Source organism: Ramlibacter henchirensis (genome assembly GCF_004682015.1).
GTDB classification, from domain to species: Bacteria; Pseudomonadota; Gammaproteobacteria; order Burkholderiales; family Burkholderiaceae_C; genus Ramlibacter; species Ramlibacter henchirensis.
Genome location: NZ_SMLM01000001.1, coordinates 1,382,901 through 1,438,858, shown reverse-complemented (window position 1 = coordinate 1,438,858; position 55,958 = coordinate 1,382,901). Strand labels below are relative to the sequence as shown.

The 55,958-nt window shown below is 69.0% G+C and carries 49 protein-coding genes, 3 tRNA genes, 3 pseudogenes and 1 riboswitch (2 of these 56 cut by a window edge); of the genes and pseudogenes, 20 read left to right on the top strand and 35 right to left on the bottom strand.

The genetic code is table 11. From position 1 onward, the window contains the following. Both recN and EZ313_RS07090 read right to left on the bottom strand, forming a co-directional pair. Positions 1–1,370, bottom strand: partial view of a DNA repair protein RecN gene (gene recN, locus EZ313_RS07095; protein ID WP_135262483.1) — the 5' portion only. The gene continues 283 nt to the left of window position 1, outside the view; 1,370 of the gene's 1,653 nt are visible here — the first part of the coding sequence; its start codon is at positions 1,368–1,370; its stop codon lies beyond the left edge, outside the window. After that, complete coding sequence (locus EZ313_RS07090; RefSeq protein ID WP_135262482.1) at positions 1,367–2,257, bottom strand: NAD kinase; 891 nt, start codon at positions 2,255–2,257, stop codon at positions 1,367–1,369. Before EZ313_RS07090 ends, recN begins: the two co-directional genes overlap by 4 nt. A gap of 43 nt (positions 2,258–2,300) precedes the next feature. On the opposite strand from EZ313_RS07090, the gene hrcA reads away from it, so the two are divergent. After that, positions 2,301–3,305, top strand: coding sequence for a heat-inducible transcriptional repressor HrcA (gene hrcA / locus EZ313_RS07085; protein ID WP_135262481.1), 1,005 nt, complete (start codon positions 2,301–2,303; stop codon positions 3,303–3,305). 80 nt (positions 3,306–3,385) lie between these two features. Further along, a tRNA-Ile gene (locus EZ313_RS07080) sits at positions 3,386–3,462 on the top strand. Positions 3,463–3,499: 37 nt separating this feature from the next. Here EZ313_RS07080 and EZ313_RS07075 read toward each other — a convergent pair. Continuing rightward, positions 3,500–3,700: a DUF3606 domain-containing protein gene (locus tag EZ313_RS07075; RefSeq protein ID WP_135262480.1), complete on the bottom strand. Its 201-nt coding sequence runs from the start codon at positions 3,698–3,700 to the stop codon at positions 3,500–3,502. A gap of 124 nt (positions 3,701–3,824) precedes the next feature. Here EZ313_RS07075 and EZ313_RS07070 point away from each other — a divergent pair. Together EZ313_RS07070 and EZ313_RS07065 are read left to right on the top strand one after the other, a co-directional pair. Beyond that, positions 3,825–3,901, top strand: a tRNA-Arg gene (locus tag EZ313_RS07070). A gap of 226 nt (positions 3,902–4,127) precedes the next feature. Further along, complete coding sequence (locus EZ313_RS07065; RefSeq protein ID WP_240788545.1) at positions 4,128–6,557, top strand: bifunctional diguanylate cyclase/phosphodiesterase; 2,430 nt, start codon at positions 4,128–4,130, stop codon at positions 6,555–6,557. Between the two features lie 18 nt (positions 6,558–6,575). Here EZ313_RS07065 and EZ313_RS07060 read toward each other — a convergent pair whose 3' ends face one another. Further along, the gene (locus EZ313_RS07060; RefSeq protein ID WP_135262479.1) at positions 6,576–7,406 is read right to left on the bottom strand and encodes a hypothetical protein; all 831 of its coding nucleotides are present in this window, start codon (positions 7,404–7,406) and stop codon (positions 6,576–6,578) included. A gap of 95 nt (positions 7,407–7,501) precedes the next feature. On the opposite strand from EZ313_RS07060, the gene greB reads away from it, so the two are divergent. Then, positions 7,502–8,068, top strand: a complete 567-nt coding sequence (gene greB, locus EZ313_RS07055) for a transcription elongation factor GreB (protein ID WP_135262478.1) — start codon at positions 7,502–7,504, stop codon at positions 8,066–8,068. Here greB and EZ313_RS07050 read toward each other — a convergent pair. The 4 genes from EZ313_RS07050 to EZ313_RS07035 form a co-directional block, all read right to left on the bottom strand. Beyond that, positions 8,057–10,336, bottom strand: a complete 2,280-nt coding sequence (locus EZ313_RS07050; RefSeq protein ID WP_135262477.1) for a RelA/SpoT family protein — start codon at positions 10,334–10,336, stop codon at positions 8,057–8,059. The two genes, greB and EZ313_RS07050, sit on opposite strands and share 12 nt — an antisense overlap. 119 nt (positions 10,337–10,455) lie before the next feature. Further along, positions 10,456–10,659, bottom strand: coding sequence for a DNA-directed RNA polymerase subunit omega (rpoZ, locus tag EZ313_RS07045; protein ID WP_135262476.1), 204 nt, complete (start codon positions 10,657–10,659; stop codon positions 10,456–10,458). 16 nt (positions 10,660–10,675) lie between these two features. Continuing rightward, positions 10,676–11,296 carry a guanylate kinase gene (gmk, locus tag EZ313_RS07040; RefSeq protein WP_135262475.1) on the bottom strand — a complete coding sequence of 207 codons (621 nt, stop codon included), beginning with the start codon at positions 11,294–11,296 and terminating at the stop codon, positions 10,676–10,678. Positions 11,297–11,305: 9 nt separating this feature from the next. Further along, positions 11,306–12,223: a YicC/YloC family endoribonuclease gene (locus EZ313_RS07035; protein WP_135262474.1), complete on the bottom strand. Its 918-nt coding sequence runs from the start codon at positions 12,221–12,223 to the stop codon at positions 11,306–11,308. Between the two features lie 70 nt (positions 12,224–12,293). Between EZ313_RS07035 and EZ313_RS07030 the strand changes: the two genes are divergently transcribed. The 5 genes from EZ313_RS07030 to hemW all read left to right on the top strand — a co-directional run bounded on the left by EZ313_RS07030 (position 12,294) and on the right by hemW (position 16,816). Then, a complete protein-coding gene (locus EZ313_RS07030; protein ID WP_135262473.1) occupies positions 12,294–13,301 on the top strand; it encodes a serine/threonine protein kinase in 1,008 nt (335 codons plus the stop codon). A gap of 15 nt (positions 13,302–13,316) precedes the next feature. Continuing rightward, positions 13,317–14,219 (top strand): PP2C family protein-serine/threonine phosphatase, encoded by a 903-nt coding sequence (locus EZ313_RS07025; RefSeq protein WP_135262472.1) that lies wholly within the window; start codon positions 13,317–13,319, stop codon positions 14,217–14,219. Positions 14,220–14,266: 47 nt separating this feature from the next. Then, on the top strand, positions 14,267–15,004 hold the full coding sequence (gene rph / locus EZ313_RS07020) for a ribonuclease PH (RefSeq protein ID WP_135262471.1): 738 nt from the start codon (positions 14,267–14,269) through the stop codon (positions 15,002–15,004). Between the two features lie 73 nt (positions 15,005–15,077). After that, the gene (locus tag EZ313_RS07015; protein WP_240788621.1) at positions 15,078–15,623 is read left to right on the top strand and encodes a non-canonical purine NTP pyrophosphatase; all 546 of its coding nucleotides are present in this window, start codon (positions 15,078–15,080) and stop codon (positions 15,621–15,623) included. A gap of 29 nt (positions 15,624–15,652) precedes the next feature. Next, positions 15,653–16,816 carry a radical SAM family heme chaperone HemW gene (hemW, locus tag EZ313_RS07010; RefSeq protein WP_135263595.1) on the top strand — a complete coding sequence of 388 codons (1,164 nt, stop codon included), beginning with the start codon at positions 15,653–15,655 and terminating at the stop codon, positions 16,814–16,816. A gap of 25 nt (positions 16,817–16,841) precedes the next feature. On the opposite strand, the gene EZ313_RS07005 is transcribed toward hemW, so the two are convergent. Next, positions 16,842–17,174: a hypothetical protein gene (locus tag EZ313_RS07005; RefSeq protein WP_135262469.1), complete on the bottom strand. Its 333-nt coding sequence runs from the start codon at positions 17,172–17,174 to the stop codon at positions 16,842–16,844. 78 nt (positions 17,175–17,252) lie between these two features. Here EZ313_RS07005 and EZ313_RS07000 point away from each other — a divergent pair. Further along, positions 17,253–17,342, top strand: a tRNA-Ser gene (locus EZ313_RS07000). 7 nt (positions 17,343–17,349) lie between these two features. Here EZ313_RS07000 and ureG read toward each other — a convergent pair. The 7 genes and pseudogenes from ureG to EZ313_RS06965 all read right to left on the bottom strand — a co-directional run bounded on the left by ureG (position 17,350) and on the right by EZ313_RS06965 (position 21,730). Beyond that, positions 17,350–17,997, bottom strand: coding sequence for an urease accessory protein UreG (gene ureG, locus EZ313_RS06995; protein WP_135262468.1), 648 nt, complete (start codon positions 17,995–17,997; stop codon positions 17,350–17,352). Then, positions 17,994–18,689, bottom strand: coding sequence for an urease accessory protein UreF (locus EZ313_RS06990; protein WP_240788544.1), 696 nt, complete (start codon positions 18,687–18,689; stop codon positions 17,994–17,996). The genes ureG and EZ313_RS06990 overlap by 4 nt, the downstream gene beginning before the upstream one ends. Continuing rightward, positions 18,649–19,200: pseudogene (gene ureE / locus EZ313_RS06985) on the bottom strand (urease accessory protein UreE); the annotation flags it as partial. The pseudogene ureE and the gene EZ313_RS06990, both read right to left, overlap by 41 nt. Then, positions 19,200–20,918 carry an urease subunit alpha gene (gene ureC, locus EZ313_RS06980; RefSeq protein ID WP_135262466.1) on the bottom strand — a complete coding sequence of 573 codons (1,719 nt, stop codon included), beginning with the start codon at positions 20,916–20,918 and terminating at the stop codon, positions 19,200–19,202. The pseudogene ureE and the gene ureC, both read right to left, overlap by 1 nt. A gap of 1 nt (position 20,919) precedes the next feature. Continuing rightward, positions 20,920–21,225 (bottom strand): urease subunit beta, encoded by a 306-nt coding sequence (locus EZ313_RS06975; protein WP_135263593.1) that lies wholly within the window; start codon positions 21,223–21,225, stop codon positions 20,920–20,922. 5 nt (positions 21,226–21,230) lie between these two features. Continuing rightward, positions 21,231–21,413 carry a hypothetical protein gene (locus tag EZ313_RS06970; protein WP_135262465.1) on the bottom strand — a complete coding sequence of 61 codons (183 nt, stop codon included), beginning with the start codon at positions 21,411–21,413 and terminating at the stop codon, positions 21,231–21,233. A 14-nt stretch (positions 21,414–21,427) separates the two neighbouring features. Beyond that, a complete protein-coding gene (locus EZ313_RS06965) occupies positions 21,428–21,730 on the bottom strand; it encodes an urease subunit gamma (RefSeq protein ID WP_135262464.1) in 303 nt (100 codons plus the stop codon). Positions 21,731–21,897: 167 nt separating this feature from the next. On the opposite strand from EZ313_RS06965, the gene EZ313_RS06960 reads away from it, so the two are divergent. Together EZ313_RS06960 and EZ313_RS06955 are read left to right on the top strand one after the other, a co-directional pair. Then, positions 21,898–25,254 carry a hybrid sensor histidine kinase/response regulator gene (locus tag EZ313_RS06960; RefSeq protein WP_135263592.1) on the top strand — a complete coding sequence of 1,119 codons (3,357 nt, stop codon included), beginning with the start codon at positions 21,898–21,900 and terminating at the stop codon, positions 25,252–25,254. Next, on the top strand, positions 25,251–26,225 hold the full coding sequence (locus EZ313_RS06955) for a response regulator (protein WP_135262463.1): 975 nt from the start codon (positions 25,251–25,253) through the stop codon (positions 26,223–26,225). Before EZ313_RS06960 ends, EZ313_RS06955 begins: the two co-directional genes overlap by 4 nt. A 180-nt stretch (positions 26,226–26,405) precedes the next feature. Here EZ313_RS06955 and EZ313_RS06950 read toward each other — a convergent pair whose 3' ends face one another. Together EZ313_RS06950 and EZ313_RS06945 are read right to left on the bottom strand one after the other, a co-directional pair. Next, positions 26,406–27,029, bottom strand: a complete 624-nt coding sequence (locus EZ313_RS06950; RefSeq protein ID WP_135262462.1) for a hemerythrin domain-containing protein — start codon at positions 27,027–27,029, stop codon at positions 26,406–26,408. 27 nt (positions 27,030–27,056) lie between these two features. After that, positions 27,057–28,208, bottom strand: a complete 1,152-nt coding sequence (locus EZ313_RS06945) for a glycosyltransferase (RefSeq protein WP_135262461.1) — start codon at positions 28,206–28,208, stop codon at positions 27,057–27,059. Between the two features lie 288 nt (positions 28,209–28,496). On the opposite strand from EZ313_RS06945, the gene urtA reads away from it, so the two are divergent. Next, complete coding sequence (gene urtA / locus EZ313_RS06940) at positions 28,497–29,774, top strand: urea ABC transporter substrate-binding protein (protein ID WP_135262460.1); 1,278 nt, start codon at positions 28,497–28,499, stop codon at positions 29,772–29,774. Between the two features lie 147 nt (positions 29,775–29,921). Beyond that, complete coding sequence (gene urtB, locus EZ313_RS06935; RefSeq protein WP_135262459.1) at positions 29,922–31,490, top strand: urea ABC transporter permease subunit UrtB; 1,569 nt, start codon at positions 29,922–29,924, stop codon at positions 31,488–31,490. 251 nt (positions 31,491–31,741) lie between these two features. Here the strand turns inward: urtB and EZ313_RS06930 are convergent, their stop codons facing one another. The 11 genes and pseudogenes from EZ313_RS06930 to EZ313_RS06880 form a co-directional block, all read right to left on the bottom strand. Continuing rightward, positions 31,742–34,897: an efflux RND transporter permease subunit gene (locus EZ313_RS06930; protein ID WP_135262458.1), complete on the bottom strand. Its 3,156-nt coding sequence runs from the start codon at positions 34,895–34,897 to the stop codon at positions 31,742–31,744. Beyond that, positions 34,894–36,231: an efflux RND transporter periplasmic adaptor subunit gene (locus tag EZ313_RS06925; RefSeq protein ID WP_135262457.1), complete on the bottom strand. Its 1,338-nt coding sequence runs from the start codon at positions 36,229–36,231 to the stop codon at positions 34,894–34,896. Before EZ313_RS06925 ends, EZ313_RS06930 begins: the two co-directional genes overlap by 4 nt. A gap of 215 nt (positions 36,232–36,446) precedes the next feature. Beyond that, positions 36,447–36,884 carry a universal stress protein gene (locus tag EZ313_RS06920; protein ID WP_135262456.1) on the bottom strand — a complete coding sequence of 146 codons (438 nt, stop codon included), beginning with the start codon at positions 36,882–36,884 and terminating at the stop codon, positions 36,447–36,449. Positions 36,885–36,959: 75 nt separating this feature from the next. Then, positions 36,960–38,000, bottom strand: coding sequence for a nicotinate-nucleotide--dimethylbenzimidazole phosphoribosyltransferase (gene cobT / locus EZ313_RS06915; RefSeq protein ID WP_135262455.1), 1,041 nt, complete (start codon positions 37,998–38,000; stop codon positions 36,960–36,962). Then, positions 37,997–39,429: pseudogene (locus tag EZ313_RS06910) on the bottom strand (cobyric acid synthase). The gene cobT and the pseudogene EZ313_RS06910 overlap by 4 nt, the downstream one beginning before the upstream one ends. A gap of 10 nt (positions 39,430–39,439) precedes the next feature. Further along, positions 39,440–40,204 (bottom strand): ABC transporter ATP-binding protein, encoded by a 765-nt coding sequence (locus EZ313_RS06905; RefSeq protein WP_135262454.1) that lies wholly within the window; start codon positions 40,202–40,204, stop codon positions 39,440–39,442. Beyond that, the gene (locus EZ313_RS06900; protein WP_135263591.1) at positions 40,201–41,142 is read right to left on the bottom strand and encodes a FecCD family ABC transporter permease; all 942 of its coding nucleotides are present in this window, start codon (positions 41,140–41,142) and stop codon (positions 40,201–40,203) included. Before EZ313_RS06900 ends, EZ313_RS06905 begins: the two co-directional genes overlap by 4 nt. Positions 41,143–41,222: 80 nt before the next feature. Next, positions 41,223–42,092, bottom strand: a complete 870-nt coding sequence (locus EZ313_RS06895; protein ID WP_135262453.1) for an ABC transporter substrate-binding protein — start codon at positions 42,090–42,092, stop codon at positions 41,223–41,225. Next, positions 42,089–42,667, bottom strand: a complete 579-nt coding sequence (locus EZ313_RS06890) for a bifunctional adenosylcobinamide kinase/adenosylcobinamide-phosphate guanylyltransferase (protein WP_135262452.1) — start codon at positions 42,665–42,667, stop codon at positions 42,089–42,091. Before EZ313_RS06890 ends, EZ313_RS06895 begins: the two co-directional genes overlap by 4 nt. Continuing rightward, entirely contained in the window at positions 42,660–43,475 is an 816-nt protein-coding gene (locus EZ313_RS06885) for an ABC transporter substrate-binding protein (protein WP_135262451.1), read from the bottom strand. Before EZ313_RS06885 ends, EZ313_RS06890 begins: the two co-directional genes overlap by 8 nt. A gap of 9 nt (positions 43,476–43,484) precedes the next feature. Further along, on the bottom strand, positions 43,485–45,431 hold the full coding sequence (locus EZ313_RS06880) for a TonB-dependent receptor (protein ID WP_135262450.1): 1,947 nt from the start codon (positions 45,429–45,431) through the stop codon (positions 43,485–43,487). A gap of 72 nt (positions 45,432–45,503) precedes the next feature. Beyond that, a riboswitch (cobalamin riboswitch) is annotated at positions 45,504–45,766 on the bottom strand. Between the two features lie 36 nt (positions 45,767–45,802). On the opposite strand from EZ313_RS06880, the gene EZ313_RS06875 reads away from it, so the two are divergent. From EZ313_RS06875 to EZ313_RS06865, 3 genes are all read left to right on the top strand, one after another. Continuing rightward, positions 45,803–46,015, top strand: coding sequence for a DUF904 domain-containing protein (locus EZ313_RS06875; protein WP_135262449.1), 213 nt, complete (start codon positions 45,803–45,805; stop codon positions 46,013–46,015). 10 nt (positions 46,016–46,025) lie between these two features. Further along, complete coding sequence (locus EZ313_RS06870) at positions 46,026–46,349, top strand: cell division protein ZapA (protein ID WP_135262448.1); 324 nt, start codon at positions 46,026–46,028, stop codon at positions 46,347–46,349. A gap of 522 nt (positions 46,350–46,871) precedes the next feature. Then, on the top strand, positions 46,872–47,687 hold the full coding sequence (locus tag EZ313_RS06865) for a sulfite exporter TauE/SafE family protein (protein ID WP_135263590.1): 816 nt from the start codon (positions 46,872–46,874) through the stop codon (positions 47,685–47,687). 39 nt (positions 47,688–47,726) lie between these two features. On the opposite strand, the pseudogene EZ313_RS23575 reads toward EZ313_RS06865, so the two are convergent. From EZ313_RS23575 to EZ313_RS06835, 6 genes and pseudogenes are all read right to left on the bottom strand, one after another. Continuing rightward, positions 47,727–48,359, bottom strand: a pseudogene (locus tag EZ313_RS23575) (alpha/beta fold hydrolase); the annotation flags it as partial. Between the two features lie 99 nt (positions 48,360–48,458). Further along, on the bottom strand, positions 48,459–48,773 hold the full coding sequence (locus EZ313_RS06855) for a hypothetical protein (RefSeq protein WP_135262446.1): 315 nt from the start codon (positions 48,771–48,773) through the stop codon (positions 48,459–48,461). Between the two features lie 95 nt (positions 48,774–48,868). Next, entirely contained in the window at positions 48,869–49,645 is a 777-nt protein-coding gene (locus EZ313_RS06850) for an enoyl-CoA hydratase/isomerase family protein (RefSeq protein ID WP_135262445.1), read from the bottom strand. Continuing rightward, positions 49,642–50,841, bottom strand: coding sequence for a CaiB/BaiF CoA transferase family protein (locus EZ313_RS06845; protein ID WP_135262444.1), 1,200 nt, complete (start codon positions 50,839–50,841; stop codon positions 49,642–49,644). Before EZ313_RS06845 ends, EZ313_RS06850 begins: the two co-directional genes overlap by 4 nt. 16 nt (positions 50,842–50,857) lie before the next feature. Continuing rightward, complete coding sequence (locus tag EZ313_RS06840) at positions 50,858–51,823, bottom strand: Bug family tripartite tricarboxylate transporter substrate binding protein (RefSeq protein ID WP_135263589.1); 966 nt, start codon at positions 51,821–51,823, stop codon at positions 50,858–50,860. A 40-nt stretch (positions 51,824–51,863) separates the two neighbouring features. Then, positions 51,864–53,093 carry a pyridoxal-phosphate-dependent aminotransferase family protein gene (locus EZ313_RS06835; RefSeq protein ID WP_135262443.1) on the bottom strand — a complete coding sequence of 410 codons (1,230 nt, stop codon included), beginning with the start codon at positions 53,091–53,093 and terminating at the stop codon, positions 51,864–51,866. Positions 53,094–53,205: 112 nt separating this feature from the next. Between EZ313_RS06835 and EZ313_RS06830 the strand changes: the two genes are divergently transcribed. Beyond that, on the top strand, positions 53,206–53,898 hold the full coding sequence (locus tag EZ313_RS06830) for a GntR family transcriptional regulator (protein ID WP_135262442.1): 693 nt from the start codon (positions 53,206–53,208) through the stop codon (positions 53,896–53,898). Next, positions 53,895–55,958 carry the 5' portion of an FAD-binding and (Fe-S)-binding domain-containing protein gene (locus tag EZ313_RS06825; protein ID WP_135262441.1) on the top strand. 1,014 nt of this gene lie beyond the right edge of the window, so only the first 2,064 of its 3,078 coding nucleotides appear in the window; the start codon lies at positions 53,895–53,897; its stop codon lies beyond the right edge, outside the window. The genes EZ313_RS06830 and EZ313_RS06825 overlap by 4 nt, the downstream gene beginning before the upstream one ends.

The following is a 55,958-nucleotide window of genomic DNA, read 5'->3' as shown; positions in this document are numbered from 1 at the left end:
GCATCCACCTCATCGAAGATCAGCGTCTGCGCAGTGCCCAGGCGGCTCGTGGTCACGGCGATCGCCAAAGCGATCCGCGACAGCTCGCCGCCCGACGCCACCTTGCTCACGGGGCGCGGCGTCGCGCCGGGATGGCCGGCGACCAGGAAAGCCACTTCATCCAGGCCGGATGTGGACGGCTGCGGCAAAGGCTGCAACGCGACTTCGAACTTGCCGCCCTGCATGCCCAGACCTTGCATTGCTTGCGTGATCGCCTTGGCCAGCTGCGGCGCGGCCTTCGCGCGTGACTTCGACAAGACCGTCGCCTGCGCCATGTAGGCGCGGCCGCGCTCCTTCTCCGCCGCTTCGAGTGCGGCGAGGTCCGCCGCCGCGTCAAGCCGCTGCAGCTCCGCGCGCCAGCCGGCCAGCAGGGCCGGCAGTTCGGCCGGCGCGCGCTTGTAGCGGCGCGCCAGCGAGAGCCACAAGGACATGCGCTCGTCCAGTTCGGCCAGACGCTCCGGATCGAGGTCCGTCTTGCGCAGAAACGTGTTCAGCGAATGCGCCGCGTCTTCGGCCCCCGCCAGCGCCGAGGCCAGCACTTCGGACAACGCCCGGAATTCCGGCTCGTGCTGCTCCTGCTCCTGCAGCAGGGACTGCGCCTGCGAGAGCTGCGAAGTCGCGCCTGCGTCCTCGCCTTCCAGCGCCTGCAATGCGGATCGCGCAGCATCCAGCAGCGCCTGCGCATGCGACAGGCGCGTGTGGCTCGTGTTGAGCTCGTCCCATTCGTCGGCGGCGGGCGCCAGCTTGTCCAGTTCGCCGATCTGCCACGAGAGGCGCTCGCGCTCCCGTTGCAGTGTGTCCTGTGCTTCGCGCGCCTGCGCGAGCGTCTTCTGGGCGGCGCGCCATTGGTCCCGAACGAGCTGCAACGACGCGGTCGACACGCCCGCGTACGCATCCAGCAGCGCACGGACGGAATCGGACCGGGTCAGGCTCTGCCACGCATGCTGGCCGTGGATGTCCACCAGCTGCTCGCCGGCCTCGCGCAGTTGCGCTGCGGTGGCGGGGCTGCCGTTGATCCAGGCGCGGCTCTTGCCCTGCGCATCGATGCTACGGCGCAGCAGCAGCGTGTCGCCGCCTTCGAAGCCCGCTTCCTCCAGCCAGGGCACGAGGATCGCGGGCAGGTCGAATTCGGCGCTGATGTCGGTACGCGCGGCGCCTTCTCGCACCACACCCGCATCGGCGCGTGCGCCCAGCGCGAGCTGCAACGCGTCGACCAGGATGGATTTTCCCGCTCCGGTCTCGCCCGTCAACACGGAAAAACCGTCTCCGAGCTCCAGTTCGAGCTCCCGCACGATGACGAAATCGCGCAATGCGATCCGCTTCAAGCTCACGAACCCCCCTCGTTCCAGTGCATCTTCCTGCGCAAGGTGTCGTAGTAGCTCCAGCCGCGCGGGTGCAGGAAGCGCACCTGGTGCTGCGACCGTTTCACCAGGATGCGATCGCCGTGCAGCAGCGAGGCGAGCGACTGCATGTCGAAATTGGCGCTGGCGTCCCGGCCGGCCACCAGTTCGATGGCGATCTCCACCGAGTCGGGGATCACGATCGGGCGGTTCGACAACGTATGAGGTGCGATCGGCACCAGCGCCCACGCCGGGTTGCCCGGATGCAGCAGAGGACCGCCGGCGGAAAGCGCGTAAGCGGTGGATCCTGTGGGCGTGGCCACGATCAGCCCGTCCGCGCGCTGGTTGGCGACGAAGTGCCCGTCGACCTCGACCCGCAGTTCCACCATGCCGGAGGTGGCGCCTCGATTGACCACCACGTCGTTCATGGCCTGCGCCTTGAACACGCACTGGCCATCGCGCATCACCTGCGCGAGGATCAGGCTGCGGCGGTCTTCCTCGTGGTCGCCGCGCAGCATGGGGCCGAGGACGTCCCGGTAGCTCTCCAGGCGGATGTCGGTGATGAAGCCCAGCCGCCCCTGGTTGATGCCGATGAGCGGCACGCCGAAGCGGGCCAGCTGGCGGCCGATGCCCAGCATGGTGCCGTCGCCGCCCACCACCAGGCCCAGGTCGCACTGATCGCCGATGGAAGGAACGTCCAGCACCTTGTAGCCGATGATGCCCGTGGCGCTGGCCGTGTCATGCTCGATCGCGACGTCGCAGCCCTCGGAGACCAGGAATTGGGCGATGTCTTCCAGGGCCGCGCGGCTGCTGGCGGCCGCCGCGCCGGCGGCGTGGTACTTGCCAATCAGCGCAACCTGGCGGAACCGAGTGCTCATCGAGGGAATTACATCATTAAAATTCCTGAGAGACCTCCGCACCATGCTCGATGACCGTGCCAAGTTGTTGTTGAAAGCGCTGGTCGAGCGCTACATCGCCGAAGGGCAGCCCGTGGGCTCCCGGACGCTGTCGCGCGCCTCGGGCCTGGAGCTGTCGCCGGCCACCATCCGCAACGTGATGTCGGACCTGGAGGACCTGGGGCTGATCGCCAGCCCCCACACCTCGGCCGGCCGCATACCCACGGCGCGCGGCTACCGGCTTTTCGTCGACACCATGCTCACGGTGCAGCGGGAGCAGTTCAACGCGCCCAGCCTGCCGCCCGACCAGCCGCAGCGCGTCATCGCCAACGCCGCCCAGCTGCTCTCCAACCTGTCCCACTTCGTCGGCGTGGTGATGGCGCCGCGGCGCACTTCGGTGTTCCGCCACATCGAATTCCTGCGGCTGTCCGAGCGCAGGTACCTGGTCATCATCGTCTCGCCCGACGGCGACGTGCAGAACCGCGTGGTGTTCACCGGCACCGACTACACCCAGCAGCAGCTGGTGGAGGCCGCGAACTTCCTGAACACCCACTACGCGGGGATGGCCATCGAGCAGGTGCGCGAGCGCCTGAAGGGCGAAGTCGAGCAGCTGCGCGGCGAGATCGTCCAGCTGATGCAGACGGCGGTGGACGCCAGCTCGGAGGCGATGGCCCAGGCGCAGGGCGAGGTGGTCATCTCCGGCGAGCGCAATTTGCTGGAGGTGTCGGACTTCTCCAGCGACATGTCGCACCTGCGCAAGGCCTTCGAGCTGTTCGAACAGAAGACCCAGCTGATGCGCCTGCTCGACATCTCCAGCCAGGCCGCGGGCGTGCGCATCTTCATCGGCGGCGAGAGCCAGGTCGTTCCCTTCGAGGAGCTGTCGGTCGTCAGCTCGCCGTACGAGGTGGACGGGCAGGTCGTCGGCACCCTGGGCGTGATCGGCCCGACCCGCATGCCTTACGACCGCATGATCCAGATCGTCGACATCACGGCCAAGCTGGTGAGCAACGCCCTGAGCCACCACAAGTGACCGCGCCAAGCGCGGCGCGCGCGGTCATCCCCGCGAAGGCGGAGATTCGGTCCCTCCTGATCCCTACAATTCTCCAGCGTGGGGCGTTAGCTCAGTTGGTTAGAGCAGGGGACTCATAATCCCTTGGTCGCTGGTTCAAGTCCAGCACGCCCTACCACCCGCTCCCGGCCTCAGCCGCGCGCCCCGGCATCGCATCACATGCTGCCGCGCCCGTCGCGCTGCTTCTCCGAGATCTTCTTCAGGTGCTCCTCAACCTGTCGCGGATCGTCGCCCACCGCGCCGACGGCTTCGCGCAGCCGTTCATGGGTGGTGTTGAGTTTGCGGGCCCAGCTCTCGCACTTGGCCTTGTCGTTCAGGTCGATGCGATCAGGCTGGTCGGCCGGTCGGTTACTCATGGTGCGTCCTTCCTGGAACGATGGTGCCTGCAGGATAGGAGCGCCGCTTCGCCGGGCGTGAAGGACTGGCTGGGAATTCGCCGCCGGAGGCCGGCTTGCGGCACCTGCTATACTCGCCGGCTTCGCGGCTGTAGCTCAGTTGGATAGAGTACTTGGCTACGAACCAAGGGGTCGTGGGTTCGAATCCTGCCAGCCGCGCCAAATGATGAAGGCCAGTGCATCCGCACTGGCCTTTTTTCTTTGCGCTCCAACTTCACTTGCCGATGAGCTGTCCGTCTCGCTACGCAGCCCGCGGCGTCTCATTCCTGAAGAGCTGAAGGGTAGGAAGCCACCTACCGAATCCAGCGGATGGGCGACTTAACATCACAGCGCCTCCATGCCCTTGAACGCCGAGCTGCGACCCACATCCATGCCATCCGACCGGAACATGCAGGACGACGAAAGCGTCGTGCGCATGCTCGAGCGCGCGGCTTTCGTCGGTGTCTGGCGCCTGGACCTGCGAAGCGGCGAACTCAGCTGGTCGGACCAGCTGGCCGCGATCCACGGTGCGCCGCAAGGCTATGCGCCGCCCGCAGACGATCCGCTCAAGCACTACTCCGACGGTTGCCGTTCCAAGCTGGAAGCGCTGTTTCAGGCGTGCAAAACGGAAGGGGCTCCTTTCGACGAGGAGTCCCAGATCATCCTGCTCGACGGGCGCCGCTCGTGGGTGCGCTCGCTCGGCCAGCCCGTCCGTGACCCGGAAGGCAAGATCGTGGCAGTGCAAGGCGCGGTGCAGGAGATCGCGCCGCGCGGGCTGCGCCCCGGGACGTTGCTTCGCATGGGCGCGGCGCTGGGAAGCGGCGAGGCGTTCGCGACGGTGGACCGCAACGGCAGCTACACCTTCCTCAACGAGCAGGCCGAGCAGATGCTCGGCGCCGGGAGCGACCAGCTGATCGGCCGCCGGTTCTGGAACTCGTTCCAGAAGACGGTGCGCCTGCGGCTGGAAGAGCAGTTCCGGTCGGCGCTGGCGCGCAGCGTGAAGCTGGAATTCGAGCAACTCGATGCCCGCCTGTCGCACTGGTACGAAGTGCGCGGCTTCCCGTTCGGCGGCGGCATGGCGATCCACCTGCGCGACGTCACCGCCCGCCGCAAGGCCCAGGAGCAGCTGCGGCTGCTCGAAGGCAGCATCGCCCGCCTCAACGACATCGTGATCATCACGGAGGCCGGCCCCTTCAGCGAGCCGGGGCCGCGCATCGTGTTCGTCAACGAGGCGTTCGAGCGACGCACCGGCTACACGCGCGACGAGGTGATCGGCAAAACGCCGCGGCTGCTGCAGGGGCCGAACACGCAGCGGCGCGCGCTCGACCAGATCCGCGCGGCGCTGGAGGAATGGCGCCCTGCGCGGGTCGACCTGATCAATTACAAGAAGAACGGCGAGCCGTTCTGGGTGGACCTGGACGTCTCCCCGGTGTGGGACAAGCAGCGCAAGCTGACGCACTGGGTCGCGGTGGGCCGCGACGTCACCGAGCGCAAGCTGGCCGAGGAGAAGATCCAGCACCTCGCGTTCTACGACGCGCTCACCAAGCTGCCCAACCGGCAACTGCTCATGGACCGGCTCCATGCCGCGCTGGCGGACCCTGCGCGGCCGCGTGAAGGCGCGCTGATGTTCATCGACCTGGACAACTTCAAGGTGCTCAACGACACGCTGGGTCACCAGAAGGGGGACGTGCTGCTTCAACTGGTGGCCGAGCGGCTGCGCTCGTGCGTCGCCAAGGGCGACACCGTCGCGCGGCTCGGCGGAGACGAGTTCGTGATCCTGCTGGAGAACCGCGGTGACAAGCCGCTGGATCCGGCCAAGGGTGCCCGGGCAGTGGCCGAGCGGATCCTGCAAGCGCTGGGCGAGCCGTACGTGCTGCCGGGCTACCTGCACCACACCACCTGCAGCATCGGCGTGACGCTGTTCAACAAGAGCGACCGCACGGTGAGCGAGCTGCTCAAGCAGGCGGACCTGGCCATGTACCAGGCGAAGGGCGCGGGCCGCAACACGGTGTGCTTCTTCGACCCGGAGATGCAGGCCGTGGTCACCGCCAACGCCACGCTCGCCGCCGACCTGCGCCAGGCCTGGCGCGAGAACCAGTTCCACATCGACTACCAGCCCCAGGTGGGTCCCGATGGGCGGATGACCGGCGTGGAGGCGCTGGTGCGCTGGCACCATCCGCTGCGCGGCGTGGTGCCGCCCGACCAGTTCATTCCCGCTGCAGAGGAAACGTCGCTCATCCTGCCGATCGGTCGCTGGGTGCTGGACACCGCGTGTGCCCAGCTCGCGGCCTGGGAACATCGGCCGGATCGGCGGCACCTCAGCATCGCGGTGAATGTCAGCGTCAAGCAGTTCCGCCACCCCGAGTTCGTCGACGAGGTGATGCAGGCCATCGAGCAGTCGGGCGTGCAGCCGCACAAGCTCAAGCTCGAACTCACCGAAAGCCTGCTGGCCGACGGGATCGACGTCACCATCGCCAAGATGGGCAGCCTCAAGGACATGGGCGTGACGCTCTCGCTGGACGACTTCGGCATCGGCTACTCATCGCTGTCCTACCTCAAGCGCCTGCCGCTGGACCAGCTCAAGATCGACCGCGAGTTCGTGAAGGACATCCTCACCGACAGCAACGACGCCGCCATTGCCAAGACGGTGATCGGCCTGGCGCACAGCCTGGACCTGGATGTGATCGCCGAAGGCGTGGAAACGGAAGAGCAGCGGGCCTTCCTGGAGCGGCAGGGCTGCCACTCGTACCAGGGTTATCTCTTCTGCAGGCCGTTGCCCATCGAGGAGCTGGAGGCCTTCATGGACCGGCTGCCGGCGATGGAGCCCACGCCGGCCTGATCGAGTCGGAGGGGCCGCTCAGAGCGGCGCGATCTGCAGCGGCGTGGTAGCCACCATGCGCGGGACGCGCATGACGATCTGGTCCTGTGTGCGGAACAGCTCGATGCCCTCGGCAATCGCGAGTGCCTGCACGTCGCTCCAGTCGAGCGCGCGATAGTTGGGCTCGGCAGCAATCGCGTCGGGACCCAGGCTTTCCTCGTCCTTGGGCTTCGGTGTGCAGCGAATGGTGAGCACCGCGAAGCCGGGCGAAACCTCTGCGGTGGCCACCAGGTCGCTGGGTCCGGACGCCGCGTCGGCCAGCGACAGCAGCGATGCCGCGACCAGGTGCCGCGAAGCGACTCGCGAGACTTCGAAATCCGCGTCGGGCACGTCGTTGCTCAGCGAGAAGCCGCGGAAGTTGAAGCTGCTGCGCAGCAGGGCCACGCACTCGTCCACGCCGTCGCGCAGGCGAACGCTTTCGTCTTCCGAGGGCGAGATCCAGGTGGCGACCTTCAGGCAGGTCATCACCGCCTCACGCGCCAACCGGTTCATCTTGGTGACGCTGCCTTCCAGATCGGCAGGCGAGGGCGAGCCTTTTTCGAGGCGGGCGCCGAGCACCTCGGCCATCATGGCGACGGCCTGCAGGTTGACCACCATGTCGTGCTTGAGTGCAGGCGCGAGCCGGCGCAACACCCCGTAACGAGCCGCCTCCGCTTGTGTCCTTGGCCGACGATTCGAGGCGGACTGTCCCGCCGCCACGCCTTGGGACGGGGTCACGACGCTCATGGAAGGGTCCTTGCCTGCGTCGGCCGCAAAGTCGGTACTGCTCGTTTTGTCACCCGTGCATTGTTTGCAGCGGGGCAGTTTCACTTCGTCAGGCGAACACCGCGCCCCCTGTAGGAGCAGGCTTGCGTTGCGCTGGGGGCGCTCTCCCACACGTCGTGCGCCGGACTATGCTTCACGTCATGAGCAAGGCGTTCACGCGCGAGACCGACACCGAGGACGACGAGGAAGCTTTGCCGGCATTGCCCGCCGGCGGACGCAACTACATCACGCCGCACGGTTATGCCCGGCTGCGCGCCGAGCTGCTCCACCTGATCGACGAGGAAAGGCCCAAGGTGGTGGAGGTGGTGCACTGGGCGGCGAGCAACGGCGACCGTTCCGAGAACGGCGACTACCTGTACGGCAAGAAGCGGCTGCGCGAGATCGACCGCCGCATCCGCTTCCTCACGAAGCGGCTTGAGATCGCGGAAGTGGCCGACCCGACGCTCCACCATGGCCACTCGCAGGTGTTCTTCGGCGCGACCGTGACGTACGCAGAGGAGTCGGGGGATGAGCGCACGATCACCATCGTCGGCATCGACGAGGCCGACAGCCTCAAGGGCCAGGTGAGCTGGGTCTCGCCGATCGCCCGCGCCCTGCTGAAGTCGCAGGAGGGCGACGTGGTGCGGCTGGTCACGCCCGCCGGCGCGCAGGAGATCGAGGTGCTGCAGGTGCGCTATCCCGCGCCCGGGGAAGCGTCAGTGGCTTGAGTGCGAGTGCCCGGCGCGCAGCCGTTGCGCTCGCATCACCGAGGGCGTGCGCTTCAGGGTGCGCATCACCGTGTCCAGGTGCGCGCGGTCGCGCACGGCGATGATGAAGCGCAGGTCCGTCGCGTCCTGCGCGCGCTCTTCGTCCATGTCGACGTGCGTGATGTCGGCTTCCACGCCGGCGAGTGCCGAAGCCACCCGGGCGAGCACGCCCTTGCTGTTGGCGACGGTCACCATCACGGTCGTCTCGAAAGGCCGCACCGGCTCATCGGCCCATTCCACGCCGATGAAGCGCTCGGCGTCCTTGTGCTGCAGCCGGCGCGCCACCGCGCAGTCGTCCATGTGGACCACCAGGCCCTCGCCGCGCCCAAGGTAGCCGACGATGCTGTCGCCCGGCACGGGGCGGCAGCAGGCCGCGAACTGCACCGAAGCGTTCTCGCTGCCATCCAGCACCACCGCGCCCTGCGACACGTTCTCGTGCGCCGTGTAGCGCTCGCGGGTGATCAGCAGGGCGTCGGGCCTCTCCCCGAGCTCGGACATCAGCGTCATCAAGCGCTTGGCCACGATGCCCGCGATGCGCTTGCCCAGGCCCAGGTCCGTCAGCAGCTCGGCGCGGCTCTTGTTGCCGGTGAAGCGCAGGAGCTTCTCCCAGACCGCGTGGTGCTGCTCATCGTCCGCCGGCAGCCGCTCGATGCCTTCGGCGCGCAGGGCCTGCGTGAGCAGCTTCTCGCCCAGTTCCTGCGACTCGGCCTGGGCCAGCGACTTGAGGTGGTGGCGGATCTTGGAGCGGGCCCGCCCGGTGCGCACGAAACCGAGCCAGGCCGGATTCGGCGTCGACACCGGCGCGGTGACCACTTCGACGACGTCGCCGTTCTTCAGCTCGGTGCGCAGCGGCACCTGCACGCCGTTGATCTTGGCTGCCACGGTGCGGTCGCCGATGTTGCTGTGGATCGCGTAGGCGAAGTCCACCACGGTCGCGCCGCGCGGCATCGCCATGATCTGGCTCTTGGGCGTGAACACATAGACGGCGTCCGGGAACAGGTCGATCTTGACGTGGTCCCAGAACTCCGCCGCGTCGCGCGTCTCGTGCTGGATGTCCAGCAGCGATTGCAGCCACTTGGTGCCCAGGCGCTCGGCGTTGTCGCTGTCCGGGTGGCTGGCCTTGTACAGCCAGTGCGCCGCGACGCCCGACTCCGCCACCACGTGCATCGCCTCGGTCCGCATCTGGAACTCCACGCTCACGCCCGAGGGGCCGACCAGCGTGGTGTGCAGCGACTGGTAACCGTTGACCTTGGGGATCGCGATGTGGTCCTTGAAGCGGCCCGGGACCGGCTTGTACATCTGGTGCAGGATGCCCAGGGCGGTGTAGCAATCGGTGACGGTGGGCACGACGACACGGAAGCCGTAGATGTCGGTGACCTGGGCGAACGAGAGGTGCTTCTCGTCCATCTTGCGGTAGATGGAGTAGAGCGTCTTCTCGCGCCCCGCGATGCGCACCTTCATGCCGGCCTGCTCGAAGGCCGCTTCCACCTCGCGTTGCACCTTCTGGATCAGGTCGCGGCGGCGGCTGCGCGCCTTGGAGACGGCCTTCTCCAGCACGTCGTGCCGCCACGGCATCAGGTAGCGGAAGGCCAGTTCCTGCAGCTCCCGGTACGTCTGGTTCAGCCCCAGGCGGTGCGCGATGGGCGCGTAGATGTCCAGCGTCTCGCGCGAGGTGCGGCCCCATTTCTCCCGCGGCACGTCTTCCAGCGTGCGCATGTTGTGGCTGCGGTCGGCCAGCTTGATCAGGATGACGCGCACGTCGCGCGCCATCGCCAGCAGCATCTTGCGGAAGGACTCGGCCTGGCTTTCCTCGCGCGTGTTGAACTGCAGCTTGTCGAGCTTGGTCAGCCCGTCGACAAGCTCGGCCACGGCGGCGCCGAAACGCTCGATCAGCTGGGGCTTGGTGACCCCGCAGTCCTCGATCGCGTCGTGGAGCAGGGCGGCCATCAGCGCCTGGGCATCCAGCTTCCATTCCGCGCACTGCGCCGCCACCGCGATCGGGTGCGTGATGTAGGGCTCGCCGCTGGCGCGGATCTGCCCGAGGTGGGCTTCGTCGGCGAACCGGTAGGCCTGGCGGACCTGCTCGATGTCCGCCGGGTCCAGGTAATCGAGTCTGGCGGTGAGCGCGGCAAAGCTCGCGGCTGCCGCATTGGCGGCCGCCGGGCTGGGTTGGGCCACCGCGGGTGGGCGCAGGCCCTTTCCCGTGGTGGGGGGGAGCACGGCACTCATCCCACAAATGTACAGTGAGCGTGCACTCGCTGCGAGCGCCAACGAAAAAGCACCGCGGTGCGGTGCTTGTATAGGGGTACTGGATCCCCGCCTGCGCGGAGACGCGGGCGCGCTGTCCCTTAGCCCGGCACCTTCTTCAGCATCTCCAGCCCGATCTTGCCGTCGGCGATCTCGCGCAGGGCGGTGACCCCGGGCTTGTTCTTGCTCTCGATCTTGGGCGCGTGGCCCTGGCTCAGCATTCGCGCGCGGTACGTCGCGGCGAGCACCAGCTGGAAGCGGTTCGGGATCTTCTCGAGGCAGTCTTCGACGGTGATGCGGGCCATGGGTTCTTTCGCGGTGTCAGGGGATGTTGAGGGCCTGGAAGGTCTCGGCCCGGGCCCGGCGCTGCGCGGAATACTTCAGCCGCTGGGCATGAACGATCGCCTTCAGGTCAAAAAGCGCTCGTTCGAAAAGCTCGTTGATTATAACGAAGTCGAACTCCGGCGCCTTGGACAGCTCCTCGGCGGCGTTCTTCAGCCGCAGTTCGATCACCTCGGGCGAATCCTCGCCGCGCCTCTCCAGACGCGAACGCAACTCGTCCCAGCTCGGCGGCAGGATGAACACCAGCACCGCGTTGGCGAAGATGCGCTTGATCTGCAGCGCGCCCTGGTAGTCGATCTCCAGGATCACGTCGGCGCCCTGGGCGATGCGCTCCTCGATCGCGCGCTTGGAGGTGCCGTAGCGGCGCCCGTGCACGAAGGCCCACTCGACGAAGGCATCGGCCAGCACCATCGCGTCGAACTCCTGCTCGGAGACGAAGTAGTACTCGCGGCCGTGCCTTTCCTGCCCGCGCGGCGCCCGCGTGGTGTGCGAGATCGAAGGCTGGACCTGCGAATCCAGCTCCATCAGCGCCTTGACCAGGCTGGACTTGCCCGCGCCGCTGGGCGCTGCGACGACGAAGAGGTTGCCGGGATAGTCCAAGGGAGCCTTCTACTCTATGTTCTGGACCTGCTCGCGCATCTGCTCGATCAGGACCTTCATGTCCACGGAGATGCGCGTCAGCTCCAGGGCCGCCGACTTCGAGCCGAGCGTGTTGGCCTCGCGGTGCAGCTCCTGGATCAGGAAGTCCAGGCGCTTGCCGACCTCGCCGCCTTTGTTGATCAGGCGCTCGATCTCGTCGATGTGGGCGGCCAGGCGGGTGAGTTCCTCCGCCACGTCGATTCGGATGGCGAAAGCGGTGGCCTCGGTGAGCGCGCGGTCCTGAGCGGCTTCAGGCGACGCGGCGCCTTCGGCCAGGCCCATCGCCTCGTTCCAGCGCTCGAGGAAGCGCGATCGCTGCTGCTCCACGAGCTGCGGCACCAGCGGGCGCGCCTGCTCGGCGAGCTCCCGCAGCTGCTTCAGATGTCCAAGCAGCATCTTCGCCAAGCGGGCGCCTTCGCGTTCGCGCGAGGCGACCAGGTCTTCCACCGCCTGCGCAGCGACCTTCTGCAGGGAGGAGCCCAGGTCGGTCGTCGTCGCTTCTTCCGCCGTGCCGAGGCGCAGCACGTCGGCGACGCTCAGGGAGCGGGCGTCCGGCAGCCACGTGCGCACCGTGTCCTGCAGCGAGGCGAGCCGCTGCAGCATGCGGGCCGCAGGTTCGCGGACCGCATCGGGTTGCGTGGATTCCACACCTGCGCGCAATTCGACCTTTCCGCGCTTCAGACGTGCCTGCAGCAGTTCCCGCAGTGCCGGCTCGTGCTGGCGCAGTTCCTCCGACAGCCGGAACGACAGGTCCAGGAAGCGGCTGTTGACAGAGCGGATCTCAAGCCCCAGGCGCCCTTGCGCAGTGGGCTTGACCTCCTGTCCCGGAGCGGCTTGCGCCAGGCTGTGCTGGCCGCTTGCGTAACCGGTCATGCTGTAAACTGGCATTCGACTCCGAGGGTGTTGCAGGGATTGCGAGGATTAACGGGGCGGTGAATGCCGCCCTAGACTTGAAATTATGTCAAAGGTCAAGCCGGCGCCCCTGCCTCCGGACACCGTCATCGGCGGCTACCGGGTGGTGCGAAAGCTCTCCGCCGGCGGTTTCGGTGTGGTGTACCTGGCCGTCGACAACGAGGGCCAGCAGGTCGCCATCAAGGAATACCTCCCCGCGTCCCTGGCCACCCGCGCACCCGGCGAGCTGCTGCCGCAGGTGCAGCCCGAGAAACTCTCCCTCTATCGCCTGGGTCTCAAGAGCTTCTTCGAGGAAGGCCGCTCGCTTGCGCAGATCTCGCATGCCTCCGTCGTGAGCGTGCTCAATTTCTTCCGCGAGAACGAAACCGTCTACATGGTGATGAACTACCTGGAGGGCGCGACCCTGCAGGACTTCATCATCACCGCGCGCGAGCTGAAGAAGCAGAAGGTGTTCCGCGAGTCCACCATCCGCTCGCTGTTCGACGAGATCCTGCGCGGCCTGCGCATCGTGCACCAGCACAAGATGCTGCACCTGGACATCAAGCCGGCCAACATCTTCATCACCGACGACAACAAGGCCGTGATGATCGACTTCGGCGCCGCGCGCGAAGTGCTGTCCAAGGAAGGCAACTTCATCCGCCCGATGTACACGCCCGGCTTCGCCGCGCCCGAGATGTACCGGCGCGATTCATCGATGGGCCCCTGGACCGACATCTACGCCATCGGCGCCTGCATCTACGCCTGCATGCAGGGCTATCCCCCCAACGACGCGCCGCAGCGGCTGGAGAAGGACCGCCTCGCGCTGGCCCTCTCGCGCCTGCGCGGCGTCTACTCGGACAACCTGATCGAGGTGGTCGAGTGGTGCATGTCGCTCGACCCGCTCTCGCGGCCGCAGTCGGTGTTCGCGCTGCAGAAGGAGCTCAGCCGCGAAGGCGAGCGCCGCTACACCAAGCTCACGGTCGGCGAGAAGATGCGCCTGCAATTCGACAACATGGTCTCGGACTCCAAGAAGAGCATCCGCAAGGCCACGAACTTCGGCGCCAAGCTGAAGTAAGCCCACCCCACCACCATGAAGTTCTCCGTCTTCCAGATCAGCCGCAAGGGCTCGCGCGAGAAGAACGAGGACCGCATGGGCTACTGCTACACGCGGGAGTCGGGCCTGTTCGTGCTGGCCGACGGCATGGGCGGCCACCCGGAAGGCGAAGTCGCGGCGCAACTCGCGCTGCAGACCATCTCGGCCCTGTACCAGCGGGACGCGCGCCCGGTGGTGCAAGACACCAGCGAATTCCTTTCGACCGCGCTGATGACGGCGCATCACCAGATCATCCGCTACGCCAGCGAGAAGGGCATGCTCGACACGCCCCGCACCACCCTGGTCGCGGCCATCCTGCAGGGCTCCTCGGCCAGCTGGGTGCATTGCGGCGACTCGCGCCTGTACGTCGTGCGCAACGGCGAGCTGCTCACCCGCACGCGCGACCACTCGTACCTGGAGCAGCACAACGCCGGCGCGATGAAGATGGAGCGCATCAACCGCAACATCCTCTTCACCTGCCTGGGCTCGCCCACCAAGCCCGTGTACGACGTCACCGGCCCCGTGGCGCTGCAGCAGGGCGACAGGATCCTGCTGTGCTCCGACGGGCTGTGGAGCTCGGTGGACGATGCCGAGATCGTGCGCCAGCTCAGCGCGCAGCCGGTGTCCGACGCGGTTCCCGAGCTGGTGGAAACGGCGCTGCGCAACGGCGGCCCGACCTGCGACAACGTCACGGTCATCGCGCTGGAGTGGGAAACGCCCGACGCTTTCGAATCCACCCACGGCGTGTCCACCGACAGCATCTCCGACGGCGTGTTCGCCTCCACCATCCAGGCCGGGGTGCTGGACTCGCTCATCGACGACCTCGACGACGACGCCATCGAGCGCTCCATCGCCGAGATCAACGAAGCCATCAAGCGCTCCGCCGCCCGCAAGGGATAAACGGCGCAAGGCCGCCGCTTCGCGGCGCCGTCCTTGAAAATACCGGGATGTCTTTCCAACGTACCGGCGGCCGCGCCGCCGACCAGCTTCGTCCCGTGCGCATCACGCGCGGCTTCACCATCCACGCCGAAGGCTCCGTCCTGATCGAGTTCGGGCTCACGCGCGTGCTGTGCACCGCGTCGGTCGAGGACAAGGTGCCGCCGCACAAGCGCGGCAGCGGAGAGGGCTGGGTGACGGCCGAATACGGCATGCTGCCGCGCGCCACCCACACGCGCGGCGACCGCGAGGCCGCGCGCGGCAAGCAGAGCGGTCGCACGCAGGAGATCCAGCGCCTGATCGGCCGCTCGCTGCGCGCCGTGTTCGACCTCAAGGCGCTGGGCGAGCGCACCATCCACCTCGATTGCGACGTGCTGCAGGCCGACGGCGGCACGCGCACGGCCGCCATCACCGGCGCCTTCGTCGCGGCGCAGGACGCGGTCACCAAGCTGATGGCGCTGGGCAAGCTCGCCGCCTCTCCGATCACCGGGCCGGTGGCGGCGATCTCGGTGGGCATCGTGGAGCGCACGCCGCTGCTCGACCTGGAATACGTCGAGGACGTCGCGTGCGACACCGACATGAACGTGGTGATGACCGGCGCCGGCCACTACGTGGAAGTGCAGGGCACGGCCGAGGGCGCGGCCTTCACGCGCGCCGAGATGGACCAGCTCCTGCGCCTGGCCGAGAAAGGCATCGGCGAACTGGTGGAGAAACAGCGCCTCGCGCTCTCCGCGGCTCTGAATGCCTGAGGAGCGCCGCGTGCAGGTCTCGCGCATCGTGCTCGCGTCCAACAACCGCGGCAAGCTCGCGGAACTGCAGGCCATGCTCGCGCCGCTCGGGATCGAACTGGTTCGCCAGGCCGACCTGTGCGTGGGCGAAGCGGAAGAGCCCTTTCGCACCTTCGTCGAGAACGCGCTGGCCAAGGCGCGCCATGCGGCGCAGCACAGTGGCCTGCCTGCGCTGGCCGACGATGCCGGCCTGTGCGTCGACGCCTTCGGCGGCCTGCCCGGCGTGGACACGGCCTACTACGCCACGCAGTTCGGCTACGGGAAGGGCGACGACAACAACGTCAAGGCGCTGCTCGAACAGATGCGCAACGTCGGCGATCGCCGCGCCGCGCTGGTGAGCACGCTGGTGGCGGTGCGCTCGCCGCAAGATCCTGAGCCGCTGATCGCGATCGGCCGCGCCGTCGGCGAGATCGCGCGCGAGCCGGCCGGCGAGCACGGCTTCGGCTTCGATCCGGTGATGTTCATCCCCGCCTTCGGCAAGACCTTCGCGCAGCTGCCGCCCGAGGTGAAGAACGCGCACAGCCATCGCGGCCAGGCGGCCAAGCAGATGGTGCAGCTGATCCGGGAGCGGTGGCTGTGAACGCGACGCGGCCCGACCCGGCCCACTACATGCGTCCCGGGCTGCTGCAGTTGCCCGCATTGCCGCCGCTGTCCGTCTACGTGCACCTGCCCTGGTGCCTGCGCAAGTGCCCCTACTGCGACTTCAACTCGCACGAGTCGAAGGGTGAGATCCCGGAGCAGCGCTACCTCGACGCGCTGTTCGCCGACCTGGAGGCCTCGCTGCCGCTGGTGTGGGGCCGCACGGTGCACAGCATCTTCATCGGCGGCGGCACGCCGAGCCTTTTCTCGCCGGCCGCGATCGAGTCGCTTATCGCCGGCCTGCGCGCGCGGCTGAAGCTGGAGCCGGCGTGCGAGATCACGCTCGAAGCCAACCCCGGCACTTTCGAGAAGGATCGCTTCCGTTCCTACCGCGACGCGGGCGTGACGCGCCTGTCCATCGGCGTGCAGAGCTTCGACGACCGGCACCTGCGCGCGCTGGGCCGCGTGCACGATCGGGCCCAGGCGATCGCAGCCGCCGAAGAAGCGGCGCTGGCCTTCGAGACCTTCAACCTGGACCTGATGTACGCGCTGCCCGGACAGGACCTGGCGATGCTGGAGCAGGACCTCACGCAGGCCCTGGCGCTGCTGCCGCCGCACCTGTCGGTCTACCACCTGACCATCGAGCCGAACACGGTGTTCGCCAAGTTCCCGCCCAAGGTGCCGGACGACGACCTGGCCTACGCGATGCTGGACCGCATCACGGAGATGACGACGGGCGCGGGCTTGGAGCGCTACGAGGTCTCGGCCTATGCCAAGCCGGCGCATTCGTGCCGCCACAACCTGAACTACTGGCAGTTCGGCGACTACCTCGGGCTCGGCGCCGGGGCGCACGGCAAGCTGAGCTTCGCGCACCGCGTCGTGCGGCAGATCCGCTACCGCGAGCCGCGCCTCTACATGGACAACGCGCTGGCCGGCAATGCCATCGCGCAGGAAGAGGAAGTCGGGCGCAAGCAGCTGCCCTTCGAGTTCATGTTGAATGCGCTGCGCCTGCGCCACGGCTTCACGCTGCAGTCCTTCTTCGAACGCACGGGGCTGCCGCTGTCAGCGATCCAGGGCGCGCTCGAAGAGGGCGAACGCAAGGGCCTGCTGGCCGTCGAAGGCGGCTGGGTGCGGCCGACCGAACGCGGGTTCGACTTCCTCAGCGACCTGCAGGGCCTGTTCCTGGAAAGCTGACGGGCCGCCGCCCGGAGCGACCGCCCTAGCGGCTCTTGCCCTGGCCCGCGTGGGACGGGGTTTGCCGCCCCAGGTGCGGCAGCACGCTGGCGGCGCCGTGGCCGGAGCGGCCGTGCTGGCCGATGGCGCCGTACCACTCGCGCGGCTTGGCCGGGAGCTGAACGCCCGAGCGCGGACCGGACCAGGCGCGAGTGCGTGCGACCAGCGCCCGCGCCTCTTCGAAGCTGGCGCCGGTGGTCTCCTGGAGCGCCCTGGCCGCCTCCACCGGTGACGCGCCGCTGCCGCGCAGGAACTCCAGCGCCTTCTCCACGGGCATCCCGTGGTCCAGCGTGCGTTGCAGCAGTTCGCGGTAGGTCACGGAACCATTGTGCCCCACGGCCGCGCCAGGGCAAGCTCAACCGTGGCGAGCGACCCCGGCCCTAGAATGGCCGCTGTCGGAGAGTTGGCAGAGCGGTCGATTGCACCGGTCTTGAAAACCGGCGATGCCGAGAGGCATCCGTGAGTTCGAATCTCACACTCTCCGCCAGAGGTCTTCAGGCGACGAGCAGCCCCTTGCGCTCGATGAAGGCGACCACTTCATCCAGCCCCGCGCGCGTCTTCAGGTTCGTCATCACGAACGGTTTGTCCTTGCGCATGCGCCTGGTGTCCGCCTCCATCACAGCCAGGTCCGCGCCGACGTGCGGCGCGAGGTCGGTCTTGTTGATGACGAACAGGTCGCTCTTGGTGATGCCCGGCCCGCCCTTGCGCGGGATCTTCTCGCCTGCGGCCACGTCGATCACGTAGATCGTCAGGTCCGACAGCTCCGGGCTGAAGGTGGCGGCCAGGTTGTCGCCGCCGCTCTCGACGAACACGATGTCCGCGTCGGGGAACCGGGCCAGCATGCGGTCGATGGCTTCGAGGTTGATCGAGGCGTCCTCGCGGATCGCCGTGTGCGGGCAGCCGCCGGTCTCCACGCCCATGATGCGCTCGGCCGGCAGCGCGCCGCTGACGGTCAGCAGCCGCTGGTCTTCCTTGGTGTAGATGTCGTTGGTGATCGCCACCAGGTCCCAGCGCTCGCGCATGGACTTGCAGAGCATCTCCAGCAGCGTGGTCTTGCCCGAGCCGACCGGGCCGCCGATGCCCACGCGCAAAGGCGGCAGTTTGCGGGTGCGGCCCGGGATGTGGTGCAGCAGGTTGCTCATGACCGGAACAGGCGTGAATACTGGGTTTCGTGTTGCGCCGACAGGATGGCCAGCCGCGGCGCGAAGGCCTGGCGGTCTTCGTCGCCCAGGCGCATCGCGTGGTCGGCCGCGGCGGGGATCTCTTGCGCCAGCCGTTGCAGGATGCGCTGGCCGGCCGCCTGCCCTAAGGGCACAGCCTTGATCGCGGCCTGCATCATGTTCTCGGACCAGCCGAAGGCGAAGGCCAGCACGATGTCGCGCACCGGCGCCTCCATGGGCGCGGCGGCGCGCGCGAAGGCGACGGGATAAGTGAAGTGGTCCCGGGCGGGCGGATTCGCCTGGAGCGAGCGCGACCAGTCGCCCAGCGATCGCCCCATCTGCTCGGATTGCAGCCGCAGCTCGCTGGTCTCGCGCGTGCGGCGCACCCACCGGTCGAGTGCCTGCACGCGCGCCTCGTCGTCCGCGCGCCAGGCGGTCACGCCTTGGGCGACCACGGCCAGGTCGGACTCGGACAGGACCACGTGAAGCTGCTGGACCAGCCATTCCCCGGCACTGGCTTGATCGTGCACCAGCCCGGCTTCCACGGCCGCTTCGAGTCCTTCGGAGTAGGAGAAGCCGCCGACCGGCAGGGCGGGCGAGGCCAGCCAGATCAGGCGCAGCAGCGCGCCGTCAGTGCGAGTGGCCGTGGTCGTGTCCATGGTCGTGCCCGGCATGGTCGTGCCCCTCGCCGTGCGAGTGCTCGTGCGCATGCGAGTGGCCATGCGAATGTCCGCCCGAATACGCGCCGCCCTCCGGCTCGAACGGCTCGTTCGCCTCGGTCACGATCAGGTGCATGCCGCGCAGCATGCCGGCGAGCACGTGGTCGGGCTCGATCTTCAGGTGGTCGGGCCGCAGTTCGATGGCGACGTGGCGGTTGCCCAGGTGGTAGGCCGCGCGCGTCAGGTCGAACGGCGTGCCGTGCTCGCCGCAGTGCGTGATCTTCAGCACCGGTTGCGCCGCGGCCAGCACGCGGATCAACGAGCCGTCCTCCGCCACCAGCACGTCGCCGCCGCGCACGACGGTGCCGCGCGGAAGGAACACGCCGAGCGTGCGGCCTTGCGAATCGGAGGCTTCGAAGCGGCTTTTCTGCCGCACGTCCCAGTCGAGTTCGATGGTCGGCGCGCGGCGCAGCAGGGCGGGCGCCAGGCCCTGCCCGCCGGGCAGGCATTTGGAAACGGTGAGCATCAGAAGAGGAAGTATCGCTGCGCCATCGGCAGTACGCTGGCCGGCTCGCAAGTCAGCAGCTGGCCGTCGGCGCGCACCGCGTAGGTCTGCGGATCGATCTCCATTTTCGGCAGGTAGTCGTTGTGCACCAGGTGGTGCTTGCGCACCTGGCGGATCGACTGCACGGCGGAGAGATGTTTCGCCAGCCCATAGCGCTGGGCGGCGCCCGAGGCCAGCGCCGATTTGGAAACGAAGGTGATCGAACCCTTCGCGACAGCGCCGCCGAACGCACCGAACATGGGCCGATAGTGCACCGGCTGCGGCGTGGGGATCGAAGCATTCGGGTCGCCCATCGCCGCCATGGCGATGCTGCCGCCCTTGACGATCAGCGAGGGCTTCACGCCGAAGAACGCCGGCTTCCACACGACCAGGTCGGCCCACTTGCCGGGCTCCAGGCTGCCGACTTCGTGGCTGATGCCGTGGGCGATGGCGGGGTTGATCGTGTACTTGGCGACGTAGCGCCTGGCGCGGAAGTTGTCGTGGCGCCCGGAATCGCCCGGCAGCTTTCCGCGCTGGAGCTTCATCTTGTGCGCGGTCTGCCAGCAGCGCAGGATGACCTCGCCCACGCGCCCCATCGCCTGCGAGTCCGAGCTGAACATGCTGATCGCGCCCAGGTCGTGCAGGATGTCCTCGGCCGCGATCGTTTCCTTGCGGATGCGGCTTTCGGCGAACGCCAGGTCCTCGGCGATCGCGGGGTCGAGGTGGTGGCACACCATCAGCATGTCCACGTGCTCGTCCAGCGTGTTCACCGTGTAGGGCATGGTCGGGTTGGTGGACGAAGGCAGGAAGTTGGCCTCGCCCACCACGCGCAGGATGTCCGGCGCGTGGCCGCCGCCCGCGCCTTCGGTGTGGAAGGCGCAGATCGAGCGCCCCTTGGTCGCCGCGATGGTGTTCTCTACGAAACCCGATTCATTGAGCGTGTCGCTGTGGATCGCCACTTGCGTGTCGGTCTCGTCGGCGACGTCCAGGCAGGTGTCGATGGCCGAGGGCGTAGTGCCCCAGTCCTCGTGCAGCTTCAGGCCGATGGCGCCGGCGTCGATCTGCTCGCGCAGCGGCGCATGCTGGCTGGCGTTGCCCTTGCCCATGAAGCCCAGGTTCATCGGGAAGGCCTCGGCGGCCTGCAGCATGCGCTGGATGTTCCAGGGCCCGGGCGTGCAGGTGGTGGCGAAGGTGCCCGTGGCCGGACCGGTGCCGCCGCCGAACATGGTGGTGATGCCCGAGGCCAGCGCTTCCTCGATCTGCTGCGGGCAGATGAAGTGGATGTGGCTGTCGATGCCTCCGGCGGTGACGATGCTGCCTTCGCAGCTGATGATCTCGGTGCCCGGGCCGAGGACGATGTCCACGCCGGGCTGTGTGTCCGGGTTGCCGGCCTTGCCGATGGCGGCGATGCGCCCGTCCTTGACGCCGATGTCGGCCTTGACGATGCCCCAGTGGTCCAGGATCAGCGCGTTGGTCAGCACGCAGTCCATCGCACCCTGCGCGCGCGTCTGCTGGCTCTGCGCCATGCCGTCGCGGATCGTCTTGCCGCCGCCGAACTTGACTTCCTCGCCGTAGCCGCCGGCGCGCAGCGTGTAGTCGTCCTCGACCTCGATCACCAGGTCGGTGTCGGCCAGGCGCACGCGGTCGCCCCTCGTGGGGCCGAACATCTCCGCGTAGGCGCGGCGGCCGATCTTCGCCATCTCAGAGCTTTCCTTGCACCTGGGCGCGGAAGCCGTACACGGCCCGCGCGCCCGAGTAGTCGACCAGCTCCACCGTGCGCTGCTGCCCAGGCTCGAAGCGCACCGCGGTGCCCGACGCGATGTTCAGCCGCATGCCGCGCGCCGCCTTGCGGTCGAATTGCAGCGCGCCATTCGTTTCCGCGAAGTGGTAGTGCGACCCGACCTGGATCGGCCGGTCTGCGGTGTTGCGCACGACGAGGCTCACCGTGCGGCGCCCCGGGTTGAGCTCGTGCTCGCCCTCTTCGGTGATCAATTCGCCGGGGACCAGGCCCATCACTTGCCGCCGCGCGAGAGCCAGTAGATCAGCGCCGCCAGTCCGCCGACCACCAGCAGGCCGAAGACGTCGCTTGCATGCCAGTGCGAGCCGGCGAGGCCGTGGCCTTCGTGCGCCAAAGCCGCCGGGGCGGCGAGCAACGCGAGGGCGAAGCGACTGGCGTGGGTTTTCAGCTTGTTCATTGTTCTCCTCGCATTCAGACGATCGGCTGGTGCACGGTGACGAGCTTGGTGCCATCGGGGAAGGTGGCTTCCACCTGGATGTCCGGGATCATCTCCGCCACGCCTTCCATCACATCGGCCCGCGTGAGGATCTCGCGCCCCTCGGACATCAGCTGGGCCACCGTCTTGCCGTCCCGCGCGCCTTCCATCACGGCCGCGGAGATCAGCGCCACCGCCTCGGGGTAGTTGAGCTTGAGCCCTCGCGCCCTGCGGCGCTCGGCCAGCAGGGCGGCGGTGAAGACCAGCAGCTTGTCCTTCTCGCGGGGCGTGAGTTCCATGGTGCGAACCATGTTAGTGCAAGGCGCGTGCCTGCCGGGCTGGTGGTCCGGCACGGTGCTTGCACAGCCGTCGTGTGAGCGAGGTCATCCCCATCCTGCCGGCCGATGCGCCCCAGCGCGTGGTGAAGGTCCGGCGCGACTACAACAGCTGGGTCGCTCGCGAGACCATGGAGGACTACGCGCTGCGCTACACGCCGCAGCGATTCCGCAAGTGGTCCGCCTTCCGCGTGGCCAACACCGCGTTCGGCGCCGCCTCTTTCCTGATCCTCGAAGCCGTCGGTGCCACGCTGCTGGTGCAGTACGGTTTCCTCAACGCCTTCTGGGCCATCGTTGCCACCGGGCTGATCATCTTCCTGGCCGGCCTGCCGGTCAGCGTCTATGCCGCCCGCTACAGCATCGACATGGACCTGCTCACGCGCGGCGCGGGTTTCGGCTACATGGGCTCGACGGTCACTTCGCTGATCTACGCCTCGTTCACCTTCATCTTCTTCGCGCTCGAAGCGGCGGTGATGGCGTATGCGCTGGAGCTGGCGCTGGGCATTCCGCCGACGTGGGGCTACCTGGTCTGCGCGGTCGTGGTGATCCCTCTCGTCACGCATGGCGTGTCGGCCATCAGCCGGCTGCAGGCCTGGACCCAGCCGGTGTGGCTGGTGATGCTGGTCGTGCCCTTCGTTTACGTGCTGGCGCGCGATCCTGGGGCGTTCTCGGGCGTGGTGCACTACGTCGGGGAGAAAAGCGGCACGGGCGGATTCGACCTGCACGCTTTCGGTGCGGCGTTGACAGTCGGCGTCGCGCTCATCACGCAGATGGGCGAACAGGCCGACTACCTGCGCTTCATGCCGCGCGCCGAACCGGGACGCCGCACCGGCTGGTGGTTGGGCGTGCTGGCGGGCGGGCCGGGCTGGGTGACGCTGGGCGTGCTCAAGATGCTCGGCGGCGCATTGCTGGCCTGGCTCGCCATCAGCCACATGGTGCCGGCCGATCGCGCGGTCGATCCCAACCAGATGTACCTGGCGGCCTACGAGTACGTGTTCCCGCACTTCGGCTGGGCGGTCGCGGCCACCGCCATCTTCGTGGTGATCTCGCAGCTGAAGATCAACGTCACCAACGCGTACGCAGGCTCGCTGGCCTGGTCCAACTTTTTCTCGCGCGTGACGCACAGCCATCCGGGGCGCGTGGTGTGGGTGGTGTTCAACACGCTGATCGCGTTCATGCTGATGGAGATGAACGTGTTCCAGGCGCTGGGCGACGTGCTGGGGCTGTACTCCAACATCGCCATCGCCTGGATCATGGCGGTGGTCGCCGACCTGGTGGTCAACAAGCCGCTGGGCCTGTCGCCGCGCGGCATCGAGTTCCGGCGCGCCTACCTGTACGACATCAACCCCGTGGGCGTGGGCGCGATGGCGCTTGCCTCCACCCTGTCGATCGCCGCCTGGCTGGGCGCGTTCGGTGCGACGGCGCAGGCGTTCTCGGCGTTGATCGCGATGGGCGTCGCCTTCGCGGCCGCACCCGCCATCGCGTGGGCGACGCGCGGCCGCTACTACCTGGCGCGCAAGCAGGACCCGCGGCCGATCGCCGGTGCCACGCTGCATCGCTGCGTGGTGTGCGAGCAGGAATACGAGGCGCCCGACATGGCGCATTGCCCGGCGTACCAGGGCTGCATCTGCTCGCTGTGCTGCACGCTGGACGCGCGCTGCGGCGATGCCTGCAAGCCGGAGGCGCGCCTCGCGGCCCAGTGGTCCTCGACGTTGCGCGCCGTGCTGCCGCGGCGCATCTGGCCCTATCTCGACACCGGGCTTGGCCACTTCCTGCTGCTGATGTTCGTCGTCGTGCCGCTGCTCGCCGCGGTGTTCGGCCTTCTGTACCACCAGGAACTGCGCACGTTGCAGGACTTGATGCCCGACGCCGCCGATACGGCGCGCGACGCGCTCAGCGCCGGGCTGCTCAAGGCGTACTTCGCGCTGCTGGTGATCGCCGGCATCGTGGCGTGGTGGCTGGTGCTGGCGCACAAGAGCCGGCAGGTCGCGCAGGAAGAATCCAACCGCCAGACCCACCTCCTGATGCGCGAGATCGACTCGCACCGCCAGACCGACCAGGCCTTGCAGGAAGCCAAGCGCGCCGCCGACGAGGCGCGCCGCGCGGCCGAGCAGGCCAACCAGGCCAAGAGCCGCTACGTCAGCGCGATCAGTCATGAGCTGCGCACGCCGCTCAACAGCATCCTGGGCTACGCGCAGCTGATGGGCGAGGACGAGGCGCTGCCGCCGCACCGCCGCCAGGCCGTCAATGTGATCCGGCGCGGCGGCGAGCACCTGCTGTCGCTGATCGAAGGCACGCTGGACATCGCGCGCATCGAGGCGGGTAAGCTCACGCTCAGCGCCAGGCCCATGCAGTTCGCCGACTGCGTGCACGAGATGGCGGGCCTGTTCGAACTGCAGGCCGCGGCCAAGGGCCTCGGCTTCCGCTTCGACGTGGAGGGCTCCATTCCCGAGGTGGTGCGCGCCGACGAGAAACGAGTTCGGCAGATCCTGATCAACCTGCTGGGCAACGCGGTGAAGTTCACCAGCGAAGGCCGCGTCACGCTGCGGGTGCGCTACGCGCGCGAGATGGCGCACCTGGAGATCGCCGACACCGGGCCCGGCATGTCGGCCGGCGAGATCGCCAAGGTGTTCGAGCCTTTCGCGCGCGGCGAAGGCGCGTCCGAATCCGCGCCCGGCGCCGGCCTGGGCCTGACGATCGCCAAGATGCTCACCGATCTGATGGGCGGCGAGATGTCGGTGCACAGCGAACCGGGCCGCGGCTCCACCTTCGTCGTGCGCCTGTTCCTGCCGCAGGTGCATGGCGCGGCGCGTCAGGCCGTCGCGCCGGCCCGGCCGCGCGGCTACGAAGGCGAGCGCCGCCGCCTGCTGGTGGTGGACAACGAGGAAGCGGATCGCGAGCTGCTGGTGCAACTGCTGGAGCCGCTGGGCTTCGAGCTGCGCACGGCCGCCAGCGGCCACGACGCGCTGGACCTGCTGGCGGCGGGACTCGCGCCCGACGCCATCCTGATGGACCTGGCGATGCCCGGCATCGACGGTTGGGAGACGCTGCGGCGCGCGCGGCGGCTGCCGGGCGTGCGAGCCAAGGTCGCCATCGTTTCGGCGAACGCCTTCGACAAGGGCCTGGAGAACGATGCGGGCGTGCGGCCGGAGGACTTCATCGTCAAGCCGGTCCGGCACGGCGAACTGCTCGACTGGCTGCAGCGCGCGCTGGGAGTGCGATGGACATACGGCGCCGCGGTCGCGGCACCGGCCGCGGTCCCGGTCCTCGCATCGCCCGTTTTGCGGCCGGATACGGAATCACTCGCAGCGCTCCTGCAACTCGTGCAGCTCGGTTATCCGCGCGGCGTGCTCAACAAGCTCGACGAGATCCAGGCGGCGCAGCCGCAGACCGCGACCTTCTGCGAGGCGGCGCGGCGGCTCGCCCAGGCGTTCCAGTTCGAGGCGCTGGGCCGCCACCTCGCGGGCGGGCAGGAGGCGGTGAGGTGAGCCAGCAAGCGCTGCACCCGGCGCTGGACCGTGCGAACAGCGACGTGGTGCTGGTGGTCGACGACGTGCCGGACAACCTCGCGGTGCTGCACGACGCGCTCGATGAATCCGGCTACACCGTGCTGGTGGCGACCACCGGCGCCGCCGCGCTGGCGCGCGCCGAACAGGCGTTGCCCGACATCGTGCTGCTCGACGCGCTGATGCCCGGCATGGACGGCTTCGAGGTCGCCCGGCGGCTGAAGGCGGCTCCGCGCACCGCGCACATCCCGATCATCTTCATGACCGGGCTCACCGAGACCGAGCACCTGGTCGCCGCGCTCGATGCGGGCGGCGTCGACTACGTGACCAAGCCGATCAAGCCGAAGGAAGTGCTGGCGCGCATGAACGTGCACATGCAGGGCGCGCGGCAGGCGCGGCAGACGCGCAATGCGCTGGATGCCTTCGGCTACGCCAGCATTGCCGTGCGCGTGGGCGACGGGCGCCTGCTCTGGCAGACGCCGCTCGCGCGCGAGCTGCTGCAGGCCTACTACGGCCACGTCGGCCCGCTGGCGCCGCAGCCGGTGGTCGACTGGCTGCGGCGCCACCACGCGCTCGCGCTGCAGAAGGTCGAGCCGCCGCGGCTGTCGGCGGAACTGGGGGCGCGGCGCCTCACCTTCCGACTGCACCAGCAGATTGGCCAGGACGAGGAGGGCGGCGACTGGTTGATCGTGATGCGCGAGGTGTCGGACGCGGCGGTGATCGAGGCCATGAGCCTGGCCTTCAAGCTCACAGCGCGGGAGGCCGAGGTGCTCTACTGGGTGGCCAAGGGGAAGATCAACCGCGACATCGCGGACATCCTGGGCGCGAGTCCGGCGACGGTGAAGAAGCACCTGGAGCGGATCCTGGCGAAGCTGGGGGTGGAGACGCGGACCGCGGCGGCGGCGATGGCGATGAATCGGATGCGGCAGTTGCATCCAAGTTTTGGGGAATAGCCCTCACCCCAGCCCTCTCCCGCAAGCGGGAGAGGGAGCGAGAAGGTCTTTCTCCCTCTCCCTCTGGGAGAGGGCGGGGGTGAGGGCACGCGCGGCGTGCATCTGGGCACGGCGTGTAGCGTCAGGCCGCGTGCGTGCCCCCACCCCAACCCTCCCGCGGAGGGGGAGGGAGCAAGAAGCTCAGTGCCCCCAGCGCGCCGGGTTGAACCAGTTGCTTCGGGCTGTCGTCGTCGTGTTCGTCTTACGAGCCAACAACAACCCACCCGCCGCCGCCAACGCGCCCGCAGCCGCCAGCATCGTCCCGGTGCTCATCGACCGAGCCATGCTCCCTGCCAGCTCCCCGGTGCGCGGCCCGATCAGCTGCATGCGCCGGCGAGTCATGCGCGCGCCCATTTCGTTGAGCTGGGTCGCCAGCAGCCGTTCCGCCTTGGGCAGCAGCTGCGTCTCTTCATCCGCGACGTGGTGCAGCACGGTGCGCATCAGGTCGAACAGGGTCTGGTCGAAGGACGGGTCGCCCGGCTGCAGCACGCGAAGGCGCGCGATCAGGCTGCGCATCTCGTCGTGCTCCGGCTTTGCCTTGTCCAGGCTGTCGTCCGTCGTGACCTCGCGCAGCGCCGGATAGAAGATCTCCTCTTCCAGCTGCGCGTGCACTTCGAGTGCCATGCAGATGTTGTCCGCGAGTCCCTTCTTCACCCGCGTCGGCGAATCGACCTGGTACTGGTGGAAGGCCGAGACCACGTGCGTGTGGTCCATGCGGATCATGTTGGTGATGCTGGGGGATACCTTGCTGAGCATGGATGTCATGTGCGGCTCCTTGTGTGATGAGTGGCCTCAGGCCACCTTGGCAAGCGTCTCGTCCTCGCCCTCGGCTTCGCGCTCGGCCGCATCCTTGGCGCGGTCGGCCTGCTCGATGAGCTGCGCCATCTGCTGGGCCGTCTTGTCCCACGAGGTCTTGGCGATGGCCTGGGCCAGTTCGGCCGCGTGGGCGCGCTGCTCGTCGATGCTGCGCGCGAGGATGCGCTCGCACGCCTGGATGTACTCCTGCGGCGTTTCGGCGATCGACACCACGTGGCCGTAGGGCTCCACCACGTCGCGGATGGGCGTGCTGACCGAAGGCCGGCCGCAGGCCATGTATTCCAGCATCTTGGTGGGGCTGATGAAGCGGGTGGCCTCGTTCAGCGCGAAAGGCATCAGGCACACGTCCCATCCGCAGATGAAGGACGGCAGGTCCTGGTAGCCCTGCTGGCCCAGCCAGTGGATGTTGGCGTGGCGCGGCAGACCCATCGGGTCGATCTTGACCACCGGTCCGACCATGATGAGCTGCCACTCGGGATGAGCGGTCGCCATCGCCTCGATCAGCTGCATGTTGATGCGCTCGTCGATCACGCCGCAGTAGCCCAGCCGGGGGCGCGGCAGCTCCGCCTGCAGCGGATGGTCGCGCTCGACCTGCGCGAAGTGGGCCGCGTCCACGCTGCTCGGAAAGCAGTGGACGCTGGGATGCCGATCCTTTTTGGAGCGGTACAGGCTCGGCCCGCCGGTGAACACCAGGTCCGCTTCCTTGAAGAGGACGTTCTCGCGCTGGACCAGCTGGCGCGGCGCGTTCTTGAAGAGCGTGAGCTCGTCCATGCAGTCGTAGACGATGCCGCGCGGCTGGAGCTCGGCCGCCAGCGGCACGGCCATCGGCGTGTAGAACCACACCCAGTAGTCGGTGATCTTCTGCTGCGCGATCGCCTCGTTCACGAACTTCTGCAGCACCGAGATGTGGTCGTCGTGGAAGCCCGGCGCAGTGCCGTGCACATGAGGCCGCCAAACCTCGACGCCGGGGGCCGGGGAAAAGCGCTCCAGGCGCTGCTCGGCCTGGCCCGTCACCGGCTCCTCGATGAGCACCACGCGCCATCGCGAGCCCAGACGAGACAGCAGGTGTTGCGGGCGCTGGTAGACAAAATTCCAGCGCAGGTGGCAAAAGACGATCAATGTCTGCATGAGGGCTCCAGAGGGGTTTGTTCGTATGCCCGTTGGGCAACGGGCGTGCCGGGCCATGATGCCCAGCGCGCCTGCAACCCCCTGTAGGAACACGGCTTTTTTGCCTCACGGCCGGGCAGGTTTTGCCTTTGTTACGGACGGCCGGGCACGGTCCGTGCATGCCTCGTACGCCATGCGGCGTATTCCCGCTGCCTGATCGGCTCCCTAGCATGGATCTCGTCCATTCGGCGCGCGCAGCGCCCGGATGGCCCAACCTCCCGGTCCCCTTCCATCTTTGGAGCGCAGCAGATGCAAAGACGATTCACCCTCAAGGCGTTGACCGCCGCGGTGGCCCTGGCGGGCACCGCCTCCCTTCCCGCGCTGGCCCAGTCCGGCGGCACCATCAAGGTCGGGATCCTGCACAGCCTGTCCGGCACCATGGCCATCTCGGAGACCGTGCTCAAGGACACGGCCCTGATGGCCATCGAGGAGATCAATGCCAAGGGCGGGGTGCTGGGCAAGAAGCTCGAGCCCGTGGTGGTGGACCCGGCCTCCAACTGGCCGCTGTTCGCCGAAAAGACCAAGCAGCTGCTGACCCAGGACAAGGTCGCCGTCCTCTTCGGCTGCTGGACCAGCGTGTCGCGCAAGTCGGTGCTGCCGGTCGTCGAGGAGCTCAACGGCCTGCTGTTCTACCCCGTGCAGTACGAGGGCGAAGAGCTGTCCAAGAACGTGTTCTACACGGGCGCGGCGCCGAACCAGCAGGCGATTCCCGCGGTGGAATATCTGATGAGCAAGGAAGGCGGCGGCGCCAAGCGCTTCGTGCTGCTGGGCACCGACTACGTCTATCCCCGCACCACCAACAAGATCCTGCGCGCCTTCCTGAAGTCCAAGGGCGTGAAGGACAGCGACATCGAAGAGAAGTACACGCCGTTCGGCCACAGCGACTACCAGACCATCGTCGCCGACATCAAGAAGTTCTCCGCCGGCGGCAAGACGGCCGTCATCTCCACCATCAACGGCGACTCCAACGTGCCCTTCTACAAGGAACTGGGCAACGCGGGCCTGAAGGCCAAGGACGTCCCGGTGGTCGCCTTCTCGGTGGGCGAGGAAGAGCTGCGCGGCGTCGACACCAAGCCGCTGGTGGGCCACCTGGCGGCCTGGAACTACTTCATGTCGGTCAAGAACCCGTCCAACGACGAGTTCACCAAGAAGTGGGCCGCGTACGCGAAGGCCAAGAACATCGCCGGCCACAAGGACAAGCCGCTGACCAACGACCCGATGGAGGCCACCTACATCGGCGTCTACATGTGGAAGCAGGCCGTGGAAAAGGCCAAGTCCACCGACGTGGACAAGGTGATCGCCGCGATGTCCGGCCAGACCTTCAAGGCGCCCTCGGGCTTCACGGCCAAGATGGACGAGAAGAACCACCACCTGCACAAGCCGGTGTTCATCGGCGAGGTGAAGGGCGACGGGCAGTTCAACATCGTCTGGAAGACGCCGGGCCCGGTGAAGGCGAAGCCGTGGTCGCCGTTCATCGACGGCAACGACAAGAAAAAAGACGAGCCGGACGGCAAATCGAAGGTCTGAACCCCCGGCCGTCATTCCCGCGAAGGCGGGAATCCAGCGCTTCCGACTTCGAATCTGAAAGGAAGCACTGGGTCCCCGCCTCCGCGGGGACGACAGGACGGGTCCTGCGCGATGGGCGGCGTGCCGTCCATCCCACAGGCTCCTTCAATGTTGCGACTCCTTCTTCTCCTCGCCGCCGCGTTCAGCGTGCAGGCCCATGCGCTCACGGCGGCCGAAGCCACGGCCATCGCCATCGGCGAGCCCGACGCCCGCATCGAAGCGCTGAACAAGGCCGTCGCGACCGCGGACGACAGGACCACCGCATTCCTGCAAGCCCTCGGCGATGACGCGGTGAAGGCTGCGGGCGACAAGGTGTTCATCGTTCGCGATGGCCAGGGCGTGGACCCCGTCAGCGGCGCGCCCGTCCAGGTGCCCGCCGACGCCGAGGATGTCGTGAGCAACAACCGGATGCGCGGCGAGATCGACACCGCGCTGGCTGCGATCAAGCTCTTCTCGCCCGACGCCAACCTGCGCGCCGAGGCTGTCGCGGCCCTGCAGAAGGAGCCCGACGAGTCCAAGCTGCCGATGATCGAGAAGGCCTACGCCGCCGAGAAGGTCGATGCGATCAAGGAACAGCTCGCGCTCGTGCGTGCAGCGGCCCTGCTGGGCAGCAGCGACAAGGCCAAGCGCCTGGAAGCGGCACGCCTGCTCTCGGGCAGCCGCAGCCCGACCACCAAGACGCTGCTGCTCGAGCGCCTGCGCGACGAAAGCGAAGCCGACGTGAAGCACGCCCTCCAGCTCTCGCTGCGCCAGGTCGACTCGGCGCTGGCCTGGGGCGACCGGCTGGCGCAGGTCTTCTCGGGTATCAGCCTGGGCTCCATCCTGCTGCTGGTCGCGCTCGGACTGGCCATCACCTACGGACTGATGGGCGTCATCAACATGGCGCACGGCGAGCTGATGATGATCGGCGCCTACGCCACGTACGTCGTCCAGGGCGTGTTCCGCAGCTGGTTCCCGGGCGCCTTCGACTGGTACCTGGTGGCGGCGGTGCCGGTGGCCTTCGCCGCGTCCGCGCTGGTGGGCGCCATCCTCGAACGCGGCGTGATCCGCTTCCTGTACGGCCGGCCGCTGGAGACGCTGCTGGCCACCTGGGGCATCAGCCTGATGCTGATGCAGCTGGTGCGCACCGTCTTCGGCGCGCAGAACGTCGCGGTGGAGAACCCGCGCTGGATGAGCGGCGGCGTGGTGCTGATGGACAACCTGCAGCTGCCCTGGAACCGGATCGTCATCGTCGGCTTCGCCTTCGCGGTGTTGTTCGGCATGGCGTTCCTGATCGCGCGCACGCGGCTCGGCCTGTTCGTGCGCGGCGTCACGCAGAACCGGCCGATCGCATCGTGCATGGGCGTGAACACGGCGCGCGTGGACACGTATGCGTTCGCGCTGGGTTCCGGGATCGCGGGTCTCGCGGGTTGCGCCCTGAGCCAGATCGGCAACGTGGGTCCGGACCTCGGGCAGGCCTACATCGTCGATTCGTTCATGGTGGTGGTGCTGGGCGGCGTGGGGCAGCTGGCCGGCACGGTGTACGCGGCGCTCGGGCTGGGCATCCTGAACAAGTTCATCGAAGGTTGGGCCGGCGCGGTGCTGGCCAAGATCGCGGTGCTGGTGCTGATCGTGGTGTTCATCCAGAAGAGGCCGCAGGGGTTGTTCGCGGTCAAGGGCCGGTCGGCGGAGGCTTGAAATGGATCGCGCACCGGATGCACTCGCGGTATTGGAACCCTCCCCCGCTGGGGGAGGGCAGGGTGGGGGCACGCGCGAGGCTGGGGGCGCGGACCAAGGGGCGGGGCGTGCCCCCCCCCCCCCCCCCCCCCCGGGGGGGGGGGGGGGGGGGGGGGGCCACGCACCGGCCCCCATCCAACCCCGCGGCCCATGGAGCGCGCGCGTGCCCTCACCCCGGCCCTCTCCCAGGGGGAGAGGGAGAAACAGCCGGTTCACTCGTCACCCCCGCGCGGAGATCCGGGCGCGGCGCGCCCCCACCCCAACCCTCCCCCGGCGGGGGAGGGAGTAGAAGCACGCCCGCGCCGCCCCAGCTTCTCGAATCCAAGGTAGATCACCGGCGTCGTGAACAGCGTCAACAGCTGGCTCACCACCAGCCCGCCGAAGATGGCCAGACCGAGCGGACGCCGCAACTCCGCGCCCTCGCCCCATCCCAGCATCAGCGGCACCGCCGCGAACAGGGCCGCGAGCGTCGTCATCAGGATCGGCCGGAAGCGCAGCAGCGCGGCCTGGTGGATCGCCTCCTGCGCCGGCTTGCCTTCGTTGCGCTGCGCGTCGATGGCGAAGTCGATCATCATGATCGCGTTCTTCTTCACGATGCCGATCAGCAGGATGATGCCGATGATCCCGATCACGCCCAGGTCGTTGCCGGTCAGCATGAGGGCGAGCAACGCGCCCACGCCCGCCGACGGCAGCGTCGAGAGGATCGTCAGCGGATGCACGTAGCTCTCGTACAGCACGCCCAGCACGATGTAGACGCAGACGATCGCCGCCAGGATGAGCCAGAGCTGGTTGGTCAGCGAGGCCTCGTAGGCGCCGGAAGCGCCCAGGAACGTCATGGTCAGGCTGGCGGGCAGCCCCATCTCCCTGGCCGTCGCACGGATCGCATCCACGGCCTTGCCCAGCGAGACGCCCGTCGCCGTGTCGAATCCCACGGTGGCCGCCGGGTACTGCGCCACGTGCGTGATCTGCAGCGGCGCGCGCCGCTCGACGATGCGCGCCACGGCCGACAGCGGCGTCGGCTCGCCGGACGACGTGCGCAACTGGATGCCGGCTAGCGCGTCGGGCGTGGGCGCCGCCTCGGGCCGCGCCTCCAGGATCACGCGGTACTGGTTGGTCTGCGTGAAGATGGTCGAGACGATGCGCTGGCCGAAGGCGCTGTACAGCGCCTCGTCGATGGCGGCCGCCGTGATGTTCAGCCGCGCCGCCGTGTCGCGGTCGATGTCCACGTACACCGCCGCGCCGCTGGCGCCGGCATCGGTGACCGGATTGCGTACCTGCGGCACTGAGCGCAGGCGCTCCACCAGCCGGTTGGCCCAGTCGTTCACGGTCGCCGTATCGGAGCCTTCGAGCGAGAAGCGGAACTGCGTGGGCCCGGACTCCGCATCGATGGTGAGGTCCTGCACCGGCTGCAGGTAGAACGTGACGCCCGCGACGCGCTGTGCCCTCTCCCGCAGCCGCTCCATCAGCTCGCGCTGGTCGCCACGGCTGCCCTGCAGGTTGATCAGCATGCGGCCGGTGTGCAGCATGGTGTTGTTGGCCGCGTCGACGCCGACGAAGCTGGCGATGCTGGTGACCTCGGGGTCCTCCATCAGCGCGCGCGCCACGTCCTGCTGCAGCTGCGCCATGCGCGGGAAGGAGATCGACTCCTGCGTCTCCACGCGCGCCTGCAGCTGGCCGGTGTTCTGCGTCGGGAAGAGGCCCTTGGGGATCACGATGTAGAGCAGCACCGTGAGCACGAAGGTCGCCAGCGCCACCAGCAGGGTGAAACGCTGGCGCGCCAGCACCCAGCGCAGGCCGCGGTCGTAGAAACCGATCAGGCGGTCGAACTGGCGCGCGAGCCGCGCCCCAAGGCCGGTGCCCGCTGCCTCACCGCCGGGATGCGCCTTGAGCCAGCGCGCCGACATCATGGGCACCAGCGTCAGCGACACCACCGCCGAGATCAGGATGGTGATGGCGAGCGTGACGGCGAACTCGCGGAACAGGCGCCCGACCACGTCGCCCATGAACAGCAGCGGGATCAGCACCGCCACCAGCGACACCGTCAGCGAGATGATGGTGAAGCCGATCTCGCTGGCGCCTTCCATCGCGGCCTGCATCGGCTTCTTGCCCATCTCCACGTGGCGCTGGATGTTCTCAATCATCACGATCGCGTCATCCACCACGAAGCCCGTCGCGATCGTCAGCGCCATGAGCGAGAGGTTGTTCAGGCTGTAGCCCAGCAGGTACATCACGCCGCAAGTGCCCACCAGCGAGATCGGCACCGCGAGGCTGGCGATCAGCGTGGCGCGGGGGCTGTGCAGGAACGCGAAGATCACCAGCACCACGAGCACCACGGCCAGCACCAGCTCGATCTGCACGTGGTGCACCGACGCGCGGATGCCGGTGGTGCGGTCGGACAGCACGTCCACCTTGAGCGATGGCGGCAGGCCCGCGGTGAGCTCGGGCAGCCGCTGCTTGATGGCGTCCACCGTGGCGATGACGTTGGCGCCGGGCTGGCGCTGCACGTTCAGGACGATGGCGGGCTGCAGTTGCCCGGCAATCGCGGACCACGCGCCCAGCTTCACGTTCTCGGCGCTCTCCACGACCTTGGCCACCTGCCCGAGGCGCACCGGCGCGCCGTTGCGGAAGGCGACCACCAGGTCGGAGTAGTCCTTTGCCGTCAGCAGCTGGTCGTTGGAGTTGATGGTCCAGGCGCGCGTGGGCCCGTCGATGCTGCCCTTGGCGCCGTTGGCATTGGCGGAGTTGATGGTGGTGCGCACGTTGTCCAGCGTGAGGCCGAACGACGCGAGCGCGCGCGTGTCGGCCTGGATGCGCACTGCCGGCCGTTGCCCGCCCGCCAGCGTGACCAGGCCGACGCCCGAGACCTGGCTGATCTTCAGCGCCAGCCGCGTGTTGACCAGGTTCTGCACGTCGGGCAGCGGCAGCTGGTCGGACGTGACGGCGAGCGTGAGCACGGGCGCATCGGCCGGGTTCACCTTGGCATACACCGGCGGCGCCGGCAGGTCGGCCGGCAGCAGCGAGGCGCCGGCGTTGATCGCGGCCTGCACCTGCTGTTCGGCGACGTCGAGGGCCAGGCCCAGGCCGAACTGCAGCGTGACGATGGAAACGCCCGACGCGCTGGTGGAACTCATGCGCGCCAGGCCGGGCATCTGGCCGAACTGCCGCTCCAGCGGCGCGGTGACGGTCTGCGCCATCACCTCGGGGCTGGCGCCGGGGTACAGCGTCTGCACCTGGATGGTCGGGTAGTCGACCTGCGGCAGCGCCGAAAGCGGCAGCAGGCGCAGCCCCACCAGGCCGGCCAGCACGATGGCCAGCATCAGCAGCGAGGTGGCGACCGGCCGCAGGATGAAGACGCGCGAAGGGCTCATTGCTGCCTTCGCCGCTGCTGCTGTCCCTGGCGCGCCGCGGAGGGTTGTCCGTCGTTCGGGGCGAACGCGTCGCCCTGCCCCTGCAGCAGCACGCGGAAGCCGTCCTTCAGGCGGTCCACGCCTTCGGTGACCACCCGCTCGCCGGGCTTGAGGCCGCTGAGGATCTGCACCTTGTCGTCGGTGGCCTGGCCGCGCTGCACGTTGCGCAGCCGCACGGTGGCCATCTGCGGGGGGCCGTCGTTCAGCACGAAGACGTAGTCGCCGTTGGCTCCGGTGCGCACGGCGGCCAGCGGCACCGTGACCGCGCCCTCGATGGTGCGAAGGTGCAGCTGCACGTTGACGAACTGGCTGGGGAAGAGCTGGTTCTTCTCGTTGGCGAACCGCGCCTTGGCACGCACCGTGCCGGTCTGCGTGTCGACCTGGTTGTCCAGGGAGCTGAAGCTGCCGGTCTCCAGCACCGTGCTGCGCGTGCGGTCCAGCGCGCGCACCTGCATGGGCGCGCGGCTGGTCTCCTGCGCGAGCGCCGCGGCCTGGTCCTGCGGGATGGAGAACTCCACGTCGATCGGCGACAGCTGCGTGATCAGCGCCACGCCGTTGGCATCGCTGGCGCTGACCACGTTGCCGACGTCGACGGTGCGCAGGCCGACCCGCCCGCCGATGGGCGCGTGGATGCGCGTATAGCCCAGGTTCAGCCGCGCCGTTCCCTCATTGGCCTTGGAGATCACCACCGCCGCTTCCAGCTGCTTGACCAGCGCGGCCTGCGTGTCCACTTCCTGGCGTGCGATCGAGTCCTGCTGCAGCAGCGTGCGGAAGCGCTGCAGCGTGACGCGCGCGGCATCCAGCTGCGCCTCGTCTCGCATGCGCTGGCCGGTGGCCTGCTGCACCGCCATCTCGAACTGGCGCGGGTCGATGGTGGCCAGCAGGTCGCCCTTCTTCACCACCTGCCCCTCGCGGTAGAGCACCTGCTGCAGCACCCCGGACACCTGCGGCCGCACCCGCACCGTCGCCTGCGGCACGACCGTGCCCAGCGCCTCCAGCGTGACGCGGATGTCGCTGCGCTCGGCGGCGGCGACGCCGACCGTGGTCGCGGGTCCGGCGTGCCCGCCGGGGACGGACGCCGGGCGCGAAGGTTTCGCCGCGCCGGGCATCGCCGCGGCGATCTGGCCGCCGCCCGGCCGCGTCAGGTCCCAGGCGAGCCCGGCGATCGCCGCGACGATCAGCAGCGCGATCAGGCTGCCCAGCAGCATGCCGCGCCGGCCGATGCGGCGGTTGCCGGAAGCGCTGCCGGAAGGCGCGGAAGAGCCGTCGGGTTGGCGGGTGGGGTCGGATTGCATTCTTGTCCTGGTGGCCGCACTGCGGTCAGGCGACGAGCGTACCTTCCCGCCGGCAGCCCCGCCATCGACACGGCGGGGCCATCAGCACGGTCGGCGCGCGCGGATCGCAGCGATCGGAGCATGCGCTGCCGAGGTGTCGCGGGAGTCGCCGCAACGTTTCCGGCGCGCAAAGTTGCGGATGAGCACGGCGCGCAGGCCCGCCAGCGGGCGCGGCCCTACTGCGTGATCACCACCAGCACGTTGCACGGCGCATGCTCGATCAGCGCGCCGGAGATGGAGCCGCGCCACCAGCGCGCCGCCCAGCTGTCCAGGTGCTTGTGGCCGACCACGATGAGCTCGGCGCCCAGCTTGCGGGCGCACTTGGTGATCTCGTCGACCGCCTCGCCGGTGACCACCTCGCCGGTGGCGGCGTAGCCCGCCTGCTCCAGCCGGCGCAGGCCGTCCTTCAGGATGGACTGGTACTTGGCGCGTTCGCGCTCCTCCAGTTCCACGTCGTAGACGCCGCCTTCGAGCCCGACGAAGCTCATGGCCGATGGCATGACGGCGATCAGGTACAGCTGGGCGCCGCCCCACTGCGCCAGCGTCTGGCAGTCCAGCAGCGCCTTCTGGCCCGCGTCGCTGCCGTCGTACGCCAACAGGATTCGCTTGTACATGCATGCCCCCCAAAGGTTGCGGTACGGCACAGGATAGCCCGCCGCCGCTGTCTCGTAGGGCTGCGGCGATGCGTGTTAACCCGAACGGCTGACGCCCGCGGATTCGAAGCTGGCCATCTCGCGCAGGACCGCGCAGGCGGACACCAGCAGCGGCCACGCCAGCGCCGCCCCTGACCCTTCGCCCAGGCGCAGCTCCAGGTCCAGCAAGGCCCGCGCGGGGGTGCGTGGATCGGGTCCAAGGTGCCGCAGCATCAACGCGTGGCCGCATTCGCCGGAACGGTGCGAGAACACGCAGCGTTGCAGCACCAGCGGCTCCAGCGTCCGTGCCACCAGCACCGCGGCGGTCGAAATGAACCCATCCACGACGACCAGCTTGCAGCGCGCGGCCGCCTCGAGGACCGCGCCCACCATCGCTGCGATCTCGAAGCCGCCGAAGGCCGCGAGCGCATCGAGCGGGTCGCGCGCGGACCGGTGGCGTTCGAGCACCCGCCCCAGCACCTCGCGCTTGCGGACAATCCCCGCTTCATCCAGCCCGGTGCCCGCGCCCACGCAGTCCGCCAGCTCGCTGCCGGTCAGGCGCGCGAGCAGCAACGATGCCGCCGATGTGTTGCCGATGCCCATCTCGCCGAGCAGCAAGACGTTGCCGGGCAAGGCGGCCGCGACTTCGCGGCCGGCGTCCATCGCCTGCCGGCACTGCTCCGGCGTCATCGCGGGCCCCTGCGATGAATCGGCGGTGCCGTACGCCACCTTGCGGAACACGAGGCCGGACCGGGGCGCGAAGTCGTGCCGCACGCCGCAGTCCACCACGGTGAGCGCCAGGCCATGCTGGCGCGCGAGCACGCTGACCGCCGCGCCGCCGCCCAGGATGTTCCTCACCATTTGCCACGTGACGTCACCCGGATACGCAGACACGCCTTGCGCCGTCAGGCCATGGTCGGCCGCGAACACCACCAGCTGCGGCTGCTGCAGCACCGGCGCCTCGGTCCCGAGCACCAGCCCGATCTGCAGCGCGAGCGCTTCCAGCCGCCCGAGCGAGCCCGGCGGCTTGGTCTTCTGGTCCAGCAGCTGCTGCAGGCGCGCGACCAGCGCCGGATCGTGCAGGTCACGCAGGCTCACCGGATCAGCTCCTGCAGCACACCCGGCGCGAAGTGGCGGTCGATGAAATCGGCCAGGCCGTCGAACACGGCGTCCAGGTCGGGCGCTTGCGCGCCGAACAGCGCGCGCATCACGTTGCCGTCTTCGAAGAGACCGTGCACGTACACGCCCAGCACGTTGCCGGCCGTGTTCTGCCAGCCCAATCCCGAGGGCAGCACCGGCACGGCCGGCGCCATCGCCGGATGCTGCGCGGTGCGGCCATGGTGGATCTCGTAGCCGGCCAGTTCCACGCCCGACAGCGCGGCCCACGCACCTCGCAGTTCACCGAAGACCGTCTTCGTGCGACGCACCGTCTTGTCGCGTTCGAACGCCGTCACGAGGGGCAGCAGGCCGAGGCCCGGCGCATTGCCGTCGATGCCGTGCGGATCGACCAGCGCCTCGCCCAGCATCTGCAGTCCGCCGCACAGGCCCAGCACCGCCCCACCCCGCTGCGCGTGGTCGGCGATGGCGCGGTCGATGCGCTGCTCGCGCAGCCAGGCCAGGTCGGAGCTGGTGTGCTTGGAGCCGGGCAGCACGACCCAGTCGGCGCCATCGAGCTCACCGGGCGAGCGGGCCCAGCGAAGGCGCACGCCGGGGATGCGCGCGAGGGGCTGGAATTCGTCGAGGTTGCTGATGCGGGGGTAGGCGACGATGGCGATGGTTTTTCTCCCTCCCCCACCGGGGGAGGGAGTGAATACCAGCCGTCTTCTTCGGGCAGGCCGTGCCCCCACCACATCGGCAAGGTCGCGACGGTAGGAACACCGGTCAATGCCTCGAGCTCCCCCGGCCCCGGCGCCAGCAGCGACGCATCCCCCCGGAACTTGTTCAGCACGAACCCGCGAACCAGCGCCCTCTCCTCGTGCGGCAACAACGCCCACGTGCCGTACAGGTGCGCGAACGCGCCGCCGCGGTCGATGTCCGTCACCAGCAGGCAGCGCGCGCCCGCGTGCATCGCGACGCGCATGTTCACGATGTCGCTGTCCTTCAGGTTGATCTCGGCCGGCGATCCCGCGCCTTCGATCACGACCAGCTCGTTCTCCGCCCGCAGCTCGTCGAGCGCCGCCGCCACCCGGGGCCACACGCTGGCGCTGCGCCCGCGCCAGGACTCCCGCGAGAGCGCTTCGTCCACCTGCCCGAGCAGCACGACCTGGCTGTGCGTATCGCGCTCGGGCTTGAGCAGCAGCGGGTTCATGCGCACCTCGGGCTCGGCGCGCGCGGCCAGCGCCTGGAAGTACTGCGCGCTGCCGATCTCGCCGCCGGCCACCACGCGCGCGTTGTTGCTCATGTTCTGCGCCTTGAACGGCGCCACCTTCAGGCCCTGGCGCACATACCAGCGGCACAGCGCCGTCGCCAGCCAGCTCTTGCCGGCGCCGCTGGTGGTGCCCAGGACCATGACGCAACGAGCTGCCATCGTCCTGTCCTCAGGCCTCCGGCAGCGCCACCCAGCGCCCCGCGACTTCGTGCACGTGCACCCGGCCGCCGAACACGCGACGCACCGCCGCATGCGTATCGGACGACGCGCAGGGGCCGTGGTGCGCGATGCGGCCGGCGTCGACCACCAGCAGGTCGTCGGCCTGCAGCGCCAGCGTGAGTTCGTGCAGCACCGTCACCGCGGTGCCGCCCGCGGCCACGTGCCGCCGCACCAGCGCCAGCACGTCGGCCTGGTGGGGCGGATCGAGGTTGGCCAGCGGCTCGTCCATCAGCAGCACGCCCGCCTGCACCGCGAGCGCGCGCGCAAGCAGCACGCGCTGGCGTTCGCCGCCCGAGACCTGGCCGAGCGGGCGCCCGCGCCACTCCCAGCACTGCGTGCGATGCATCGCGTCCTCGACGGCCGCCGCATCCTGCGCCGTCGGCGGCGCGAGCCAGGGGCGGTGCGGCAGGCGGCCCAGCATCACGACGTCCCACGCCCGCAGGTCCTCGGACCCTTCGTGCCCCTGCCCCAGCCAGCTGACCGCACGGGCACGTTCGCGCGCCGCCCATTGCGATGCCGCGCGCCCGAGCAGTTCGACTTGCCCCCGGCAAGGCAGCAGGTGCGCGAGCGCCTTCAGCAGCGTGGTCTTGCCCGCTCCGTTCGGGCCGACGACCGCGGTCCAGCGGGCCCGCGCAAGCGCGACCCGCACGCCGTGGAGCACCTCGCGCCCGGCCAAGGCGACGTGCAGGTCGTTCGCGGCGAGCGCCACGGTCACGACGGCCTCCTGTGCATCAGCCACAGCAGGTAGCCGCCGCCCAGCAGCGCGGTGAGCACGCCCACCGGCAGTTCGCGCGGCGCGAGCAGCCAGCGCGAGAGCACGTCGGCCGCAAGCAGCAGCACGCCGCCCGACATCGCCGACAGCGCGAGCAGCGCGCGATGCGTGGGCTGCACGGCTGAACGCACCGTGTGCGGTGCAACCAGTCCCACGAACGCGATCAGCCCCACCTGCGCGACGGCCGCGCCGGTGGCCAGCGCGATGGCCGACACGAGGCCGATCCGCACAGCGCGCAATGGAATCCCCAGGCTGGCCGCCGCCGTCTCGCCCAGCGCCAGTGCATCGAGCGCCGGGCTCAATGCAATCGCCGCGAGCAGCACGAGCGCCAGCACGCCCGCCAGCAGCGCGGCGCCGCTCCACCCCAGGAAGCCGGTCGTGCCGAGCAGGAAAGCCTGCATCGCGCGCATCACGTCCGGCGCCCAGAACATCACCAGCGCCGCGAGCGCGCCGAACACCACGCCGACGATGACACCGGCCAGCAGCAGCCGCAACGTGTGCTGCACGCCGCGGGCCAGCACCAGCGTGACCAGCACCGCCGCCATCGCGCCGAGGAAACCGGCGCCCGCGAGCCCGATGTGCGCCATCGCGCCGGCGGTAGCACCCGGCACCGCGCCGATCGCGACCAGCAACAGCGCGACGCCGAACGCCGCACCGGTGGCGCTGCCCATCAGGTAAGGATCGGCGAGCGGGTTGCGGAACAACCCTTGCGCCACGGCGCCGGCCAAACCTAGCAAGGCGCCTGCGAGCCAGGCGCCGACGCTGCGCGGCAGGCGGATGTCCCGGACGATGGCGCGCGCCGTTTCGTTGGCGCCCCACAGCGGCTCCCAGCCCAGAGAACCGACGGCGGCGCCGGCGGCGAGCAGGAGCAACGTCGCCATCGAAAGAACGACGGCAAGCAGCGCCACCCTCCGGCCCTGGCGGGCGAGCGCCGCGTCAAAGGCGGCATGCGCGACCGCGCTCACCGGCCCTCCCTCAGGCGCCCGGCCAGGCAGTCGGCCATCAGCTGCGCGGCTTCGGCCAGCCGTGGACCGGGGCGCACGATCACGTCGCCCTGCGCCAGCGTGAAGCGGCACACCCGGCCATCGCGCATCGCGCGGATGCGCGACCAGCCGGGCCGCGTCGAGAGCGTGCCAGCGTCGCGCTCGGAGATCATGATCACCTGCGGATCGGCCCGCACCACGAACTCCGGATTGAGCAGCGGCACCGAGCCGAGCCGGCCCGGCACCACGTTGGCGGCGCCCAGCTGCGCCAGGATCTCGCCGATGTGCGAGTTCTCGCTGGCCGCATACGGCCCGGCGCTCACCTCGAAGTACACCGTCGTGCCGCGCGCGTTCGGCGGCAGCGAGCGCGCGGCCTCCGCCACGCCCTCCTGGATGCGGTCCCACGCGGCGTCCGCGCCCTGCACCTCCAGCACCTGCGCCACTCGGGCGAACACGCGGCGCACATCCGCCAGCGTCTTGAGGTCGAAGCCGAGCACCGGCACGTTGAGAGACTCCAGCCGGCCGAGTGCACGCGCCGTCGAGGACAGCATCACCACGTCCGGCCGCAGCGCGAGGATCTGCTCGATGTTGGCGTCGTCCAGCCCGCCCACGTGCGGCAGCTTGCGCACGCGCTCGGGCCAGTTGGCGTAGTCGTCCACGCCCACCAGGCGATCGCACGCGCCCAGTTCGCACACCGTCTCGGCCAGCGAAGGCAGGAGCGTCACGATGCGCCGCGGCGCCTCGCGCAGCGTGACGGTGGCGCCGCGGTCGTCGGTGATGGTGACCGGCGCGGCCAGGGGGCCCGCCGTCGCCAGCATCAGGACGAGGACGATGAAGCAGCGGCTCATGCGCTGCCCTTCAGCGTCATCGGCACGCCCGCCGACATCAGCGTCACGCGCTCGCAGGCGGCGGCCGCCTGCTGGTTGAGCGTGCCCAGCGAGTCCACGAACTGGCGTACGTCACGGCCGAGCGGCACCACGCCCATGCCGATCTCGTTGCTGATCAGCACCAGCGGCCCCGCGCAGGCCGCGATCGCCCCGGCGAGCGACGCGGGACTGGCATCCGCCGTCAGCGCCGTGCCCTCCCGGCCAACCGCGGGCATCAGCATCGCGGTGAGCCACAGGGTCAGGCAGTCGACCACGACCAGCGTGCCGGGCCGGCTGTGCGCGCCGATGGCCTGCGCCAGTGCGAGCGGCTCCTCCACGGTGCGCATGCGCGGCACGCGTTCGGCGCGGTCCCGGCGGTGCCTCGCGATGCGCTCGCGCATCTCCTCGTCCCAGGCCTGCGCGGTGGCGATGTAGACCGCCTCGTGCTGCGGCGCCTGCGCCAGCCAGGCGGCCGCGAGCGCCTCCGCGCGCGCCGTCTTGCCGCTCTTCTGGCCGCCGAGGATCAGCTCGCTGCGGGCGACGCGAAGATCAGGCATGCGCGGCACTCCACTGCAGGACGATGCGATGCAGTTGCTCGACGCCGTCCGTCAGCGCCGCAGGCCCGGGCTGCAGGATGTCGGCGGACTTCACCTCGAACAGCTGCCCGTCGCGCACCGCGTTCACTTTGTCCCAACCGGGCCGCGCAGCCACGCGTTCGGGCCGGAACTTCTTGCCGCACCAGGAGCCGACCACGATGTCGGGATTGCGCCGCACGATCTCGGCCGGGTCCGCCACGATGCGGTCCTTGCCCAGAGCCTGCGACGCGAGTTCGGGGAAACAGTCGTCCCCGCCGGCGATGCCCACCAGTTCGCTCACCCAGCGGATGCAGCTGATCGGCGGCTCGTCCCATTCCTCGAAGAACACGCGCGGACGGCGCGGCAGCGCGGCGGCCGCGGCGCGGATCGCGTCCAGCCTCGCACGGAAAGCCTGCAGCAGCTCGAGCCCATGCTGCACCCGACCCACGATCGCAGCCACCTGGTACAGCATGGAGAAGACCTCCTCCACGCTGCGCTGGTTGAACACCGTCACCTGCACGCCTTTCTTCACCAGCTCGGACGCGATGTCGGCCTGCAGGTCGGAGAACCCGAACACGCAGTCCGGTTCCAGCGCCAGGATCCTGTCGATCTTCGCAGTGAGGAAGGCGCTCACGCGCGGCTTCTCCTGCCGAGCGCGCGGCGGCCGCACGGTGTAGCCGGAGATGCCGACGATGCGCGCCTCCTCGCCCAGCAGGTACAGCCACTCGGTCGTCTCCTCGGTGAGGCAGACGATGCGTCGGGGCACGAGGCTGGCTGCGTCGAAGGCCACGCCCTGCTCCTAGAACCTCACGCGCACCGCGGCGGTGACCGCACGGCCGGGCTCCGGAAAGATCGCCGAGGGCTCGCCGCCCGCGCAGCGGAAGGCCTGGGTGAAGTACTTCCTGTCGAACAGGTTCGCGGCGCCCAGCGAGAACTCGGCATTGCGCCATTCGTAGGCGTACCGCAGATCGGCCGTGGTGTACGAAGGCATGCTGCAGGTGTTGGCGAAGTCCGGATGCTGTGACGATACCCAGTTCAGGCCGCCCGTGACGCGATGTTGCGCGGCGGGCACCCACTCGGCGCGCAACGCCATCGTCCTGCGCGGCACCAGCGGCACGTCGTTGCCTGCGTAGCGGCCGGAGCGGAAGGTGGCGCGCCGCACGGCAGCGTTGAGCCTCAACGCCAGCGTGGGACTGAGCGCGTGGGCCGCGTCTACCTCCAGCCCTTCCCGGCGTGTCGGGTCGAAGTTCAGGTTGGCGGGCGTGGCGCCCGCCGTGGCAAGTGCGTCCGGATCGAAACCGATCTCGTCCGTCAGCTCGCTGCGGAACAGCCGGGCTTCGACGCTGCCGCCGGCATGCACCCAGCGCGCGCCGACTTCGGTGTCGCGCGAGGTCTGCGGCCGCAGCTGTACGCCGGGCAGCGTGAAGCTGAACTCGTCCACGTTCGCGAGCCGGAAGCTGCGGCCCACGCGCACGTAGGCCGTCACATCGCGCAGGACAGGATGGCTGGCGCCGAGGTCCCACGCGTTCAGGCGGTCGGCCAGCGGTTGGTCCGGCGCGGCGGTCGTTTCCTTGCGCACGCGCTCGGTCCGCCAGCCCGCCGACAGGCGCGTGCCGGCCGGCAGCGTGAGGTCGTCCTTGACGTACACGCCCCGGTTGGTCTGCGTCCCGCGCGTGCCGAACGCGCCGAGCACGTTGCGCTCCCAGGAGGCGAAATCGAATCCGGCCACCAGCGCGTTGGCGAACCCGCCGAACGTCGCGGCGTGGCGCGCGCGCAGGGAGGCGTTGTCGGCATCGATGTCGTAGTCGAAGGGGAAGCCGGAGTTTTCGCTTCGCAGCGTCTTCTCCCGCTGCGACACATCCATCGCCAGCTGCCACTCGCCGAGCTGCAGCTCGCCGAACGCGCCCACGCGCTCGCCGCGGATGCGGGCGAAGTCGTTCGGCGTGGTGGTCTGGCGCGGGTCGGCGTCGAACTGCGCCCGCGTCAGCGCACCCGGCAGGCCGGTGTCCAGGTCCTCCTGCGACACCCGCAGCCCGACGCGCCCCGACTCGCCGAGCCATTGGCCGGTGACCGCGGCGGCGTCGAGGTCGGAGCGGAAGTTGTCGCGGTGGTTGTCGCTCTTTCGCTTCTGCGCGCTGGCGTCGAGCATCAGGCCGCCGCCCACGCCGCCCATGTTCGCGTCGGCGCGCAGCTCGCGCGTGCGAAAGCTTCCCGCGCCCGCGTACACCGAGGCCCCGGCAGGCCGCGCCACGCCCGCGCCGGCCTTCGTGGTCACGACGATCACGCCGGCGGTCGCGCCTTCGCCGTACAGCACCGCGCCGCTTCCGCGCAGCACCTCGATGCGCTCGACCGACTCGATGGGGATGCCGGCCAGCCGCGTGCCGCCGAGGTCCGACTCGGAGAGGCGGACACCGTCGACGATGATGACCTGGTTGTTGTCGGCGGTCGCGCCGAAGCCGCGCAGGTCCAGGTTGTATTCGCCGCCGCCGAACAGGTCCTGGCGGCCGACGATGCCCAGGATGCGCATCAGGGCCTCGTTGATCGTGGCCGCGCCGGAGCGCTCGATCTCCTGCGCGGTGATGACGCTGACGCCGAAGGGCAGCGGGCGCGCGGGCTCGGGAAAGCGGGTGGCGGTCACCACCGTTTCCTTGAGGGCAGCGGGCTGCGCGGAGAGGGCGAACGGAACGAGGGCGGCCAGCGCGAGCGGAAGTCGCGCGAGACGGCCCGGAGTGCGGGAAACCTTCATCTTGGAACAGACACAGAGTCGATGCCCGCGCCGGCTTCCCCGCCGGCGGTTGGGCGATACGGCCGCGCAAATGGCGCGGCCACCGCGTTGGCCGGTATCCGGGCTGGCGGAGATCACTCCATCGGCCTTCCCAGCGCGAGAGCGCCAGTGGCGAGGGGATGGAGCAGCGTCCCTGTGTCGAGGACGCCATCCGCTTACCGTTGCGGGGGCAGCGCAGGTTGGCCTTTTCGCGCCGCGAGCGAAGTGAACTTCGCTTGGGGCGACCGGGCTCCCTGCTTCCCGTTGAACTGCGGCATGCGAACCACACCGCGAGCACCAACGCGGCAATTCTAGGTGCATTCCAGAAGCGGCCCCCTACAATCCTTTCACCTATGGCCAGTGCTTCCCAGGTCGAACAGATCGCCGAACGCGTCGAGCGCCTGCTCGTGCGCTACGAGGAGCTGCAGCGCACCAACGCACTGCTGGTGCAGCAGGTGGAGCTGCTCACGCAAGAGCGCGACTCGCTGCGCTCGCGCCTGGGGGCGGCCCGCTCGCGAGTCGACGCGCTGCTCGAGCGCCTGCCGGACATCAAGTCCGCTGCCTGAGACCCTCACCATGTCCGTCACCAAGCAGATAGAAGTCCAGATCATGGGCCAGAGCTATCTGCTCGGCTGTCCGCAGGGCGGCGAAGGCCGCCTGCTCGAGGCCGTCGAGAAGGTGGACACGGCCATGTGCCGCATCCGCGATGCGGGCAAGGTGAAGGCGCGCGACCGCATTGCCGTGCTGGCCGCGCTGAACCTCGCGTTCGACATCGCCGATCGCGAGTCGCGCCCGGCTCCCGCAGCCACGGCTTCGACGGGCGGCGCGCCCGATGCGCGCCTGGCCCTCCTCATCCAGCGGCTCGATGGCGCGCTGGGCGACGACGGCCGGCTCATCTAGACGCGGCTCGCGCCGCCCCTTGCGTGAATGACGAGAAGGGCTTGTCAAGCCCTCGATTGGTTCACGCGCGGTCCATGTGTTTTTCGGCCCGGAACGGCCCCACGCGAACGGATGGGAGCCTAGAATGGCCCTCGTCTGCAGTGCGTGCCGGGCTTTATATTTCCTTGAACCAATGCTCTTTGAGCTCGGGCCTGGAAAACACCTTGCGAGCGTGAACGTCTCGCGTCAGATGATCCCAACGCCTGGTTGACCTAGCCCACCTGAACTCCGGTTCAGGATGCCGGTCCGGCAGTATCTGCAGACGCCTAATTGCTTCACGCAGAAATCGCTGCGCGATTTCTGCGTGGTTCCTAGCTAGATGACGAAGGCCGGAGTGAATCCGGCCTTCGTCATTGGGGGACTGCGCTGCATGTTATTCCGCGCAGTCCGCAGGCTGCGATCTGGAGCAGGCTCCAGATCGCAGCTGCTGAGTCGGTGACAATTGGGTCCTCGCGCCGCAAGTGCGCGCACAACGACAAGCGCATGGACCTCGGCATCACCTTCATCCTCGAACTCGCGGCGCTCGGCATCGGGACGGGCTTCCTGGCGGGGCTGCTGGGGATCGGCGGGGGGATGGTGCTGGTGCCGTTCCTCACCCTGATGCTTTCGGCGCACGGCGTGCCGCCGGACCTGACGGTGAAGATGGCGATCGCGACGTCGATGGCCACGATCATCTTCACTTCGATCTCCAGCGTGCGCGCGCACCACAAGCGCGGTGCGGTGCGCTGGGACATCGTCAAGCGCCTCGCGCCGGGCATCGTCATCGGCAGCCTCATCGGCAGCCTCGGCGTGTTCTCGGTCATCAAGGGCAGCGCGCTGGCCGTGTTCTTCGGGCTGTTCGTCGGCTTCTCGGCGACGCAGATGTTCCTGGACAAGAAGCCCAAGCCCACGCGGCAGATGCCGGGCACGGCGGGCACGGTCGCGGCGGGCGGCGTGATCGGTTTCCTTTCGGGGCTGGTCGGCGCGGGGGGAGGCTTCATCAGCGTGCCGTTCATGACCTGGTGCAACGTCGCCATCCACAGCGCGGTGGCCACGTCCGCCGCGCTGGGCTTTCCGATCGCCGTCGCCAACGTCGTCGGCTACATCGCCAGCGGCCTACGGGTGGAGAACCTGCCGCCCGCTTCCTTCGGCTACATCTGGCTGCCCGGGCTGGTGGTGATCGCGGTGTGCAGCGTCTTCACGGCGCCGCTCGGCGCCCGTGCGGCGCACGCCCTGCCCGTCGCGCGGCTCAAGCGAATCTTCGCCAGCATCCTGTACCTGCTGGCCGCCTACATGCTCTACAAGGGGCTGGCCGGCTGACGCTTCGCGCGCGATCTCGCGCAGCACCTCCAGCACCAGCTCGGGCTGCGTGAGCTGCGGGAAGTGCCCGCTGCGCCGCGCGATCACCTGCCGCCCGCGCGGCGACAACGTGGCCAGCGCCTGCTGGTTCGCCCGCTTGATCCGCAACGTCTCGGCCGGTGTCAGCCAGCGCGGCGGCTCGTTGCCACCCGTCACGACCGCCAGCGGCACGGGCGGGAAACGCCCGGCGGCTTCCACCTCGCGCGCCGCGGCGTCGATCCAGTTCATCTCCGAATGCAGGTTGGCGCGGAAGATCTTCTGCGGCGCCGACAGGACCCGCCCCAGCACCTGCGCCAGCCGGCTCTCATGTCCCTTGAGCAGTTCGCGGTCGCGCGGGTGGGTCGGCTCCAGCAGCACCATGCCCGCGACCTCCTGCGGGAATCGGCGGGCGAACAGCTGCGCATGCAGGCCGCCGAGCGAGTGCCCGACCAGCAGATAAGGCGGCGGCAATTGCAACGCCGCGAGCAGCTCGCGCAGGCTGTCGATCACCACGGTGCCGGTCTGCGGCAGCATCGGCCGGCTGCTGCGGCCCACGCCGAAGCGGTTCCATGCGAACACGCGCCCGATGCTCTCGATGCCCGGATAGAGGCGGCCCCAGCCCTCAAGCGTGACGCCTGCGCCGTTGAGCAGCACCAGCGTGGGCGTGCCCGCGCCGGTCAGCACGTACTCGAGCGTGCCGGCTGCGGTCGCGTGTTTCTGCTTGCGCGGCAGCTGCCCGAGGAACACCGGCGGTCAGGCCCCGCCGATGCCGACGTTGACCTTGCCGGTGCCCTCGCACTCGGGGCAGACGCCGCCATTGAGCTTGCCGCTGCCGCCGCAGGCGCGGCAGATGTCCTCGCCCGTGCCGGGCGTGCCGCGAGGCGCTTCATCGCCGGGCGACATCGGCGGAGTGGGTGCCCCGGGACGAGCACCGGGCGCACCCGCGGGCTGGTCGGAAGCGCCGGGATTCTTGCTTGCGAATTCGACCGAAGCGCCGGGGTCCTCTTCGCCCGCGACCGATTCGCTCAGGTCGATGGGGTCGGGGGGATGGGATCGTTCGTCGGCCATGGCGCACCTCGGGGGTTGGTTCGGGTCCATGGTAGGAACCGGCCCCGGCCCGCGCCGTAGGACGGGGCCGTCCGAAGCTGCGCGGCAGGACAGGCTCAGCGGCCCTGCCAGCCGGGGCTGCGCTTGCCCACGAAGGCGGCCACGCCTTCGCGGAAATCCGCGCTGCCGTACGCGGTGCGGATCAGGTCTTCCGCATCGGGCAGTTGCGCGCGCTGCAGGCGGTTCATGGCCTGCTTGCTGACCTTCTGCGTGACGGGCGCGAGCGAGGCGAGGCGCTGGCAGAGCCGGTCGCTCGCCGCATCGAGCTCGCCCGCCGGCGCGATCTCGAGCAGGTAGCCGGCGGCCAGCGCCTCCTCGGCCGTGAGCAGGTCGGCCAGCAGCAGCAGGCGTTCGGCGCGCGGACGGCCGACGGCCGCGACCAGCCGCGCCACGTTGGCCATCGACAGGCAGTTGCCCAGCGTGCGTGCGATCGGCACCCCGAGCTTCGTGCCCGGAGTCGCGATGCGGAAGTCGGAGGCCGTGGCGATGGCGAGGCCGCCACCGATGGCCCATCCTTCGAGCACGGCCACGGTGGGCATCGGCAGGTCTTCGACGAGGGCCACGCAGTCGTCGATGCGGCGCTCGTAGGCCACGCCGTCGTCGCCGCTCCTGAAGTCCTGGAACTGCGCGATGTCGGTACCCGCCACGAAGGCCTGGCCGCCCGCGCCGCGGAAGCGCACCACACGCACGCTCGCATCGCCGCGCAGCACGCCGCAGATGCGCTCGAGCGATTCGTACATCGCCCAGGTCATGGCGTTGCGCGCCTCGGGGCGGTCGAAAGTGACCGAGGCGATCGGGCCTTCGACGCTCAGGTGGACGGCACCGTCGCTCACGAGCCGAACGCTCCTTGCGCGCGCAATTGCGCTCGCTCTTCTTCACCCATCCCCAGCTCCGCCAGCACTTCATCCGTGTGCTCGCCCAGCAGCGGCGGATGGCGCCGCACCTGCTGCGGCGTGCCCGACAGCTTCACCGGAAAGCCGATGTTGGGCACCCTGCCCTCGATCGGATGGTCGATCTCCATTCGCATGCGGCGCGCCTGCGCGTGCTCGCTGCCGAACGCTTCCGGATACGAGAGGATCGGCCCCGCGGGAATGCCCTGCTCCAGCAGCGTCTCGACCCAGTACTCCTTCGGTTTTTGCCGGAAGGTCTTCTCCAGTTCGTCCTGCAGCTCGGCGCGGTGGGCCAGGCGCAGCGCGATGGTGGAGAAGCGCTCATCGCGCAGCAGCTCCTCGCGCCCCATCAGCGTGCAGAGCTTCTCCCACAGCTTCTGGTTGTTCGCGCCCATGACGAACCAGCCGTCCGAGCAGGCCATCGCCTGGTACGGCGCGGTCATCTTGTTGGCGGTGCCCAGCGGCTGCGGCGGCTTGCCCGTGCCCCAGTAGTCGCAGATGTCCCACACCGAGAAAGCCATGGCGGCATCGAACAGCGCGGCATCGACGTACTGGCCCTGCCCGGTGTTCTTCGCGCCGATGTACGCGGACAGCGTGGCATAGATCGCGAAGAGCGCGCAGCCGATGTCGGCCACCGGCACGCCGGCTTTCACGGGAGGGCTGTCGGGGTAGCCGGTCACGCTCATCACGCCCGACATCGCCTGCGCCATCAGGTCGAAGCCGGGCCGGTCGGCCCAGGGGCCGGTCTGGCCGAAGCCGGAGATGCTGGTGTAGACCAGCCGCGGATTGACTTCGCGCAGCTGCTCGTAGCCGAGTCCCAGGCGCCTCATCGCGCCGGGCCGGTAGTTCTCGATCAGGATGTCGGCATCCTTCGCGAGCCGCAGCAGCACCGACTTGCCGGCCTCGGACTTGAGGTCCAGTGTGACGCTGCGCTTGTTGCGGTTCATGTTCAGGAAGCCCAGGCTGTCGGGCCCCTTCATCTTGAAACCCATCGAGCCGCGGGTCTGGTCGCCCGTGCCGGGCGGCTCGATCTTGATCACGTCCGCGCCCAGGTCGCCCAGCAGCATGCAGGCGAACGGGCCGGCCATGACCTGGCTGATGTCGAGGACGCGGACGCCCTCGAGTGGGAGTCGTGTCATGTCATCGAAGCTCGTGTCAGATCTCGGCCTTGACTCCCGCGTCCTTGATCACCTTGGCCCACTTCTGCTGTTCGGTCTTGATGAACTGGGCGAACTTCTCGGCGGAGCCGCCGCCGTCCTCGGCGCCGGAGGCCTCCAGGCGCTCCATCACGTCGGGCATCTTCAGCACCTTGTTGACGTCTTCGTTCATGCGCCTGGCCAGGTCCGCGGGCATCCTGCCGGGGCCGACCAGGCCGTACCACGTCGTCGCCTCGAAGCTGGGGAAGCCCGACTCGGCCATCGTCGGCACGTTCGGATAGCCCTTCACGCGCTGCTGGCGGGTCTGCGCGATCGGGATCGCCTTGCCCGACTTCACATGAGGCGTCGCGGCCGTCATGGTGTCGAAGCTGTAGTTGATCTGGCCGCCGATCAGGTCGGTGAGCATCGGGCCCGAGCCCTTGTAGGGCACGTGGAGCGCCTTCACGCCGGCCTGCAGCATGAACATCTCCAGCGCCAGGTGCTGGGCCGAGCCGTTGCCGGCCGAACCGAAGCTGATCTTGCCGGGGTTCTTCTTGCACAGGTCCACCACGTCCTTCACCGTCTTGGCGGGCTGCTGCTCGTTGCAGATCAGCAGGTTGGGCGTGACGCCCACCAGCACGATCGGCTGGAAGTCCTTCTCGGCGTCGTAGGGCAGCTTCTGCAGCCCCGGCACGATGGCGTGGCTGTTGATGTGGGCCATGTGCAGCACCGTGCCGTCGGCGGGCGACTTGGCCACCAGGTCCGAAGCGATGGTGCCGGAAGCGCCCGCGCGGTTCTCCACGATGATCTGCGTCTTCCACATCTCGGCCAGCTTCTGGCCGATGACGCGCGACAGGATGTCGGTGCCGCCGCCGGGCGCGAAGCCCACGATGATCTTGATCGGCTGCTGCGGGATGCCCTGGGCCCGCACCAGCGGTGCGGCGAGGGTGGCGGCGACGCCGGCGGTGAAGGTTCTGCGCTGGATCATGTTGTCTCCTTGACGTGGCGGATTGGAATCGTGCTGCTCATGCTGCCTTCTGCAGCAGTTGGGGAGCCGGATGCCCGGCGAAATAATCCATCGCGGCCTGCACCCCCGAGCCGGCCAGCTTCACTCCGGAGAGCTTGAGCCCCATCTCGCATCCGGACAGGGCCGCCATCAGGGTCAGGTCGTTGCAGTCGCCCAGGTGGCCGATGCGGAACATGCGGCCCTTGACCTTGCCCAGGCCGGTGCCGAGCGACAGGTCGAAGCGTTCGTAGATCGTCTTGCGCACCGCGTCGGCGTCGATGCCTTCGGGGGTCATCACGCCGGTGAGCACGGGCGAGTAGACGGCCGGGTCCACGCACTGGATCTCCAGGCTCCAGGCCTTGACCGCGGCGCGAACGCCCTCGCCCCAGCGGCGATGCCGCGCAAAGACCGCCTCCAGCCCGCCCTGCTGCGGGTCCAGCAGCATGTCGCAGGCTTCGGCCAGGCCGTACAGCAGGTTGGTGTTGGGTGTGTACGGGAAGTAGCCGGTCTTGTTCATGTCGACCATCTCGTCCCAGGCCCAGAACGACTTGGGCAGCTTCGACGTCTTGCTGGCTTCCAGCGCCTTGGGCGAGAGCGCGTTGAAGCTGATGCCCGGCGGCAGCATCAGGCCCTTCTGCGAGCCGCTGACGCAAACGTCCACGCCCCAGTCGTCGTGCCGGTACTCGGCCGAGGCCAGGCCGGAGATGCTGTCGACCATCAGCAGAGCGGGATGCTTCGCGGCATCGATGGCCTTGCGCACCGCGCGGATGTCGCTGGTGACGCCGGTGGACGTCTCGTTGTGGACCACGCACACGGCCTTGATCTGGTGCTGCGTGTCGGCGCGCAGGCGCTTCTCCACCATGTCGGCCTGCACGCCGCGCCGCCAGCCTTCCGCGCCGGGCAGGCCGAGGAACTCGGTCTTCAGTCCCAGGCGAGTGGCCATGTTGTTCCACAGGCTGGCGAAGTGGCCGGTCTCGTACATCAGCACCGGATCGCCGGGCGACAGCGTGTTGGCCAGCGCGGCTTCCCACGCGCCGGTGCCCGAGGCCGGGTAGATCACGACGGGATGCTTCGTCTGGAAGATCTTCTGCATGCCCGACAGCACGCGCTTGCCGAGCAGCGCGAACTCCGGCCCGCGGTGGTCGATGGTGGGCAGGCTCATCGCCCGCAGGATCCGATCGGGAACGGGCGACGGCCCGGGGATCTGCAGGAAGTGGCGCCCGGTGGGATGGAAGTCGAGTGTCAGCATGCGAAGCCTGTGAAAGATTCACCTCATTTTTGCATACAAAATTCGGCTGTCAACCGTGGCTCCACCCATGACTCATCCTTGCGGTCATCCTTTTTGCATACAATTGTCGGACATGGCCGATGTGATCTCGATCCCGCGCGCCGCCCTGCACGAGCAGGTTGCGCAGCGCCTGCGCCAGATGCTGGTGGAGAACCGCATCCGGCCGGGCGCCAAGCTCAATGAGCGCGAACTGTCCGAGGTGCTCAACGTCTCGCGCACGCCGCTGCGTGAGGCGATCAAGATGCTGGCCGCCGAAGGCCTGGTGGAACTCGTCCCCAACCGCGGCGCCATCGCCCTGGCGCTGACCGAGGCGGACGTGGTCAACACCTTCGAGGTGATGGCCGGCCTCGAAGCGCTCTCGGGCGAGCTGGCCGCGCAGCGCGTCACCGACGAGGAGCTCGCCGAGATCCGTGCCCTGCACTTCGAGATGATGGCCGCCTACACCCGGCACGACCTGTCGGGCTACTACACCCTGAACGCGCGCATCCACCGCGCCATCAACGCCGCGGCCAAGAACCCGGTGCTCACCACCACCTACAACCAGGTCAACGCGCGGCTGCAGGCCCTGCGTTTCCGCACCAACCAGGACGGCGCCAAGTGGAAGCGCGCCGTCGGCGAACACGACAAGATGGTCGAAGCCCTCTGCGCGCGGGACCCCGCCGCCATGCGCGACGTGCTGCTCACGCACCTGAACAACAAGCGCGACACCGTCCTCGAACAGCTGCGCGAGGACACCGCGCAGCGAACTTCCAAGGTCCGCCGATGAACGCCCCGCTGCCCATCACCGTCACGCGCGAAGCCGAGGGCGCCTACGACCGCGTGGCGGCCGGCACCAACGAAGTCGCCGGCCGGCTGGCCCAGCGCCTCGCGCACGAGACGCGCGGCGAAGTGCTGTTCTCCGCGGGCGACCGCGGCCGCTACGCCACGGACGCATCGATCTACCAGGTCATGCCCGTCGGCGTCTTCGTCCCGCGCGAGGCCGAGGACATCCGGCTGGCCATCGACATCTGCCGCGACCTGAAGGTGCCGATCGTTGCGCGCGGCGGCGGCACCAGCCAGTGCGGCCAGACCGTGGGCGCGGGGCTGGTGATCGACTGCTCCAAGCACGTGCGAAGCGTGCTGGACGTCGACGTGGCGAACCGGATCGCCGTCGTCGAGCCCGGCCTGGTGCTCGACCACCTGAACGCTTCGCTGAAGAAGCACGGCCTCTGGTACCCGGTGGACGTGTCCACCAGCGCGCAGGCGACGCTGGGCGGCATGGCCGGCAACAACTCCTGCGGCAGCCGCAGCATCGCCTGGGGCAACATGGTCCACAACGTGCTGGGCCTGGACGCCTGGATGGCGGACGGCGAGCTGCTTCGGTTCGGCCGCTTCGACCAGGCCGCCGGCCGCGTCCTCGCGATCGGCGAGCAGGTGCGCGCGATGGCCACCGAGCTCGCGCCCGACATCGATGCGATGTGGCCCAAGGTGCTGCGCCGCGTCGCGGGCTACAACCTGGACGTCTTCCGCAACCAGAACCCCAAGCCGTACACGCCCGACGGCTCGGTGAACCTGGCCCACCTGCTGGTGGGCAGCGAAGGCACGCTGGCGGTCACGCGCAGCCTCAAGCTGCAGCTCTCGCCCTTGCCGCGCAACAAGGTGCTGGGCGTGGTGAACTTCCCGACCTTCTACAAGGCGATGGACAGCGCGCAGCACATCGTGCGCCTCGCGGACAACATGAGCGCCGCGGGCGGCGCGGGCACCCTCACCGCGGTCGAACTGGTCGACCGCACGATGATCGAGCTGTCGCTGCAGAACCCCGCCTTCGCGCCCGTCGTGCGCGGCGCGGTCATCGGCCAGCCCGACGCGGTGCTGCTGGTGGAGTTCTCGGGCGAGGACAAGGCCGCGCTGGTGCGCCACCTCGACCGCCTCGTCGAGCTGATGGGCGACCTGGGCCTGCCCGGCTCGGTCGTGCGGCTGGAGGACGACGCCGCGCAGAAGGCCCTCTGGGAAGTGCGCAAGGCGGGCCTGAACATCATGATGAGCCTCAAAGGCGACGGCAAGCCGGTCAGCTTCATCGAGGATTGCGCGGTGCCGCTGGAGCACCTGGCCGAGTACACCGATGCCCTCACCGAAGTGTTCCGCCGGCACGGCACGCGCGGCACCTGGTACGCCCACGCATCCGTCGGCACGCTGCACGTGCGCCCGATCCTCGACATGCGGCGCGAAGGCGCGCCCCGGATGCGCGCGATCGCCGAGGAAGCCGCGGCCCTGGTGCGCAAGTACCGCGGCGCGTACAGCGGCGAGCACGGCGACGGCCTGTGCCGCGGCGAGTGGATCCAATGGCAGTTCGGACCTCGCATCACCGAAGCCTTCGGCCGCATCAAGCAGCTGTTCGATCCGCAGCGCCTGCTGTGCCCGCGCCGGATCGTCGACGCGCCGCGCATGGACGACACGCGGCTGATGCGCTTTCCTCCCGGCTATCGCGTCATCCCGCTGCAGCCCGCTCTCGATTGGCACGCGTGGGACGTGCAGAACGATCCCGCCACCGAGCGCACCACCGCGCCCGGCACCGGCGGCGACCCGTCGCTCGGCTATGCCAAGGCCGTGGAGATGTGCAACAACAACGGCCACTGCCGCAAGTTCGACGCCGGCACGATGTGCCCGAGCTACCGCGCCACGCGCGACGAGAAGCATCTCACGCGAGGGCGGGCCAACACGCTGCGGCTCGCGCTCTCGGGCCAGCTCGGACCGCAGGGACTCGTCAGTACCGAGGTGCGCGACGCGCTCGACCTGTGCGTGAGCTGCAAGGGCTGCAAGCGCGATTGCCCGACCGGCGTCGACATG

What these genes read in the sequence shown, in the direction of transcription:
- EZ313_RS07090 (WP_135262482.1), bottom strand. Translation starts at nt 2,257, where the DNA reads ATGAGCACTCGGTTCCGCCAGGTTGCGCTGATTGGCAAGTACCACGCC.
- hrcA (WP_135262481.1), top strand. Translation starts at nt 2,301, where the DNA reads ATGCTCGATGACCGTGCCAAGTTGTTGTTGAAAGCGCTGGTCGAGCGC.
- EZ313_RS07075 (WP_135262480.1), bottom strand. Translation starts at nt 3,700, where the DNA reads ATGAGTAACCGACCGGCCGACCAGCCTGATCGCATCGACCTGAACGAC.
- EZ313_RS07065 (WP_240788545.1), top strand. Translation starts at nt 4,128, where the DNA reads ATGCAGGACGACGAAAGCGTCGTGCGCATGCTCGAGCGCGCGGCTTTC.
- greB (WP_135262478.1), top strand. Translation starts at nt 7,502, where the DNA reads ATGAGCAAGGCGTTCACGCGCGAGACCGACACCGAGGACGACGAGGAA.
- EZ313_RS07050 (WP_135262477.1), bottom strand. Translation starts at nt 10,336, where the DNA reads ATGAGTGCCGTGCTCCCCCCCACCACGGGAAAGGGCCTGCGCCCACCC.
- rpoZ (WP_135262476.1), bottom strand. Translation starts at nt 10,659, where the DNA reads ATGGCCCGCATCACCGTCGAAGACTGCCTCGAGAAGATCCCGAACCGC.
- EZ313_RS07035 (WP_135262474.1), bottom strand. Translation starts at nt 12,223, where the DNA reads ATGCCAGTTTACAGCATGACCGGTTACGCAAGCGGCCAGCACAGCCTG.
- EZ313_RS07030 (WP_135262473.1), top strand. Translation starts at nt 12,294, where the DNA reads ATGTCAAAGGTCAAGCCGGCGCCCCTGCCTCCGGACACCGTCATCGGC.
- EZ313_RS07025 (WP_135262472.1), top strand. Translation starts at nt 13,317, where the DNA reads ATGAAGTTCTCCGTCTTCCAGATCAGCCGCAAGGGCTCGCGCGAGAAG.
- rph (WP_135262471.1), top strand. Translation starts at nt 14,267, where the DNA reads ATGTCTTTCCAACGTACCGGCGGCCGCGCCGCCGACCAGCTTCGTCCC.
- EZ313_RS07015 (WP_240788621.1), top strand. Translation starts at nt 15,078, where the DNA reads ATGCTCGCGCCGCTCGGGATCGAACTGGTTCGCCAGGCCGACCTGTGC.
- hemW (WP_135263595.1), top strand. Translation starts at nt 15,653, where the DNA reads ATGCGTCCCGGGCTGCTGCAGTTGCCCGCATTGCCGCCGCTGTCCGTC.
- ureG (WP_135262468.1), bottom strand. Translation starts at nt 17,997, where the DNA reads ATGAGCAACCTGCTGCACCACATCCCGGGCCGCACCCGCAAACTGCCG.
- EZ313_RS06990 (WP_240788544.1), bottom strand. Translation starts at nt 18,689, where the DNA reads ATGCCGGGCACGACCATGGACACGACCACGGCCACTCGCACTGACGGC.
- ureC (WP_135262466.1), bottom strand. Translation starts at nt 20,918, where the DNA reads ATGGCGAAGATCGGCCGCCGCGCCTACGCGGAGATGTTCGGCCCCACG.
- EZ313_RS06970 (WP_135262465.1), bottom strand. Translation starts at nt 21,413, where the DNA reads ATGAACAAGCTGAAAACCCACGCCAGTCGCTTCGCCCTCGCGTTGCTC.
- EZ313_RS06965 (WP_135262464.1), bottom strand. Translation starts at nt 21,730, where the DNA reads ATGGAACTCACGCCCCGCGAGAAGGACAAGCTGCTGGTCTTCACCGCC.
- EZ313_RS06960 (WP_135263592.1), top strand. Translation starts at nt 21,898, where the DNA reads ATGGAGGACTACGCGCTGCGCTACACGCCGCAGCGATTCCGCAAGTGG.
- EZ313_RS06950 (WP_135262462.1), bottom strand. Translation starts at nt 27,029, where the DNA reads ATGACATCCATGCTCAGCAAGGTATCCCCCAGCATCACCAACATGATC.
- EZ313_RS06945 (WP_135262461.1), bottom strand. Translation starts at nt 28,208, where the DNA reads ATGCAGACATTGATCGTCTTTTGCCACCTGCGCTGGAATTTTGTCTAC.
- urtA (WP_135262460.1), top strand. Translation starts at nt 28,497, where the DNA reads ATGCAAAGACGATTCACCCTCAAGGCGTTGACCGCCGCGGTGGCCCTG.
- urtB (WP_135262459.1), top strand. Translation starts at nt 29,922, where the DNA reads ATGTTGCGACTCCTTCTTCTCCTCGCCGCCGCGTTCAGCGTGCAGGCC.
- EZ313_RS06930 (WP_135262458.1), bottom strand. Translation starts at nt 34,897, where the DNA reads ATGAGCCCTTCGCGCGTCTTCATCCTGCGGCCGGTCGCCACCTCGCTG.
- EZ313_RS06925 (WP_135262457.1), bottom strand. Translation starts at nt 36,231, where the DNA reads ATGCAATCCGACCCCACCCGCCAACCCGACGGCTCTTCCGCGCCTTCC.
- EZ313_RS06920 (WP_135262456.1), bottom strand. Translation starts at nt 36,884, where the DNA reads ATGTACAAGCGAATCCTGTTGGCGTACGACGGCAGCGACGCGGGCCAG.
- EZ313_RS06900 (WP_135263591.1), bottom strand. Translation starts at nt 41,142, where the DNA reads ATGGCGACGTTGCTCCTGCTCGCCGCCGGCGCCGCCGTCGGTTCTCTG.
- EZ313_RS06895 (WP_135262453.1), bottom strand. Translation starts at nt 42,092, where the DNA reads ATGAGCCGCTGCTTCATCGTCCTCGTCCTGATGCTGGCGACGGCGGGC.
- EZ313_RS06890 (WP_135262452.1), bottom strand. Translation starts at nt 42,667, where the DNA reads ATGCCTGATCTTCGCGTCGCCCGCAGCGAGCTGATCCTCGGCGGCCAG.
- EZ313_RS06880 (WP_135262450.1), bottom strand. Translation starts at nt 45,431, where the DNA reads ATGAAGGTTTCCCGCACTCCGGGCCGTCTCGCGCGACTTCCGCTCGCG.
- EZ313_RS06875 (WP_135262449.1), top strand. Translation starts at nt 45,803, where the DNA reads ATGGCCAGTGCTTCCCAGGTCGAACAGATCGCCGAACGCGTCGAGCGC.
- EZ313_RS06870 (WP_135262448.1), top strand. Translation starts at nt 46,026, where the DNA reads ATGTCCGTCACCAAGCAGATAGAAGTCCAGATCATGGGCCAGAGCTAT.
- EZ313_RS06865 (WP_135263590.1), top strand. Translation starts at nt 46,872, where the DNA reads ATGGACCTCGGCATCACCTTCATCCTCGAACTCGCGGCGCTCGGCATC.
- EZ313_RS06855 (WP_135262446.1), bottom strand. Translation starts at nt 48,773, where the DNA reads ATGGCCGACGAACGATCCCATCCCCCCGACCCCATCGACCTGAGCGAA.
- EZ313_RS06845 (WP_135262444.1), bottom strand. Translation starts at nt 50,841, where the DNA reads ATGACACGACTCCCACTCGAGGGCGTCCGCGTCCTCGACATCAGCCAG.
- EZ313_RS06835 (WP_135262443.1), bottom strand. Translation starts at nt 53,093, where the DNA reads ATGCTGACACTCGACTTCCATCCCACCGGGCGCCACTTCCTGCAGATC.
- EZ313_RS06830 (WP_135262442.1), top strand. Translation starts at nt 53,206, where the DNA reads ATGGCCGATGTGATCTCGATCCCGCGCGCCGCCCTGCACGAGCAGGTT.